This is a genomic window from Streptomyces sp. bgisy159, from assembly GCF_057707805.1.
The window spans coordinates 1-49,941 of sequence record NZ_JBYIQX010000050.1 but is presented as its reverse complement, the minus strand read 5'-3'; the positions used below and the strand labels follow the sequence as shown (position 1 = coordinate 49,941).

Below are 49,941 nucleotides of genomic sequence, written 5' to 3'. Positions count from 1 at the left end.
GCGCGGCAGGTAGCAGACGCCCCAGGTGCCGCAGGCGCCCTCCCCGCGGGTCAGATCCGCCCTCAGGCGATCGCGCTCAGCGTGTCCGCCAGCCGTCGGCGGGTCGCCCGGTGGGCCGGGAGGGCGCTCAGGGCGACCGCGCCGAGCACCGTGGCCGTGCCCATGAGCAGCACCACCGGCCAGGACGGGCTGCGGGCGATGCCCGCCCCGATGCCGCTGGAGGTGCCCTGGGCGTCGATCAGCCAGTGGGCCAGGGGCAGCCCCAGAGCCGTGGCCAGCAGGGTCGCGGCCAGGGTGGTGCAGCCGGTCGCGGTGACGGTGACCGCGGTGATCTGCCGGGGCGAGAGGCCGATGGCCTTGAGGGCCGGCAGGTCCCGCTCGCCCTCGCGGACCGTCCCGCCGATCGCGGTGAGCAGCTCGATCAGCCCGATCAGGGCGAGCACCGCGATCAGACCGGCGGCGACCGCCCGCAGCGGTGAGAGACCGTCCGCGGGGTTGGCCACGGGGTGGACGTCCAGGTGGCCCCTTGCCGACTCCGTCAGCTCGGCGGCGACGCTGTCCGGGGCCGCGCCCGGCCGCAGCCGCAGCTGGTACAGGGTCGGCCCCAGACCGGGGTCGTTCTCGCGCAGGGTGTCCAGCGACGTGGAGATGACCCGGCCGGCGTTCTCCGGTTCGATGCTGCGGCCCACGATGTGCAGGATCTGCGGCTGGTCGCCGACCGTCATCCGCACCCAGTCGCCGACGCGCACGTCCAGCAGGTCCAGCAGACCCCGTCCGGCCACCGCCTCGTCCGGCCCGCTCGGCGCCCGGCCCTCGGCGACGGTGTGCGGGTAGGGCTCGTCGGTCGTGCCGAGGCCGCGCAGGGCTATCGTCGCGGTCTGCCCCGGGACCAGCGCCGCCACCTCCACACCGGGGTACACGGTGGCGACCTGCGGGGAGCCCTCCAGCAGGGCCCGGGTCTCCCGGGCGTCCAGTGTCCCGTCGGCGCGTGCGGTGAGCGCCGCGGGCATCCCCACCCGCTCGGGGCTGCTGTGGAAGCGGTCCAGGGTGGTCCACGCGCTCATCGCCACCACGATCAACAGCAGCGGCAGCGCCAGTCGCCCGATCGCGACGGCGCCGCGCGAGCGCCGAGGGAACGCCTTGTGCCAGCCCAGGACCAGCGCGGGCGGCAGCCCCAGCCCGAGGGCCCGGCGCGCCGCGCCCGACAGACGCCCGCCGGCCGGCGCGGCCGGCCGGGGCACCGGCACCGACGGCACCCGCCCCGCCCGCCAGGCCGCGAGCCCGGTCACCGCGCCGATGAACAGCACGGCGGCGACGGGCACCGCGACCAGCGCCGCGGTGTGCCCTGGCAGCCCCTGCCACACCCCGACGGCCTCGCCCAGCCGTCCCGGCAGCCGGGCGCCCAGACCGCGCAGGAGGGCGGCCGCGGCCAGGGCGCCGAGCAGCGCGTACGCCACGTGCTGGAGCAGGAAGATCCGTACCACCTGACCGGGGGTGAACCCGATCGCCTTCAGCACCGAGATGTCCCGCAGGTGTCCGCGGATCCGGGTGCCGATCGCCGCGTGCACGGCGAGACCGGCGGCGAGCAGCGCCCCCAGCCCGAACAGCCCGAGGACCTGGCCCAGCAGCCGGTTGTCGCCCTGCGCCTCGGCCCGCGCCTGCCGCCAGGTGGAGACTTCGCCGACGGTGCCCGCGCCGAGTACGGTGACCGCGCGCTGCACCGCGTAATCGGTGTCCCGGGGATCGGTCAGCCGCAGCCCGATGACCTGCCCTCCCGGGGCGCGCACGGCCGCCGGTGACGCCCAGGCCAGCCCCGGACGCTCGCCCGGGCGGTAGCGGGGTTCGGCGGAGTCGGCGACGCCCACCACGGTCAGTGCCCGGGCCGTGCCGGGAAGGTTCAGGGTGTCGCCGGGCTCGGCCAGCAGCGCCTGGGCCAGGCGGCGCTCCAGCACCACCGCGTCGGGGTCGGCGGCGTCCGGCCAGCGGCCGGAGACCAGCAGCGGCCGCGCGACGGAGGGCTGCCGGTCCGTGGCGCGCAGCTCGACCGCGGCGCGGGCGCCCCGGGAGGCGACGGTGACGGACTCGGTGGGAAAGGGACCGGCGACGGAGTCCACGCCGGCCAGGCCGGTCAGCCTGCCGGTGTCCGCGGACGCGCTGGTGTGCAGCCACACATGGGCGCCGCGGGCCTGGGTGAAGACCCGCTGCCAGGGGTTGGTCGCGTAGCCGAAGAGCGCGGTCGCCAGCAGCAGCGAGGCGACGATGCCCGCGGTGGCGAGCACGATGAACAGCGCCTCGCCACGGTGCGTTCGTAGATCGGAGTGCGCCCAGCGCAGCGTCGCCCGCATCGGTCAGTCCCTCAGCTCCAGCACACCGGAGAGCCCCGTGCCGCGGGTCGGTCTGCCGTCCAGGGCGGCGTCGTCCGCTATTCGCCCGTCGAAGAAGCTGATCACCCGGTCCGCGGCGCTCGCCAGCCGGGCGTCATGGGTGACCAGCAGGATCGTCTGACCGCGTCCGTGGAAGCGGGACAGCAGCCGCATCACCTCGCGGGTGCCCTTGCTGTCCAGGCTGCCGGCGGGCTCGTCGGCCAGCAGCAGCGAGGGGTGGTTGACCAGCGCGCGGGCGAGCGCGACCCGCTGCTGTTCACCGCCGGACAGCTCGCCCGGCATGCTGCGCCCCTTGCCCGTCAGCCCCAGCTCCGCCAGCAGTTCCTCCCGCTCGGCGCGGGCCTTCCTGGGGGAGACGCCGGCCAGCAGTGCGGGCAGCTCCACGTTGTCGGCGACGGACAGGTTGGAGACCAGGTTGAAGAACTGGAAGACGATCCCGATGCGCTTGCGGCGTTCCACGGCCCAGCGCGCCTCCGACCAGGAGTCCGCGCACTCGCCGTCCAGCGTGATCCGGCCCGCGTCCGGCGGCTGCAGCCCGCCGAGCAGGTGCAGCAGCGTGGACTTGCCGGCGCCGGACGGACCGGTCACGGCGACGAACTCGCCGCGCCGCACGCACAGGTCGACGCCCCGCACGGCGTGCGCGGGCGCGCCCTCGCCGTGGTGCGTCTTGACCAGGCCCTCCGCCCTGAGCGCGGGAGGGGCGCTGTCGCTCACTCCAGCTCCTCCAGTTCCTCCTGGCACCGCTCCAGCCAGTCGAGGTCGGCCTGCAGGTGCAGCATCGCGCCCTCGATCAGCAGATGGGCGATTCGGTTGTCCCGGTTCTCGGCCGCGGCCAGTTTCGACAGATCACGCATGGTGTTGAGGTACTGGCGCCGCTGGTGGTTGATCAGGGCGATCTGGTCGGCGAGGCCCGTGCGGGGGGCGAGGGCCAGCTTCATGAAGAACTCGTCCCGTACCCGCGGCTCGTCCGCCGTCTCGTCGAACCAGGCGCGCAGTTCGTCCCGCCCGGCGTCGGTGAGGTGGTAGATCTTCTTGTTGGGGCGGCCGGACTGCTCGATCTCCTCGCCCTCGATGAGCCCCGATTTCTCCAGGCGGCCGAGGGTCACATAGATCTGGCCGATATTGGGCTGAGGGTACGCGGAGCCCAGCAGTTGCTCAAGGTCCTGCTTCAGCTCGTAACCATGGGCGGGGCCACGGGCGAGCAGTGCCAGAAGGGACTGGCGCACTCGTGCTGTCCTCCTCCGGCCTCGTATGGTGCTGTCTGCTCCAGGCCCTAGTATCGCCCATACCTAACAGGTATACATTGCTCTGTCTCCCGGACAAGGGTGCCCGGCGCAGTGTGCTAAGGAGGAACCTATGCGGTGGATACGCGCCGCCGGTAGGGGCCTCCTCGTTCTGCTGGTCGTCCTGACCGGTCATGTGGCCTCCGGCGTACCGGCCGGGGAGGCCGACGACGCCGGCCGGGGCCCGCTGACGCTGGCCACCGCGGGCGATCTCACCGGATATCTCGGCCCCCTCCTGGAGGGCTGGAACCGCGCCCATCCCGACGAGCGGGTCACCCTCGTCGAACTGCCGGACTCCGCCGACGAGACCCATGCGCAGATGGTCACCGACCTGCGCGGCACCGACCGCGGCCGGTTCGACGTCCTCAACATCGACGTCGACTGGACCTCGGAGTTCGCCGCGGCCGGCTGGATCCGCCCGCTCGCGCGCGACCGCTTCCCGCTGGAGTCCTTCCTGCCGCCGGTCGTCGGCACGGCCACCTACGACGGGCGGCTGTACGCCGTGCCGTACGTCACCAACGCCGGGCTGCTGCTGTACCGCAAGGACGTCCTCGCGAAGGAGGGGGTGGCGCCGCCGCGGACCTGGGCGGAGCTGGAGCGGGACGCGAGGACCATCGCGCCGAAGTACGGGCTCGACGGCTACGCGGGCCAGTTCCTGCCCTACGAGGGCCTGACCGTGAACGCGGCCGAGGCGGTGTACTCGGCCGGCGGCAGCATCCTCGGCGACGAGGGCGAGCGCGTCACCGTGAACTCGGCGGCGGCCCGCGAGGGCATCCGGTTCCTGGCGGACGGGGTGCGCGAGGGCTGGATCCCGCGCGAGGCGCTGACGTACAAGGAGGAGGAGTCCAAGCAGGCCTTCCAGGACGGGCACCTGCTCTTCCTGCGCAACTGGCCCTACGCGTACGCCGTCGCCTCCGCCCCCGGATCCGAGGTCGCCGGCAAGATCGGTGCCGTGCCGCTGCCGGGGCCGGACGGGCCGGGCACCAGTGTCCTCGGCGGTTCCAACCTGGCCGTCGCCGAGCACGCCCGGCATCCGGAGTCCGCCGTGCGGCTGATCGCCTACCTCACCGGCGAGGACGTCCAGCGCCAGGTGCTCACCCGGGGCGCGCTGCCGCCCGTACGGGCGGAGCTGTACGAGGATCCGGAGCTGATCCGGGCGTTCCCCTACCTGCCGACCCTGCGCGCCGCCGTCCTGGCGGCCGCCCCGCGCCCCAAGAGCCCGCACTACGACCAGGTGAGCCTGGTGGTGCAGGCGGTGCTGCACGACGCGCTGACCGGGCGCGAGACGCCCGAGAGCGCGGTGCGGCGGCTGGCGCGTGAGCTGGCGGCCGTCGCGCACCGCTAGCGAGCGGTTCGCCGACGATCTTCCCCTAGTTACTTGTTAGGTAACGCGCCCGTCTCATTCATGGTTGATTTGCCCATCAATGACCCGATTCAAAAGGTAAACCGGTCGGTAGTGTACGGCGCACTCGTTGACACCCCCGTGAAACAGATACCTAACATGCATGCATGACAAGCAAGCACCACCCCTGGTGGCGCGACGCCGTGGTCTACCAGGTGTACGTCCGCAGCTTCCTGGACAGCACCGGCGACGGCGTCGGAGATCTGGCCGGCGTCCGGGCCGGGCTGCCGTACCTGAAGAAGCTCGGCGTCGACGGGATCTGGCTGAGCCCCTTCTATCCGTCGCCCCAGCACGACCACGGCTACGACGTCGCCGACTACTGCGACGTGGACCCGCTCTTCGGCGACCTCGCCGAGTTCGACCTGCTCATGGCCGCTGCCCGCCGGCTCGGCATCAGGGTGCTGCTGGACATCGTCCCCAACCACTGCTCCCACGCCCACCCGTGGTTCCGGCAGGCGCTGGCCTCGGCGCCCGGCAGCGCGGCCCGCGCCCGCTTCCACTTCGCCGACGGGCGCGGCCCCGACGGCGACGAGCCGCCCAACAACTGGCACGCCATGTTCGGCGGCCCGGCGTGGACCCGGGTGACCGAGCCGGACGGCCGGCCGGGCCAGTGGTACCTGCACATGTTCACGCCCGAGCAGCCCGACTGGAACTGGCGCGAGGCCGAGGTCCCCGCCGAGTTCGACCGCATCCTGCGCTTCTGGCTTGACCGGGGCGTCGACGGCTTCCGCATCGACGTCGCCGCCGGCCTCTACAAGCACCCCGAGCTGCCCGACTCGGACGACCCCGAGGCGGACGCCCGCACCCGCGACTCGGTCAACCCGCTCGCCTGGAACCAGCCCGAGGTGCACGGCATCTGGCGGCGGTGGCGCTCGATCTGCGAGGAGTACACCGTCCGCGACGGCCGGCAGCGCCTGCTCGTCGGCGAGGTCTCCGTCCCCACCGCCCGCGAGCACGCCCGGTACGTCCGCCCCGACGAACTCCACCAGGCGTTCTTCTTCGACCTGCTGAGCGCCCCCTGGGACGCCGACGCGTTCCGCAAGGTCATCACCGAGGCCATGCAGGACATCGCCGGCACCGGCTCCACGGTCACCTGGGTCCTCAACAACCACGACCAGGTCCGCACCGTCACCCGCTACGGCGAACCTACCCCCGAGGGCAGCGGACTCGGCCCCGCCCGCGCCCGGGCCGCCGCGCTGCTGATGCTGGCGCTGCCCGGAGCCGCGTACATCTACCAGGGCGAGGAACTGGGCCTGCCGGAGGTCGTCGACCTGCCCGACGACGTGCTCACCGACCCCATCTTCCGCCGCACCGGAAGCCGCGCCCGCATCCGCGACGGCTGCCGGGTGCCGCTGCCGTGGTCCGGGCAGGCGTCCCCGTTCGGCTTCACCTCCGGCGCCGAGGGGGCCAAGCCCTGGCTGCCGCAGCCGGACTACTTCGCCGAGTACGCCACCGACCGGGCCCTCGCCGACACCCGCTCCTTCTGGCACCTCTACCGCGACGGCCTGCACCTGCGCAGGGAACTCCCGCAGCTCGGCGAGGGCACCCTGCGCTGGCTGGACACCCCGCCCGGAGTGCTGGCCTTCGTCCGCGGCGACGGACTGGTCTGCGCCGTCAACTTCGGCGCGGCCCCCACGCCCGCGCCGGTCTCCGGCACCCCCCTGCTGTCCAGCGGCCCGTGCCCGCCCGGGGTCCTGCCCGGCGCCACGGCCGCCTGGTGGATCAGCGACGACGCCCACGGCGTCCACTGACCCGCCGACCCACCGATCCGACGTCAGTTCCACCCTCCGAAGGGACATCAACGATGATGCGACGACGTACCACCCTCCTCGCCGGCTGCACCACCCTGGTCCTCGCGCTCACCGCCACCGCGTGCGGCGGCGACGACGTCAGCGCCGGCGGCGGCGACAAGGCCCTCAGCGGCCAGACCGTCACAGTGGCCGGCGTCTGGACCGGCAGCGAGCAGGCCAACTTCCAGAAGGTGCTGGACGCGTTCAGCGAGCAGACCGGCGCCAAGACCCGGTTCGTGTCCACCGGCGACAACGTCTCCACCGTCGTCGGCAGCAAGATCGAGGGCGGCAACGCCCCCGACGTGGTCATGGTCCCGCAGGTCGGCGTGCTCCAGCAGTTCGCCGAGAAGGGCTGGCTCAAGCCGCTGTCCGACACCACCCGCAAGTCCGTGGACGCCAACTACTCCACCGCCTGGAAGACGTACGGCAGCGTCGACGGCACCCTCTACGGCCTCTACTTCAAGGCGGCCCACAAGTCGACCGTCTGGTACAGCCCCGACGCCTTCTCCCGGGCCGGCGTCACACCCCCGAAGACCTTCGACGAACTGGTCAAGGCCGGGCACACCGTCTCCGACTCCGGCCTCGCCGCCTTCGCGGTCGCCGGGCAGGACGGCTGGACCCTCACCGACTGGTTCGAGAACATCTACCTCTCCCAGGCCGGCCCCGAGAAGTACGACGCGCTCGCCGCCCACAAGCTGAAGTGGACCGACGCCAGCGTCGTCCAGGCGCTCACCACGCTGGGCACGGTCTTCAAGGACAAGCAGCTCCTCGCGGGCGGCCAGAAGGGCGCCCTGAACACCGACTTCCCCGGCTCGGTCGAGAAGGTCTTCGGTCCCAAGCCCGAGGCCGGCATGGTCTACGAGGGCGACTTCGTCGCCGGTGTCGCCAAGGACCAGTTCGGCCGGTCGATCGGCGAGGACGCCGACTTCTTCCCTTTCCCTCCGGTCGGCGAGGGCACGGCCCCGGTCGTCAGCGGCGGCGACGCCGCCGTCGTCCTCAAGGACGGCAAGAACAGCGACGCCGGCATGAAGCTCCTGGAGTACCTGGCCACCCCCGAGGCGGCCGCCGTGTGGGCCAAGGCGGGCGGCTTCCTGTCGCCCAACAAGAAGGTCAACCTCGCCTCCTACGGCGACACCGTCACCCGCGCCACCGCCAAGTCCCTGGTCGCGGCGGGCGACTCGGTCCGGTTCGACATGTCCGACCAGGCACCGGCCGCCTTCGGCGGCACCAAGGGCGCCGGCGAGTGGAAGATCCTCCAGGACTTCCTGCGCGACCCCTCCGACCCGGCCCGCACCGCGGCCGCGCTGGAGGACGCCGCGGCCAAGGCCTACCGGGGCTGATCCGCGATGACCGTCATCGAGTTCGCGCGGAAGGAGGGGGCGGGTCCGCCCCCGCCTCCCGACGCCCCCGCCCGGCGCCGGCGTTCCCGGCGCCGGGGCCGGACCACCGCGCTGCTGTTCGTGCTGCCCGCGCTGCTCCTGCTCGGCGCACTCGTCGTCTACCCCGTGCTGTTCTCCGTCGGCCGCAGCTTCTTCGACGCCTCCGGCGACCGCTTCGTCGGCGGCGACAACTACGCCGAGATGTTCCGCGACCCGGCGACCCTCACGGCCGTCCGCAACACCGCGATCTGGGTCGTCGTCGCCCCCACCCTGCTCACCGGGCTGGGCCTGATCCTCGCCGTCCTGGTGGAGAAGGTCCGCTGGGCCACCGCGTTCAAGCTGCTGCTGTTCATGCCGATGGCCGTGTCCTTCCTGGCCGCCGGCATCATCTTCCGCCTCGCCTACGACGAGGACCCCGACAAGGGCGTCCTCAACGCCGCCGTCGTCGCCGTGCACGACGCCGTCCAGGGCACCTCGCCCTATCCGACGGCACGCGCGCGTGAGGGCCAGGGCCTCACCCACCGGGACGACGGCTCGTACCGGACCGACACCACCTTCTCCCCGGGCGACTCCACCGCCCTCGGCCTGGTCGGCGTCGCCCCCGGCGAGCTGCCCCCGGGCGCCTCGCCCGCCGGCGCGGCCGCCACGGCCGAGGCCGGCCCGGACGAGGTCCGCGGCGTCGTCTACCTGGACTTCACCCCGGGCGGCGGCGGCCGCCCCGGCCGGGTCGACCCCCGGGAGAGCGGACTGCCCGCCATGAAGGTGACGGCGATCCGCGACGGCGACACCGTCGCGAGCACCACCACCGCAGCCGACGGCTCCTTCCGCTTCACCGGACTGCGAGCGGGGTCCTACACCCTCGCCCTGCCCGCCTCGAACTTCGCCCCGCCCTACGACGGCGTGTCCTGGCTCGGGCCCACCCTGGTCACCCCCGCGATCATCGGCGCCTACCTGTGGATCTGGACCGGCTTCGCGATGGTCCTGATCGGCGCCGGGCTCGCGACCCTGCCCCGGGACGCCCTGGAGGCGGCCCGGATGGACGGAGCCAACGAGTGGCAGATCTTCCGCCGCATCACCGTCCCCCTGCTCGCACCGGTGCTCACCGTCGTCTTCGTCACCCTGGTCATCAACGTGATGAAGGTCTTCGACCTGGTCTACGTCATCGCCCCCGGACCGGTGCAGCAGGACGCCACCGTGCTCGCCACCCAGATGTGGCTGGTGTCCTTCGGCGGCGGCAACAACCAGGGGCTCGGCAGCGCGCTCGGTGTCCTGCTGCTGCTCCTGGTGATCCCCGCGATGGTCTTCAACGTCCGCCGTTTCCGGAGGAGTCAGCGATGAGTTCAGCGATGAACGCGGTCCGCCGGGGACTGGGCAGCGCCGTGGTGCAGGCCTTCCTCGTGGTCGTCGGCCTGATCTGGCTGACGCCGCTGGCGGGACTGTTCCTCTCGTCCCTGCGGTCGGCCGAGGACACCGCGAAGGGCGGCTGGTGGACGGTGTTCTCCGCCCCCCGCCAGCTGTCCTTCGACAACTACTCGGCGCTGCTGGACAACGCCGGCATCACCCGCGCCTTCTGGAACACCGTGCTGATCTCGGTGCCCACGACCCTCCTGGTCGTCGTGATCGCAGCGCTCGCCGGATACGCCTTCGCCTGGCTGGAGTTCCCCCTGCGGGAGCCGCTGTTCCTGCTGGTGGTGGCCCTGCTGGTGGTGCCCGTGCAGATCGGGCTGCTGCCGGTGGCCAAACTCTTCGGACAGCTCGGCCTGTTCGGCACCATCCCGGGCGTCGTGCTGTTCCACGTGGCCTACGGACTGCCGTTCGCGGTGTTCCTGCTGCGGAACTACTTCGCGGAGATACCCCGGGAGATGCTGGAGGCCGCCCGGATGGACGGCGGCAGCGAGTGGCGCATCTTCACCCGCCTGGTGCTGCCGGTCGGCCGGCCGGCCCTCGCCAGCCTGGCCATCTTCCAGTTCCTGTGGGTGTGGAACGACATGCTGGTGGCACTGCTGTTCGCCGACAGCTCCTCCCAGCCGCTGACCGTGGAACTCCAGTCGCAGATACGGCAGTTCGGCAGCAACGTGGACGTGCTGGCACCCGGCGCGTTCGTGTCCCTGGTGGTGCCGGTCGTGGTGTTCTTCGCCTTCCAGCGCCACTTCGTCCAAGGAGTCATGGCCGGATCGGTCAAGTGACCCGTCCCGGACCGGGGCGGCGGCACCACGGGGGCCGCCGCCCCTTCGCTCAGGGCGACGCCGGCGGGTACAGCGACCGCGGCAGCTGTGCCGCCGCGGCCGTGTCCAGCAGCCACAGGGTGCGGGAGCGGCCGTACGCGCCCGCCGCAGGCGCCTGGATCTCACCGGCGCCCGACAGGGCCATGGCCGCGGCCCGCGCCTTGTCCTCGCCGGCCGCGAGCAGCCAGACCTCGCGGGCCGCGCGGATCGCCGGCAGGGTCAGGGTGATCCGCGTCGGCGGCGGCTTGGGCGCCCCGCGCACCCCCACCACCGTGCGGTCCGCCTCCCGGACCGCCGGGTGCTCGGGGAACAGGGACGCCACATGGGTGTCCGGACCGACGCCCAGCATCAGCACGTCGAAGGTGGGCACCGGGCCGTGGTTGTCGGGAGCGGCAGCCCGGGCCAGTTCCTCGGCGTAGGCCTCCGCCGCCGCCTCCACGTCCGTCCCGTACGGACCGTCCGACGCGGGCATCGCGTGCACCCGCTCCGGGGCCACGGGCACCGCGTCCAGCAGCGCCTCGCGGGCCTGCGTGACATTGCGCTCCGGGTCGCCCTCCGGCAGGAACCGCTCGTCGCCCCACCACAGGTCGATCCGGCCCCAGTCGACGGCGTCCCGGGCCGGCGCGGCGGCCAGGGCGGCCAGCAGGCCGTTGCCGTTGCGGCCACCGGTGAGGACCACCGACGCCCGGCCCCGGGAGGCCTGCGCGTCCACGATCTTCGTGATCAGCCGGGCCGCCGCGGCCCGGGCCATCAGTTCCTTGTCGCGGTGCACGACCAGTTGGGGTGCGTTCACTGCGCGGCCGCCTCCTTCACCGCTTCCGTCGCCGCCTGCGGTGCGGCAGCTTCCGTGGACTCCTCGGCCGGTTCTCCTTTGGCCACCGGTCCCTCCGCGGCGGCCCGCGCGCTCAGCCGCTCCACCCCGAACCGCAGCGCGGACGCGTACGTGTCGTCCGGGTCCAGCCGGCGCAGCTCCTCCGCGATCAGATCCGCCGTCTCGCGGCGCTTGAGCGCCACCGCCCGGTCCGGCTGGCCGTCGATGGACAGCGTCGCCAGCGAACCGTCCGGGCGGTGCAGCACGATCGGCCCGCAGTCGGTGGCCATCCGGACCGCGGTCAGACCGGGCCCGGCGGACGCCGAGCGCCGCACCGGCACACCCAGCCGGTCCGCGAGCCACATCGCCAGCAGCTCGCAGCTCGGGTTGAACGCCTCGCCCTCGACCTCGACCGAGCGCACCGTGCAGGCGACCTGGTCCAGGGCGGCGGCCAGCATCGAACGCCACGGGGTGATCCGGGTCCACGACAGGTCCGTGTCGCCGGGGGTGTACGTCGCGGCGCGCACGCCCAGCTCCCGCACCGGCTCCTCGGCCGCGTACGAGTCGGTGACCCGGCGCTGCGCCAGTGCGCCCAGCGGGTCGTTCGCCGGGTCGTGCGGGGCGCTCACCGGCCACCAGACGACCACCGGGGCGTCGGGCAGCAGCAGCGGCAGCACCACCGACTGGGCATGGTCGACCACCTCGCCGTACAGCCGCAGCACCACCGTCTCCCCGGTACCCGCCTCCGCGCCCACCCGCACCTCGGCGTCCAGCCGGGAGGACGTGCGGTCGCGCGGGCCGCGCGAGACGCGCCGGATGACCACCAGGGTGCGCGAGGGGTGCTCGTGGGAGGCGTCGTCGGCGGCCTTGAGCGCGTCGTACGCGTTCTCCTCGTCCGTGACGATGACCAGCGTCAGCACCATGCCGACGGCCGGCGTGCCGATGGCCCGGCGGCCCCGCACCAACGCCTTGTTGATCTTGCTGGCGGTGGTGTCCGTGAGGTCTATCTTCATGGCCGGCGCCAGCTCCGTCCGTCTCGCTCCAGCATCTCGTCCGCCTCGACCGGACCCCAGGTGCCTGCCGCGTACTGCGCGGGCCTGCCGTGCCGGTCCCAGTACTCCTCGATCGGGTCGAGGATCTTCCAGGACAGCTCGACCTCCTCGGTGCGCGGGAAGAGGTTGGCGTCGCCCAGCAGCACGTCCAGGATCAGCCGCTCGTACGCCTCCGGGCTGGACTCGGTGAACGACTCGCCGTAGGCGAAGTCCATCGACACGTCCCGGATCTCCATCGACGTGCCCGGCACCTTCGAGCCGAAGCGGACCGTGACGCCCTCGTCCGGCTGGACCCGGATGACGATCGCGTTGGAGCCCAGCTCCTCGGTGGCCGTCGTGTCGAACGGGGAGTGCGGGGCGCGCTGGAAGACCACCGCGATCTCCGTCACCCGCCGCCCGAGCCGCTTGCCGGTGCGCAGGTAGAACGGCACCCCGGCCCAGCGCCGGTTGTCGATCTGCAGCTTGATCGCCGCGTAGGTGTCGGTCTTCGACTGCGGGTCGATGCCGTCCTCTTCGAGGTAGCCGACGGCCTTCGCACCGCCCTGCCAGCCCGCCGTGTACTGGCCGCGCACGGTGTCCCGGCCCAGTTTCTTGGGCAGCCGGACCGCGCCGAGCACCTTGGTCTTCTCGGCCGCGAGCGCGTCCGCGTCGAAGGAGGCGGGCTCCTCCATGGCGGTCAGCGCCATCAGCTGCAGCAGGTGGTTCTGGATGACGTCCCGCGCGGAGCCGATGCCGTCGTAGTAGCCGGCCCGGCCGCCGATGCCGATGTCCTCGGCCATGGTGATCTGCACGTGGTCCACGAAGGACCGGTTCCAGATCGGCTCGAACATCGTGTTGGCGAAGCGCAGCGCCAGGATGTTCTGGACGGTCTCCTTGCCCAGGTAGTGGTCGATCCGGAACACCTGGTCCGGGTCGAACACCTCGTGCACGACCGCGTTCAGCTCCTCGGCCGACTTCAGGTCGTGCCCGAAGGGCTTCTCGATGACGGCCCGGCGCCACGACCCGCCACGCTGGTCGGCCAGACCGTGCTTCTTGAGCTGCTGGATGACCACCGGGAAGGCGCGCGGGGGCACCGACAGGTAGAAGGCGAAGTTGCCGCCCGTGCCCTGTGCCTTGTCCAGCTCCTCGATGGTGGAGCGCAGCCGCTCGAACGCCTCGTCGTCGTCGAAGGTGCCCTGCACGAAGCGCATCCCCTGGATGAGCTGCTGCCAGACCTCCTCGCGGAACGGCGTGCGGGCGTGCGCCTTGACGGCGTCGTGGACCTCCTGGGCGAAGTCCTCGTCCTCCCACTCGCGGCGGGCGAAGCCCACCAGCGAGAAGCCCGGCGGCAGCAGACCGCGGTTGGCGAGGTCGTACACCGCCGGCATCAGCTTCTTGCGCGACAGATCGCCCGTGACGCCGAAGATGACCAGGCCCGACGGCCCCGCGATACGCGGGAGCCGTCGGTCCGCCGGGTCACGCAGCGGGTTGCTGCCCGGGAGCAGCGCATTGCTGCTTGACAAGATGTCAGCCCTCCGAGGGGGCGAGGCGCTCCAGCTCCGCCTCGGTCGACTTCAGCAGGTCGTTCCAGGACGCCTCGAACTTCTCGACGCCCTCGTCCTCCAGGAGCTGCACCACGTCGTCGTACGCGATCCCGAGCTTCTCGACGGCGTCGAGGTCGGCGCGGGCCTGCTCGTAGGTGCCGGCGACGGTGTTCCCGGTGATCGAGCCGTGGTCCTCGGTGGCCAGCAGGGTCGCCTCCGGCATGGTGTTCACCGTGTTCGGCGCCACCAGGTCGTCGACGTACAGGGTGTCCTTGTACGCCGGGTCCTTCACGCCGGTGGAGGCCCACAGCGGGCGCTGCTTGTTGGCGCCCGCGGACTCCAGGGCCAGCCAGCGCTCGGAGCCGAACACCTCTTCGTACGCCTGGTAGGCGAGGCGCGCGTTGGCGAGGGCGGCCTTGCCGCGCGCCGCCTTCGCCTCGTCGGTGCCGAGCGCGTCCAGCCGCTTGTCGATCTCGGTGTCCACCCGGGACACGAAGAAGGACGCCACCGAGTGGATCAGCGACAGGTCCAGGCCCTTCTCCCTGGCCTTCTCCAGGCCGGCCAGGTAGGCGTCCATGACCTTGCGGTAGCGCTCCAGCGAGAAGATCAGGGTGACGTTGACGCTGATGCCGTTGCCGATCACCTCGGTGATCGCCGGCAGGCCCGCCTCGGTCGCCGGGATCTTGATCAGGGTGTTCGGGCGGTCCACCAGCCAGGCCAGCTGCCTGGCCTCGGCGACGGTGGCCCGGGTGTTGTGGGCCAGCCGCGGGTCGACCTCGATCGAGACCCGGCCGTCCTGGCCGCCGGTGGCGTCGAAGACCGGGCGCAGGATGTCGGCGGCGTCCCGGACGTCCGCCGTGGTGATCATGCGGACGGCTTCCTCGACGGTGACCCGGCGCGCGGCCAGGTCGGTGAGCTGCTGCTCGTAGCCGTCGCCGGACGAGATCGCCTTCTGGAAGATCGTCGGGTTGGTGGTGACGCCCACGACGTGCTGCTGGTCGATCAGCTCGGCGAGGTTGCCGGACGTGATCCGCTTGCGCGACAGGTCGTCCAGCCAGATCGCGACGCCTTCCTCGGAGAGGCGCTTGAGTGCGTCTGTCATGGAATTACATCTCCTACGTGTCGTATGGGGGGCGTCAGCGCTGTGCGGCCGCGAGGGCCGAAGCCGAATCGAGCGCGGCCCGGGCCTGGTCAGCCACGTTCTCGGCGGTGAAGCCGTACTCGCGGAAGAGCACCTTGCCGTCGGCGGAGGCGCCGAAGTGCTCCAGGGAGACGATGCGTCCGGCGTCGCCGACGTACTTGTGCCAGGTCAGACCGATACCGGCCTCCACCGCGACACGCGCCTTCACCGACGGGGGAAGGACGCTGTCCCGGTACCCCTGGTCCTGCTCCTCGAACCACTCCACGGACGGCATGGACACCACCCGCGTGGGGACGCCGTCGGCCTGGAGCCGCTCGCGCGCCTCGACGGCGACGTGCACCTCGGAACCGGTGGCGATCAGGATGACCTCGGGGTCGCCGCCGTCCGCCTCGAACAGCACGTAGCCGCCGCGCGCGGCGTCGTCGTTCGGCTCGTAGGTCGGCACGCCCTGGCGGGTGAGCGCCAGGCCGTGCGGTGCGCCCTTGCCGAACTCCTTGGTCCAGCGGCGCAGGATCTCGCGCCAGGCGATGGCGGTCTCGTTGGCGTCCGCCGGGCGGACCACGTTCAGACCGGGGATGGCGCGCAGCGAGGCCAGGTGCTCCACCGGCTGGTGGGTCGGGCCGTCCTCGCCGAGGCCGATGGAGTCGTGCGTCCACACGTACGTCACCGGCAGGTGCATCAGGGCCGACAGGCGCACGGCGTTGCGCATGTAGTCGGAGAAGACGAGGAAGGTGCCGCCGTAGATCCGGGTGTTGCCGTGCAGCGCGATGCCGTTCATCTCCGCGCCCATGGAGTGCTCGCGGATGCCGAAGTGGATCGTGCGGCCGTACGGGCTCGCCTCGGGCAGCGGGTTGCCCTCGGGCAGGAAGGACGACGTCTTGTCGATGGTGGTGTTGTTCGAGCCGGCCAGGTCGGCGGAGCCGCCCCACAGCTCGGGGATCACCGCGCCCAGCGCCTGCAGCACCTTGCCGGAGGCGGCGCGGGTGGCGACGCCCTTGCCGGGCTCGAAGACCGGGAGCTTCTCCTCCCAGCCCGCCGGCAGCTCACCGGCGCTGATCCGGTCGAAGTCGGCCGCGCGCTCGGGGTTCTCGTCCCGCCACAGCTGGAACTTCTTCTCCCACTCGGCCTTGGCCTGCGCGCCGCGCTCCAGGGCCTTGCGGGTGTGGGCGATGACCTCGTCGGCGACCTCGAAGGACTTCTCCGGGTCGAAGCCGAGGACGCGCTTGGTGGCCGCGACCTCGTCGTCGCCCAGTGCCGAGCCGTGCGCGGCCTCGGTGTTCTGCGCGTTCGGGGCGGGCCAGGCGATGATCGAGCGCATGGCGATGAAGGACGGCTTGTCCGTGACCTTCTTCGCCTCCTGGACCGCGTCGTAGATGGCGTGCGGGTCGAGGTCGCCGTCCGGCTTCGGGGCGACGCGCTGGACGTGCCAGCCGTAGGCCTCGTAGCGCTTGCAGACGTCCTCGGAGACGGCGGTCTCCGTGTCGCCCTCGATCGAGATGTGGTTGTCGTCCCACAGCAGGACCAGGTTGCCCAGCTTCTGGTGGCCGGCCAGCGAGGACGCCTCGGCGGCGATGCCCTCCTGGAGGCAGCCGTCACCGGCGACGGCGAACACGAAGTGGTCGAAGGGCGACTCCCCGGCCGGGGCCTCGGGGTCGAACAGGCCGCGCTCGTAGCGGGCGGCCATCGCCATGCCGACGGCGTTGGCGACACCCTGGCCCAGCGGACCGGTCGTCGTCTCCACGCCCACGGTGTGCCCGTACTCCGGGTGGCCCGGGGTCTTGGAGCCCCAGGTCCTGAAGGACTTCAGGTCGTCCAGCTCCAGGCCGAAGCCGGCCAGGTACAGCTGGGTGTAGAGGGTCAGGGACGAGTGGCCCGCGGACAGCACGAAGCGGTCGCGGGCGACCCAGTCGGCGTCCGCCGGGTCGTGCCGCATCACCTTCTGGAAGAGGGTGTAGGCGGCAGGCGCCAGGCTCATCGCCGTACCCGGATGGCCGTTGCCGACCTTCTGTACGGCATCGGCGGCCAGGACGCGGGCAGTGTCCACGGCCCGCTGGTCCAACTCGGTCCACTCGAGGTCTGTGGTGGTCGGCTTGGTGCTCACCCTGGGTCAGGGCTCCTCTCCACATGTCGAACGCCGGTGACGGGACGCCTACCGGCCGCTGTCGAGCCTACCCCCGTAGGACGTGCGTTTTTTCGAGCGATTCCACACTGCGGGACGCCTTTGTCATCCGCCTCCCCACCAGCCCGGAACCGCATTCGGCAACTGAATACGGACGCGCTCATCTGACCGCTCAATCGGGTCTTCGTTCGCACGTCGGAGCGGGTCCGCCAACACGACCCCACCCCCGCGAATGTCCGGGTCTGGGCAACGTCTAAAGTGGCGTGGTACGCGCGAGCCTCTCACCCGGAACTCACACAGGGGAGGGCTCGCTGGGATGTCTCTGTCAGGGGTGTGCGTGACGGCCGTCGAATCCCGTCCAGCGGGGGCGCTTGTGACGACCCGGCGCCCGAGCCACCGGCCGTTCGGGGCCCGTGTCAAGGCGTTCGTGGCGCTGACCAAGCCGCGGATCATCGAGCTGCTGCTGATCACCACCGTTCCGGTGATGTTCCTCGCCGAGCAGGGGGTGCCCGACCTCGGTCTGGTGCTGCTCACCTGCGTCGGCGGCTACCTCTCGGCGGGCGGCGCCAACGCGCTGAACATGTACATCGACCGCGACATCGACGCGCTGATGGACCGCACCTCGCAGCGTCCGCTGGTCACCGGCATGGTCAGCCCCCGCGAGTGCCTGGCCTTCGGCATCACCCTGGCGGTGGTCTCCACCCTGCTGTTCGGCCTCGCCGTCAACTGGCTGTCCGCCTGGCTCGCGCTCGGCGCGCTGCTGTTCTACGTCGTGGTCTACACGATGATCCTCAAGCGCCGCACGGCCCAGAACATCGTGTGGGGCGGCATCGCGGGCTGCATGCCGGTGCTGATCGGCTGGACCGCGGTGAAGGACTCCCTGTCCTGGGCGCCGGTCGTCCTCTTCCTGGTCATCTTCTTCTGGACACCGCCGCACTACTGGCCGCTGTCCATGAAGGTCAAGGACGACTACGCGCGCGTGGGCGTGCCGATGCTGCCCGTCCTGGCGTCCAACAAGGTGGTCGCCCGGCAGATCGTGATCTACAGCTGGGTGATGGTCGCGGTCTCCCTGCTGCTGACCCCGCTCGGCTACACCGGCTGGTTCTACACCGCCGTGGCGCTCGCGGCGGGCGGCTGGTGGCTGTGGGAGGCACACGCGCTGCAGAACCGGGCCAGGGCCGAGGTGACGGGCGGGAAACTGAAGGAGATGCGCCTGTTCCACTGGTCCATCACCTATGTGTCGCTGCTGTTCGTGGCGGTGGCCGTGGACCCCTTCCTCCGGTAGGCCCTCCCTCCGGTTCTCCCGGGGTGCCCTTCCTCCGGCAGGCCCTTCCTCCGCCTGCTACCGGCCGGTAGCATTCCGGTCATGGCAGACACGCAGCAGGTTGACGCGAAGGCCGAGCGCACCGCCGCCCGGCTCGCCAAGCACATCGGCGCCTTCTCCAAGGCCCACGGGGGCGCCGAGGGGCAGATCGCCTACATCGGCGAGCGCGGCGCCCGGATCGTCCTCGTCGGTGAGGACGGCGGCTGGGGCGACCTCGTCGCCCCCACGTACGAGATCGCCGAGAAGGCGGTCGAACAGGCCGGCATCACCCGCCACGAGGCCTTCGACGGAGAGTTCGCCGCCAAGGTGACGACCGGCCCGTACGAGTGGAAGCGCATGGCCGGCATCCAGGTCGGCGGCTGAGAAGCGCAACAACCGCCGATCATCCCATCACCGGAAGACCGGTTCACCCGTTAGGCCGTGCGGCACGTCCGCGCCGTCCGAACGGGGAGACCGGGATGATCGACACGCCGTCCCTCGTGGACCAGTACTGCCACGGCGTACTGAGGACCGAGCTGGGCCTCGGCACCTTCGAGGCCCAGCTGTCCCGCACCGAGGGCCCGCCCGCCCCCGGCACCACCCTCTTCGACACCCAGACCGGTTTCGCGGTACGCCGCTGGTGTCCCCCGCTGCTCGGTCTGGAGCCGCACTGCCCGCCCGCCCGCTATCTGGCCCGGCGCCGGGAACTCGGCGTCCTGGAGGCGGGCCGCCGACTGCTGCGCGGCTCCGGCATCACGACGTACCTGGTGGACACCGGCCTGCCCGGCGACCTCACCGGCCCCGACGAGATGGCCACCACGGCCGCCGCCCGGGCCCGGGAGGTCGTCCGCCTGGAGCTGCTCGCCGAACAGGTCGCCGACACCTCCGGCACCGTGGAGTCCTTCCTCGCCAACCTCGCCGAGTCGGTGCACGGCGCCGCCGGGCACGCCGTCGCGTTCACCTCGGTGGCGGGCGTGCGGCACGGCCTGGCACTGGCGCCGGAGCCGCCCGGCCCGGGGGAGGTGCGGGGCGCGGCCGGCCGCTGGCTGGCGGCCCGCCGGGTCGGCGGCGAGCTGACCGACCCCGTACTGCTGCGGCACCTGCTGTGGATCGCGGTCGCGTCGGGGCTGCCCCTGCAACTGCACGCGGGGCTCGCCGAGCCGGGCGCGCGCATCGACCGCACCGACCCGGTGCTGTTGACGGACTTCGTCCGGGCGACCGCAGGGCTGGGCACCGACCTCGTCCTGCTGCACGGCTACCCGTACCACCGTCACGCCGCCCACCTGGCCGGCGTCTTCCCGCACGTCTACGCCGACTCCGGCGCCGCCCTGGTGCGCACCGGCGCCCGCGCCGCGACCGTCCTCGCGGAGATCCTGGAGCTGGCACCCTTCGGCAAGATCCTCTTCTCCAGCGGGGCCGCCGGACTGCCCGAGCTGCACGTGGTCGGCGCCCGCCTCTTCCGGGAGGCCCTGGCGCGGGTGCTGGGCGGCTGGGTGGCCGAGGGCGCGTGGTCCCTGGCGGACGCCCAGCGTGTGGCGGGCATGGTGTCGGCGGGGAACGCCCGGCGGGTCTACGGGCTGACGTGACCCGTGCGGCGCAGGCGGGCGCTCACGCGCGCGTGGGCACCGCCGGCTCGGCCGACGGCCCCGGCACGTCGGGCAGTTCGCCGTCCTCCAGCGGCCGCTCGCGCAGCGCCAGCAGCACCCGCAGCACCCAGATCCACATCACGCACGAGCCGAACATGTGCGCCGCGACCAGCGCCTCCGGCAGGTCCGTGAAGTACTGGACATAGCCCAGCGCCCCCTGGCCCAGCAGGATCAGGAACAGCTCCCGCGTCCGGTCCAGCGGGCCCTTGGGCGCGTCCACCGCCTTCAGCACGAACCACAGGGCGAACGTGAGCGTGACCACGATCCAGGCCAGCACGGCGTGCAGCTTGGCCACCGTCTCCCAGTCCACCTGCATCCGGTCGACCTCGCTGGAGTCACCCGCGTGCGGGCCGGCGCCGGTGACGACGGTGCCCACCGCGAGCAGCAGCACCGTCGCGGCGACCAGGAACCACACCAGCTGGCGCACCGCCGGGCCGACCAGGGGCCGCGGGGCCGCGTCGCCCTCCCGGGTCCGCTGCCACATCACCGTCGCCACGGCGATCAGCGCCGAGGAGAGCAGGAAGTGCCCCGCGACCGTGTACGGGTTGAGGCCGACGAGGACCACGATGCCGCCGAGCACCGCGTTGCCCATGACCACCCAGAACTGCGCCCAGCCCAGCCGGGTCAGGTCGCGCCGGTACGGCTTCTGGGACCGGGCCGCGACGATCGCCCAGCCGACGGCCGCGCACAGCACGTACGTCAGCATGCGGTTGCCGAACTCGATGGCGCCGTGGAAGCCCATCTCGGTGGTCGCGGTGAGCGAGTCGTCGGTGCACTTCGGCCAGGTCGGGCAGCCGAGCCCGGAGCCGGTGAGGCGGACCGCGCCACCGGTGACCACGATGACCACGGACATGACGAGTGCGGCGAGGGCCGCCCGCCGGACCGTCCGGGGATGCGGGGTCCAGCGTTCGGCGACGAAGGCGAGCGGGTTGCGCACGGCGGCTGCGGCGTCGGCGCGGGTCACGTTTGGCACGCCGTCCATCGTAGGCCGCCGCTTGTGCACACTTTCACGAGGGTGGGCCACGGCCTCACTCCCAGCGGAAGAACCGGCCGGCCGCAGCGAGGCCCAGGACCGCCCACCCGGCGAGGATCCCCAGGTCGCCCCACGGCGTCCCGGCGCCGTCGCGCAGCACGTCCCGCAGGCCGTCCGAGAGCGCGGCGATGGGCAGCACGCCGAGGACGTCCTGCGCGGCGGAGGGGAACTCGTCCAGCGGCACGACGACCCCGCCGCCCACCAGGAGCAGCAGGAACACCAGGTTGGCGGCGCCCAGTGTGGCCTCGGCCCTCAGCGTGCCGGCCATCAGCAGACCGAGGCCGGAGAAGGCCGCCGTGCCGAGGAGCAGCAGCAGCGCGACGGCGAGCGGGTTGCCGTGCGGCGACCAGCCCAGCGCGAACGCGATGGCCGTGAGCAGGATCACCTGGAGGATCTCGGTGACCAGCACGGCCGCCGTCTTGGCCGTCATCAGTCCCCAGCGCGGCAGCGGTGAGGCGGCGAGCCGCTTCAGCACCCCGTAGCGGCGCTCGAAGCCGGTCGCGATGGCCTGGCCGGTGAACGCCGTCGACATCACCGCGAGCGCGAGGACGCCGGGGGTGAGGAAGTCGACGGCCTCGCCCTCGCCGGTGTCGACGACGTCCACCGAGCTGAACAGCACCAGCAGCAGCGCCGGGATGATCACCGTCAGCAGCAGCTGCTCGCCGTTGCGCAGCAGCATCCTGGTCTCCAGGGCCGCCTGCGCACCGATCATCCGGGGGAGCGGCGCCGCGCCGGGCTTCGGGGTGTAGGTGCCGGTGGCGGTCACGAGCGCAGCTCCTTGCCGGTCAGCTCGAGAAAGACGTCTTCGAGGGTGTGCCGTTCGACCGAGATGCGGTCCGGCATCACGCCGTGCTGGGCGCACCAGGAAGTGACGGTGGCCAGCAGCTGGGGGTCGACCTGGCCGGTGACCCGGTAGGAGCCCGGGGTCAGCTCGTCGGCCGAGGAGTCGGAGGGCAGCGCCTTGAGCAGGGAGCCGACGTCGAGTCCGGGGCGGCCGGTGAAGCGCAGGGTGTTCTCGGCGCCGCCGCGGCACAGCTGCTCGGGGGAGCCCTGGGCGATGACCTTGCCGGCGTCGATGATCGCCACGTCGTCGGCCAGCTGCTCGGCCTCGTCCATGTAGTGCGTGGTGAGGATGACCGAGACCCCGTCGTCGCGCAGGTCGCGCACCAGGTCCCAGGTGGCCCGGCGGGCCTGGGGGTCGAGCCCCGCGGTCGGTTCGTCCAGGAAGACCAGCTCCGGGCGGCCGACGACCGCCATCGCGAGGGCGAGGCGCTGCTGCTGGCCGCCGGAGAGCCGGCGGTAGGAGGTGCGGCCGCAGGAGCCGAGCCCCAGCCGTTCGACCAGGGCGTCCACGTCGAGCGGGTGGGCGTGCAGCTTCGCCATGTGGCGCAGCATCTCCTCGGCCCGGGCGCCCGAGTAGACGCCGCCGGACTGGAGCATCACGCCGATGCGGGGGTGCAGTTCGGCGGCCTGTCTCACCGGGTCGAGGCCGAGGACGCGGACCGTGCCGGAGTCGGGGCGGCGGTAACCCTCGCAGGTCTCGATCGTGGTCGTCTTGCCGGCGCCGTTGGGTCCGAGGACCGCGGTGACGCCCGCCCGGGCCGTCAGGTCGAGGCCGTCCACCGCGGTTTTCGTCCCGTACCGCTGCACCAGGGCCTGGACCTTGACGACAGGCTCAGTTCGCATGGCTCAAGAGTCTAGGTTCGCGGACGGGGGTCGCGGCGCGGGGGTGCGTGAACCGGTCACCGGGGGCGGTGCAGGGGCAGCCAGCGCTCGGCGTAGGCGACGGCGTCCGCGACCGTGAACAGCCGTACGTCGGCGGCGCCCGCCCTCCCGCGGGCGACCGGCCGGTCCCGTTCGAAGTCGTGGCCGAGCTCGTCGAACCGGTCGAAGCTGATCGACACCTCGGTGACCACCTCCCAGCCGCCGCCCGGGGCCGGGCGCCCGACCTCGGTGAGGGGGCCGTCGATGCGGTATTCGGCGAGGTGGAAGCTGGTGCAGCTGTCGTAGCCGGCGCCGAGCAGCAGCACCCGGGCGCCGAGCTGCTCCAGCCGGGCCAGCGGGCTGCGCTCGCCGAGCCGGCAGTCGGGCGCGTGGCCGTCGGTGATCTGCGCGGCACGCGGTCCGAGGGCGGCGAAGGAGGTGTGCGGGTGGGCGCTGCGCAGGGCGCCCGGCCAGGTCCGGACCGTCTCCGGGATCACGCCGACGCCTCGCGCCGGGGTGATCCGCGGGTCGTAGGCGGGCAGGGTGGCGCGGATGGTCTCCCACCACTGCTCGGGCACCGGCGGACGGCTCCACAGCGCGGGGTCGCTGAGGTCCGCCGACTGGGTCGGGACGACCAGGGTGCCGTCCGGGCCGAGGACGTCGAGCAGGGCCCGGACGACCGCCACGGGGCCGCCGCTGACCCAGCCGAGCGAACGGAGGGAGGAGTGGACGAGGAGGATCTCACCGGCCTCGACGCCCAGCGCGCGCAGCTCTGCGGCCAGGGAGCCCCGGGTGACGAGTGGGCCGGTCGGAGGCGGTGTGGGCATGGTCGGGAGTGTCCCGGACACGGCCGCGCGGCGCCACCCGTTTGATCGATCGGAGATCGTTTCCGCAGGTCGGATTAGGTATACCTAAGTGATGCAGGGCACCGTGGGGTGATCAGGGCGCGGCTTGCCCGCCTCCGAGGAATTACGCAACAATGGCGTTGTGAAAAACGTCGGCGCAGCTCCGCAGGAGGAACTGGCGACCGGGGAGCGGTCCACCCGCAACCGGGTCGCGCGGTCCGTCCTGGACCACGGCCCGTCGACCGTCGCCGAGCTGGCCGGGCGCCTCGGACTGACCCAGGCCGCCGTCCGCCGCCACCTGGACGCGCTGGTCGCCGACGAGATCGTCGAGGCGCGCGAGCAGCGGGTGTACGGCACGCGCACGCGCGGGCGCCCCGCCAAGGTCTTCGCGCTCACCGACTGCGGTCGTGACGCCTTCGACCAGTCGTACGACAAGCTCGCCGCGGACGCCCTGCGCTGGATCGCCGAGCAGGAGGGCGGCCAGGAGGCCGTCGCGGCCTTCGCCCGCGCCCGCGTCGCCGCGCAGGCGAGCGTGTACCGCAAGGCGATCGAGGGCGTGGCCCCCGACAAGCGCGCCGAGGCCCTGGCCAAGGCCCTGAGCGCCGACGGGTACGCTGCCACCGCACGCAGCGCACCCCTCCCGCGCAAGGGCGAGCAACTGTGCCAGCACCACTGCCCCGTCGCCCACGTCGCCGAGAAGTTCCCGCAGCTGTGCGAGGCGGAGACGGAATTCTTCGCCGAGCTGCTCGGTACTCATGTACAGCGGCTGGCGACCATCGCGCACGGCGACGGCGTCTGCACGACGTTCATCCCCGAGATTTCCCCGATTTCCACTGACGCATCTGCAAGCAAGGCCGGGAGGAACCCCGCATGACTCTCCCCACGGAGACTGCCCACCCCGAACTCGAGGGCCTGGGCAAGTACGAATACGGCTGGGCCGACTCCGACGCGGCCGGTGCAGCGGCGAAGCGCGGTCTGAGCGAGGCCGTCGTCCGTGACATCTCGGACAAGAAGTCCGAGCCGGAGTGGATGACGAAGCTGCGCCTCAAGGGCCTGCGGCTCTTCGAGAAGAAGCCCATGCCGAACTGGGGCTCGGACCTGTCGGGCATCGACTTCGACAACATCAAGTATTTCGTGCGCTCCACGGAGAAGCAGGCGGAGTCCTGGGAGGACCTTCCCGAGGACATCAAGAACACCTACGACAAGCTCGGCATCCCGGAGGCGGAGAAGCAGCGCCTGGTCGCCGGCGTCGCCGCGCAGTACGAGTCGGAGGTCGTCTACCACCAGATCCGCGAGGACCTGGAGGAGCAGGGCGTCATCTTCCTCGACACCGACACCGCGCTGAAGGAGCACCCGGAGCTCTTCAAGGAGTACTTCGGCACCGTCATCCCGGCCGGCGACAACAAGTTCGCCGCGCTGAACACGGCCGTGTGGTCCGGCGGCTCCTTCATCTACGTGCCGAAGGGCGTGCACGTCGAGATCCCGCTGCAGGCCTACTTCCGCATCAACACGGAGAACATGGGCCAGTTCGAGCGGACCCTGATCATCGTCGACGAAGGTGCCTACGTGCACTACGTCGAGGGCTGCACCGCCCCGATCTACAAGTCGGACTCGCTGCACTCCGCGGTCGTCGAGATCATCGTCAAGAAGAACGCCCGCTGCCGCTACACGACCATCCAGAACTGGTCGAACAACGTCTACAACCTGGTCACCAAGCGCGCCGTGGCCTACGAGGGCGCGACCATGGAGTGGGTCGACGGCAACATCGGCTCCAAGGTGACGATGAAGTACCCGGCCGTCTACCTGATGGGCGAGCACGCCAAGGGCGAGACGCTGTCCATCGCCTTCGCGGGCGAGGGCCAGCACCAGGACGCCGGCGCCAAGATGGTCCACATGGCCCCGAACACCTCGTCGAACATCGTCTCCAAGTCGGTGGCGCGCGGTGGCGGCCGCACCTCCTACCGTGGTCTGATCGAGATCGGTGAGGGCGCCCCGGGGTCCAAGTCCAACGTGCTGTGCGACGCACTGCTCGTCGACACCATCTCGCGGTCCGACACCTACCCGTACGTCGACGTCCGCGAGGACGACGTGTCCATGGGTCACGAGGCGACCGTCTCCAAGGTCTCCGAGGACCAGCTCTTCTACCTGATGAGCCGCGGTCTGAGCGAGGACGAGGCGATGGCGATGATCGTGCGCGGTTTCGTCGAGCCGATCGCGAAGGAACTGCCCATGGAGTACGCGCTGGAGCTCAACCGGCTGATCGAGCTGCAGATGGAAGGCGCGGTCGGCTGAGTCCGCCCCTCCCGTCGCCAGCACCCGCCTTACTCAGAAAGAGAGCACTACGACAGCCATGGCTGAGGCCCAGAACTCCCCCACGCTCGGCTCCGCTCGCGCGGGTGGACCCCCACCGGTGGGCTCCACCACCGCCGGGTCGATCGCGGTCGCCGCGGAGTCGACCGTCGTCTCGCGCATGAGCGCCCCGCCCTCCTTCGACGTCGCGGACTTCCCGGTCCCGCACGGCCGTGAGGAGGAGTGGCGGTTCACCCCGCTGGAGCGCCTGCGCGGCCTGCACGACGGCACCGCGACCGGCGGCGGTTCGATCAAGGCGGAGTTCTCCGCGCCCGACGGCGTCACCATCGAGACCGTCGGCCGCGACGACGCCCGGCTCGGCCGCACGGGCAAGCCGGTGGACCGGGTCGCGGCACAGGCGTACTCCTCCTTCGAGAAGGCCACGGTCGTCACCGTGCCCAAGGAGACGGTCCTGGACGAGCCCGTCCGGCTCGCCCTGCACGGCGAGGGCGGGGTGACCTACGGGCACACCGTCTTCGAGCTCGGCGCCTTCGCCGAGGCCACCGTCGTCATCGACCACACGGGCGACACCGTCCGCGCGGCCAACGTGGAGTACGTCGTCGGCGACGGAGCCAAGCTCACCGTCGTCACCGTCGTCGACTGGGACGACACCGCCGTCCACGTGGCCCAGCAGTCCGCCCTGGTCGGCCGGGACGCGGGCTTCAAGCACATCGTCGTCACCTTCGGCGGCGACCTGGTGCGCATCCACCCGCGCGTCACCTACGCGGGCCCCGGCGGCGAGGCGGAGCTGTTCGGCCTGTACTTCACCGATGCCGCCCAGCACCACGAGCACCGCCTGCTGGTCACCCACAACACCCCCCACTGCAAGTCCAACGTCGTCTACAAGGGCGCGCTCCAGGGCGAGGACGCGCACGCCGTGTGGATCGGTGACGTGCTGATCGAGGCCGCGGCCGAGGGCACCGACACCTACGAGATGAACCGCAACCTGGTGCTGACCGACGGCGCGCGCGTCGACTCGGTGCCGAACCTGGAGATCGAGACCGGTGAGATCGTCGGCGCCGGCCACGCCTCCGCCACCGGCCGCTTCGACGACGAGCAGCTCTTCTACCTGATGGCCCGCGGCATCCCGGAGCACGAGGCCCGCCGCCTCGTGGTCCGAGGCTTCTTCGCCGAGCTGGTCCAGCAGATCGGTGTCCAGGACATCGAGGAGCGCCTGCTCGCCAAGATCGAGGAGGAGCTGGAGGCGTCGGTCGCATGACCTTCGTACGAGCCTGCGGGCTGAGCGAGCTGGAGGAGGACACCCCGAAGCGGGTGGAACTCGACGGCACGCCCCTGTCCGTCGTGCGCACCGAGGGCGAGGTGTTCGCGATCCACGACATCTGCTCCCACGCGAACGTCTCCCTCTCCGAGGGCGAGGTCGACGACTGCCACATCGAGTGCTGGCTGCACGGCTCGCGCTTCGACCTCCGCTCCGGAAAGCCCGACAGTCTTCCGGCGACGCGTCCCGTCCCCGTATACCCCGTAAAGATCGAAGGGGACGACGTGCTCGTCTCCCTCTCCCAGGAGTCCTGAGGCACCCATGGCAACGCTTGAAATCCGAGACCTGCACGTCACCGTCGAGGCCGACAACGCCACGAAGGAGATCCTCAAGGGCGTCGACCTCACCGTGAAGCAGGGCGAGACGCACGCCATCATGGGCCCCAACGGCTCCGGCAAGTCGACCCTCGCCTACTCCCTCGCGGGTCACCCCAAGTACACGATCACCGACGGCACCGTCACCCTCGACGGCGAGGACGTCCTGGAGATGTCCGTCGACGAGCGCGCCCGCGCCGGCCTGTTCCTGGCGATGCAGTACCCGGTCGAGGTCCCCGGCGTCTCGGTCTCCAACTTCCTGCGCACCTCCGCCACCGCCGTCCGCGGCGAGGCCCCCAAGCTGCGCACCTGGGTGAAGGAGGTCAAGGAGGCCATGCAGCGCCTCAACATGGACCCCGCCTTCGCCGAGCGCAACGTCAACGAGGGCTTCTCCGGCGGCGAGAAGAAGCGCCACGAGATCCTCCAGCTGGAGCTGCTCAGGCCGAAGGTCGCGATCCTCGACGAGACCGACTCCGGCCTGGACGTCGACGCCCTGCGCATCGTCTCCGAGGGCGTCAACCGCGTCCGCGAGACCGGCGAGGTCGGCACCCTGCTGATCACGCACTACACGCGCATCCTGCGCTACATCAAGCCCGACTACGTCCACGTCTTCGCCGGCGGCCGCATCGTCGAGTCCGGCGGTGCCGAACTCGCCGACCAGCTGGAGGCCGAGGGCTACGACAAGTACGTGAAGGGCGGCGTATCCGCGTGACCCCTGACCGCCATGGGCTCCCGGGCCTCCTCGACGCCGAGGCCCTCCGCAAGGACTTCCCCATCCTGGACCGAGTGCTCCACGACGGGAAGAAGCTCGTGTACCTGGACAACGCGGCGACCTCGCAGACGCCGCGCCAGGTGCTGGACGTACTCGCGGAGTACTACGAGCAGCACAACGCCAACGTCCACCGTGGCGTGCACGTCCTCGCCGAGGAGGCCACGGCGCTGTACGAGGGCGCGCGCGACAAGGTCGCGGAGTTCATCAACGCGCCGAGCCGCGACGAGGTGATCTTCACCAAGAACGCCTCCGAGTCGCTCAACCTGGTGGCGAACATGCTGGGCTGGGCCGACGAGCCCTACCGCGTGGACTCGGACACCGAGATCGTCATCACCGAGATGGAGCACCACTCCAACATCGTGCCCTGGCAGCTGCTGGCGCAGCGCACGGGCGCGAAGCTGAAGTGGTTCGGCCTCACGGACGACGGCCGCCTCGACCTGTCGAACATCGACCAGGTCATCACGGAGAAGACGAAGATCGTCTCCTTCGTGCTGGTCTCCAACATCCTGGGCACCGTCAACCCGGTCGAGGCGATAGTGCGGCGCGCCCAGGAAGTCGGCGCGCTGGTCTGCATCGACGCCTCCCAGGCCGCTCCGCACATGCCGCTGGACGTCCAGGCCCTGCAGGCCGACTTCGTGGCCTTCACCGGCCACAAGATGTGCGGCCCGACGGGTATCGGCGTGCTGTGGGGCCGCCAGGAGCTGCTGGAGGACCTGCCTCCGTTCCTGGGCGGCGGCGAGATGATCGAGACGGTGTCCATGCACTCCTCGACGTACGCCCCGGCACCCCACAAGTTCGAGGCGGGCACCCCGCCGATCGCTCAGGCGGTCGGCCTCGGGGCGGCGATCGACTACCTCGACTCGATCGGCATGGACAGGATCCTCGCCCACGAGCACGCGCTCACCGAGTACGCCGTGCGCCGGCTCGCGGACGTTCCCGACCTGCGGATCATCGGCCCGACCACGGCCGAGGACCGCGGAGCGGCGATCTCATTCACCCTGGGTGACATCCACCCGCACGACGTGGGCCAGGTCCTCGACGAGCAGGGCATCGCCGTGCGCGTCGGCCACCACTGCGCGCGGCCCGTGTGCCTCCGGTACGGAATTCCCGCGACCACGCGAGCGTCGTTCTATCTGTACTCCACACCGGCCGAGATCGACGCACTGGTCGACGGCCTGGAGCACGTACGGAACTTCTTCGGCTGAGAGGCGTGCAGAAGGTGAAACTGGACTCCATGTACCAGGAAGTCATCCTGGACCACTACAAGAACCCGCACGGGCGTGGTCTCAGGGATGGCGACGCCGAGGTGCACCACGTCAACCCGACCTGCGGCGACGAGATCACGCTCCGGGTGAAGTACGACGGCACGACCATCGAGGACGTCTCGTACGAGGGCCAGGGCTGCTCCATCAGCCAGGCGTCGGCCTCCGTGCTGAACGAACTGCTGGTCGGCAAGGACGTGGCGGAGGCGCGGAAGATCCAGGAGACCTTCCTGGAGCTGATGCAGTCCAAGGGGAAGATCGAACCCGACGACGCCATGGAGGACGTCCTGGAGGACGCGGTCGCGTTCGCCGGGGTGTCCAAGTACCCGGCCCGGGTCAAGTGCGCCCTCCTCAGCTGGATGGCGTGGAAGGACGCGACGGCTCAGGCGCTGGGCGGAGCCGACGCCGAAAGGAAGACGGCATGAGCGACACCGTGGAGATGAAGCCGGCCTCGGAGGAGGAGCTTCGCGAGGCCCTGATGGACGTCGTCGACCCGGAGCTGGGCATCGACGTCGTCAACCTCGGCCTGATCTACGGCATCCACGTCGACGAGTCCAACATCGCGACCGTCGACATGACCCTGACCTCGGCGGCCTGTCCGCTGACCGACGTCATCGAGGACCAGGCCAAGTCCGCCACGGACGGCCTGGTCAGTGAACTGCGCATCAACTGGGTCTGGATGCCCCCGTGGGGCCCCGACAAGATCACCGACGACGGCCGTGAGCAGCTGCGGGCGCTCGGGTTCAACGTCTGAGCACACCCACCGCACGAGCGAGGGCGACACCCCGTCAGGGGTGTCGCCCTCGCTCGTTGCCGCACGACGTCTCAGCTCAGCGCCGTCACGAACCGGAACGCCGAGTCCGCCAGGTAGAGGTCGCTGTGCTGGTAGGGGTCCAGGCGGATCTGGAACGACTGGTGGCGAAGGAAGCGGCCCGGGTAGTTCGCGGACTCCAGCATCACGGCACCGGAGTGCGGTGAGGGGCGGGAGCAGAACGTGGCGTCCTGCGCGAACAGGGCGGACCCGTCGTGGCGGTCGGCGCGCAGCACGAACTGGCGGTGGCGCAGATAGCGGCCGTCGGAGGTGGCGAAGGAGTAGCAGGACGCGTCGGTCAGTCCGGGCACCACCGTGAAGGAGGCGTCCGCGCGGAACTCCGAGCCGCCCGGCCGCTCCAGCTTCACCGGACCGCCGCTCACATGCCAGTACCGGTCGGGGTAGTTCACCGAACGTACCGAGCGGCGGTAGGACTCGGGGTCGGCCGGCCGGTCCGGGGTGGGCTCGGCCGCCGGGGACGCCGAGGCCGAGGCGGTCGTGGGGGAGGCGGCGGGGGAGCCGCCGCTGTGCGCGGTGGGACGTGCCGACGAGGCCGAGGCCGTCGGTGTGGCGGAGGTGGGGGGCCGGCTCCCCGAGGCCTCGGCCGTCGCTGAGGGACTGGCGAAGGAGATCAGACCCGGCCCGTCACGGGTGTCTGCCGCGGACGGGCCCGGCGTGGCGCGGGCCGACGTCTCGTCAGCGGGCCTGTCGTTCAGGGCTATCGCCGTCACGCAGGCCACCACGGTGGCCACGGCGAGGGCTCCGGCCAGCCACAGACGGCGGGTTCCGGGCGCCCTTGAGCTGTCCGGTGTCCAGCCGTTCTCCCAAGGTCTGTCCTGCGGGGGCCGGGGTTCGTTCTCAGGCATGCGGCTGTTCCTCCAGCGGCGCGCGTGAGGGCGCCGCGGCTGTGGGGGGCCCGGTATGTGAACGCTGAAACAGTAGAGGAACCAGTGACGTGCCAGCAGCCCTTTCGGGAGGGCTTTCGATAACGCTTTCTCATCGCGCCGCGGCCGCACTCATGACAGACCCGAGCGCCGTTATGTACGCTCGTACACATGGGTTACCTGACGCTCGCCGGCGCCATCGCCGCCGAGGTGGCCGCCACCACCGCGATGAAGTACAGCGACGGCTTCAGCCGACTGTGGCCCTCCGCCCTGACCGCGGTCGGCTACCTGGTCTCCTTCCTGCTGCTCGCGCAGACCCTGAAATCCCTTTCCATCGGCACCGCCTACGCCATCTGGTCCGGCGTCGGCACCGCCACCATCGCCGTCCTCGGCCTCGCGCTCTTCGGCGAGGGGCTGGGCACCGCCAGGGTCGCCGGGATCACGCTGATCATCGCGGGCGTGGTGGTGCTGAACCTCGGGGGTGCCCACTGATGCCCCGGCGCCACGACCCCGAGCGGCGGCAGCGGATCATCGACGCGGCGATCCGGGTGGTGGGGCGCAAGGGGCTCGCCGGTCTGAGCCACCGCAGCGTCGCCGCCGAGGCGGACGTCCCCCTCGGATCGACGACGTACCACTTCGAGACCCTCGACGACCTGATGGTCGCCGCGCTGCGGCAGGCCGGCGAGGGCTTCGACAAGGCACTCGCGGCACATGACCGGCTCGACGACACAGGCAGCGACCTGGCCCGCGAACTCGCCGCGCTGCTGGGGGAGTGGCTCGGCGGCGAACGCACGGGTGTCGAGCTGGAGTACGAGCTCTACCTCGCCGCGCTGCGCCGGCCTGCCCTGCGCCCGGTCGCCGCCGAGTGGGCCGGGGCGTTCGCCGGCCGACTGGCCCGCCGCACCGACGCCGTCACGGCCCGGGCCCTGGTGGCCCTGGTGGACGGCATCTGCCTGCAGGTGCTGCTGACGGACGAGCCGTACGACGAGGAGTACGCGCGGGAGGCGCTGGCGCGGGTCGTCGCCGCACCGCCCCGAGACGCCTGACGTGCGCCGGCGCGGCCTCGACGCTCCCCGCGACGTCCGACACCGGGTACCGCACCTCCCGGACCACCCCCTCCCGTCCACCCGCTCCCGGGCCACGACCAGCGTCGGAGCCGCTTCAGCCGGCTCGTGCCCGCCGCGCGGAACGTCGGCGGGCGCAGCGCGGCGATCAGGGACAGCTCCGCGTCGGAACGCAGCGGGAAACCCAGCCCCTCGTGTTCGGCGAACGCCCGCTGCTCGTCCGGGCGTCGGGTGGACACGCCGTACACCGTCGCGCCCGCCGCCGTGAACTCGGCCAGCCGCTCGCGGTAGGTGCGCGACTCCAGGGTGCAGCCTGGTGCTCCGGGGATGTCTCCCCAGCCGGGCGGGTAGGCGTCGGCGCGCGCGCAGGCGCCGGGGAAGCAGCACAGGACGGTGCACGGCGTGCCGGCGGCGGCCGGGTCGCGCCACTCGCCCCGGTCGTCGCGCAGCCGCAGCTCCTGCAGCCGCGTCCCGGCCGGCGCGTGCACCCGCTCGGCCTCGGTCGACTCCGCAGGGCCGTGGCCGTCGTACCGCCGTCGCCCAGCACCCAGGCCTCCGCCCGGTCGGAGGGGGAGCGGGCCAGTGCTCAGCGTGCGACGCACGGCGTCGGCCGTGCCGGTCGGCGGGCCGGCCGTGTACCGTTCCGGGGCCGGGATCACCGGAGGTGACGAGGGGCGAACCCCCTGGCCCGCCCGCCACCTGAGACGCGCCCCGGCTGGTTCGCGTCCACGGCCCCCCGCCGGTTAGGTTGCCCTCATGACCGACACGACTGCACCTCGTACCACCGGGGCGGTGGCCGCCGGCCTCGCCACGATCGCCGCCGACGGCACCGTCCTCGACACCTGGTTCCCCGCCCCCGAGCTGGTCGCGGAGCCCGGCCCGTCCGGCACCGAGCGGCTGTCCGCCGAGCGGGCGGCCGAGCTGCTGGGCGGCGGCGCCACCGCGGCGACCGGACCGGACGCCCGCCGGGGCGTCGAAGTGGTCGCGGTCCGCACGGTCATCGCCTCGCTCGACGAGAAGCCGATCGACGCGCACGACGTCTACCTCCGGCTGCACCTGCTCTCGCACCGCCTGGTCAAGCCGCACGGCCAGAGCCTGGACGGCATGTTCGGCTTCCTCGCCAACGTCGCCTGGACCTCGCTCGGCCCGGTCGCCGTCGACGACATCGAGAAGGTCCGCCTCAACGCCCGCGCGGAGGGCCTGCACCTCCAGGTGACGTCCATCGACAAGTTCCCCCGCATGACGGACTACGTCGCCCCGAAGGGCGTCCGGATCGCTGACGCGGACCGGGTCCGCCTCGGCGCGCACCTCGCCGAGGGCACCACCGTGATGCACGAGGGCTTCGTCAACTTCAACGCGGGCACGCTCGGCACGTCGATGGTCGAGGGCCGCATCTCGGCGGGCGTCGTGATCGGCGACGGCTCCGACATCGGCGGCGGCGCGTCCACGATGGGCACGCTGTCCGGCGGCGGCAACGTCATCATCTCCGTCGGCGAGCGCTGCCTGGTCGGCGCCGAGGCGGGCGTCGGCATCGCGCTCGGCGACGAGTGCGTGGTCGAGGCCGGCCTGTACGTCACCGCGGGCACCCGGGTGACCATGCCCGACGGCCAGATCGTCAAGGCCCGCGAACTCTCCGGCGCCTCCAACATCCTCTTCCGCCGCAACTCGGTCACCGGCACAGTGGAGGCCCGCCCGAACAACGCGGTGTGGGGCGGCCTGAACGAGATCCTGCACAGCCACAACTGATCACTCGCCGCCTCGATTCCGCGGCCGGCCGACGACTCTTCCGACTCCCTGACGAGCTGTCGGCGGTTGTCGACGTCGGCCACCATCGAGCGCCCTCCCGCGGCCGGACGACCGCCTGGGAGGGCGCACGTGGTGCGCACAGGGACCTGCCCGAGACCGGGACTCGGCGAGACGAGGTCGTCCTCGGCGAGGGGGTGCAGGGGCAGACTGTCGAACAGATCCAGCAGACCGCCGCCCCGCACTGCCGCGCAGTCGGGTCGGGACGCGTGCCGACGGCCCGACACCCGGGACACCGACGGACTGCGAACGGACGCTGCCCCCGGCCAGGCCCGGCGACCGACTCGGCGGGCGCCCGCGGGGCACGAGGGCGCCGCAGCCGTGTGGGGATGTGGGGGCGGGGTGCGGATGTGATCCTGGAGGGGGCGGCTGGGCGGAGGGGCCGACCATGGGTTCTGAGACTGAGAGTGACACCGGCGATGCCGCCCGCATACGCCTGCCCGGTGTCCCGCGCCTGCGCCTGATCGCCGCCGCGCTGCGGCACGGCACACGTTCCTCGGCGAGCACAGGCCGACGAGCCGTTCGGGTGACGCTGTCAGCCGTCGCCGCCTTCTACATCGGCCTCTACGGCCTGCACGAGCCCGTCACCGCCACATACGGCCTGTTCGCAGCGGTGGCGATGGCAGGTCTCTCCCGCATTCCCGGCACCGGGCGCCAGCGCGCCGCCGTCGTCGTCCGGGTACTTCCTGTCGGCTGGTTCCTGGTTACGGCCGGGACCCTGCTCGCGGTACACACCTGGACCGCGGTGGCGGGGATGCTGGTGATCGGTTTCCTGCTCTCGTACGCGGCGGTGGCCGGTCCGCGAATGGCCGGGGCAGCTCCGGGCCTGCTCCTGCTCTACATCCTGCCGTGCTTCCCTCCGTACGCGCCGCAGACACTGGGTGAGCGGCTGAGCGGGACGACACTGGGCATTCTGCTGCTCTTGCTCGCCGAGACCCTGCTGCTGCCCGACCCGCCCACCACCTCCTACCGCGCTCTGTCGGCGGACGCGGCCATGACCGCGGCGCGCCTCGCAAGCGAACTGACGCACCCGCCGTGGCTGCTGTCGACCGGGGCGGGCACAGCAGCGCGGTCGGCCGGTGAGGCGCTGCGCCCCTCGCGGGTACAGGAGTCGGAGCGTCCCGCCGGACCGGGGCGGAAGGAGCGAGCGCTCGCTCACACCGGTATGGCCGGCCGTCTCCTGCTGGCCAGGCTTCAGGAGTTGGCGGAGCCGGGTGCGCGGGAACCCCGCCCCCAGTCCCTCGCGCTGCTCGACGAGGTCGCGGCGTCGGCCCGGAGGACGTCGGTCGCACTGCGTACCGGACGCCCGGCCGGCCCGGGACGGCTGGTGGACGTCCTGGTCGTCCATCGGCGGCTGCGCACGGTGTCGATCAAGGAGGCGACGTCCGGGAGTACAGCCTTCGCCATGCAGCGTCAGGCGATGCTCCTGGAGACCGCCTACGCCTGCGCGACACTCGCCACCGCAGCCGACCTCGCCCTGGGACGGCGCCCGGGGCCCGCCGAGGCGCGAGACGGCAGCTTCTGGTACGCGCGGGAGGGCACTGTCCGCCTGTGGGCGCGGCGGCTGTCGGCACACCTGACCGTGCGCTCGGTCTACTTCCAGAACGCCGTACGCGTCGGCCTCGCGCTGGCAGCCGCTCGTACCGTGGCCGGACTCGACTCCCTGCCTCACGGGTTCTGGGCCATGCTGGCCGCTCTCACCCTGATCCGCACCACTGCTGAACAGACGAGTGCCGCGGTGGCCCGGGCGCTCGTCGGTACGCTGCTGGGCGCACTGGCCGCCGCCGCCATGCTGGTCTTCGCCCATGGAAGTACCACGGCCTACGTCGTGGTACTTCCGGTGATCATGTTGGCCGCCTTCTGGATCGGGCCGACGCGCGGCGTGGGATGGGCACAGGGTCTGTTCACCCTGGCCGTGTCCGCCGTCTTCGCCCTGCTCGCCCCGGTCACATGGCAGCTGGCCGAGTTCCGCTTCCTCGACGTCCTCGCCGGCAGCGCGATCGGTCTGGTCTTCGGCCTGCTCGCCTGGCCACGAGGTGCCCAGAAGGAACTGCGCCGAGACGTTGCGGCCCTCCTTCGCGCCATCGGCGCGACCATCGCCTCGACCACATCGGTCCTCACTGAGGTTCCCGTGCGGGGGCAGCCCGGCCGGCCCTCGCTGCCGGGCGCCCTGACACTGGCGGAAGCGTCCTTCGCGCAGTACCAGAGCGAGCCTCAGCGGCCCGGCACGCCGTCGGTGGACTGGCATGCGGCGCTGATGGCGGGGCATCACGCCTTGCGCGGGTCCCGGCACCTGCCGCATGCGGGGGACCTGGCCGGGAGCCGGCCGCTCGCGCCTGCGTGCCGGGCGAAACTGGCCCGGGACAGCGACGTGCTGGTCCAGCACTACGAAAGGGCCGGCGCTCTCCTCGAGGACGCACGGCGGGCACCGCCGAAAGCCCTCCCGCCGGTACCCGACGAGACCGCTGACAGCCGGCCGCCCGACGACCCGGCACCGCCGGTCTACTACGACGCCGAGGCGTGGCTGCGGGCACTTGCGGCCGATCTGGACCACATCGCCAGGACCACCGCCGCAGCCGGACCTTCCCCGAAGGACCGGTCGTGAACCGCCGGGATCTCGTCGCGGCACCGGGGCACCGCCGGTGCCGGCCCTCCACGTGGCGATGGTGCCGATCCTGCACAGAATGCCCTGTCACCGGCTTCGACCGTGACGGCCAGGGGGCGACGGTCTCGACCGCGCGGGGAGAAACGCCTCCGCCGAAGCGCGGACGCCGGCACCCGGAGCCAGGCTTGCCCCGCGGGTGGTCCTCACACGAAAGGCGGTGACGGGTCGCGTCCTTCCACCCCGGGTGCCAGTCTGGGTTCGAAGTCGGCGACCACCTCTGCCGGGCGCCTGACGAGCAGCACGCTCGAAAGGAGCTGCGCCTCCATGATTCCCGTCACCGCCTCAGCCGTGCGTATCGAGGCGTCTCTCGATCCTCGTCTGTCCCGATGGATGTGGCTGGTGAAATGGCTTCTCGCCATTCCGCACTACATCGTGTTGTTCTTCCTGTGGATCGCGTTCATGCTGGTGACCGTCGTCGCGTTCTTCGCGATCCTGATCACCGGCCGGTATCCGCGGTCCCTCTTCGAATTCAACGTCGGCGTGCTGCGCTGGAACTGGCGTGTCAGCTACTACGCCCATACGGCGCTCGGCACGGACCAGTACCCGCCATTCACCCTCAGCGACGTGCCGGACTACCCGGCACGCTTCGACGTCGTCTATCCCGAGCGCCTCTCCCGCGGTCTCGTCCTGGTGAAGTGGTGGCTGCTGGCGATCCCTCAGTACGTCGTCGTCGGGATTCTCGTCGGTGGCTGGGGCAATGACGACAGCTGGCTCTACAGCGGTCTCATTCCCTATCTTTCGCTGGTCGCGGTCGTCATCCTGGCGTTCAGGGCCCGCTATCCGGAACCCCTCTTCGACTTCCTGCTCGGTCTCGTCCGCTGGGCCGCCCGGGTCGCCGTCTATGCCGCGTTGATGACCGACCAGTACCCGCCGTTCCGGTTGGACATGGGCGGGCCGGAGCCGGTGCCGGTGTCCGCGACGACGCCCTGACGCACACGCGTGTCGATCCGGGCACGGCCGGGGTCATCCCGGGCCGCCGGACGCGGGCTGCTGCCCGCCACCGGGCTCGAACCCTGCCAGCATCTGTTCCAGCGCGGCTTGGTCAGGCCCCACGAACGCCGTTTCCCGGGGTGCCGAGCCCAACGTGTCGATCATCGACCCGGTGACTCCCGGTGCCGGCGGCAGATGGGTGGACAGGACGAGTTCCGGCTCTCTGTCCCGCAGCGTCTGGAAGGTGTCGAGGAACTTCTGGACATCCACGTTGTGCACCCAGGGGCTGTCGACCGTGGCCCACAGGAGCTGCGCGGCCCGCAGCTCCTCCCGGCCGATCGCACCGACGTCGTCTGCGTGTGCCAGTTCGGCACTGGGCAGCGGTGCACCGAAGCAGTCGGCGCTGAAGCAGACCCCCGACCGGTCGTCGAAGAGGCCGACGGTGGCCGGGTTGTCGAACAGCGGCGGCCTGAACCCCGTGAGGGTGCGGTCGCCGACATCCAGGGTCTGTCCCGGATTGAACAAGTACAGGCGGTCGAGTGGCAGCGGCCTCTCACAGGACATGAGGCCGGCGGAAAGGTACGTGGTCACGACGCGAGCCTCGGGCGCCGCGGCCAGGAGATCGAATATCCCACCTGTGTGATCACGGTCCGGGTGCGTCAGCCAGATCCACCGCACATCGGCGGGGTCCAGCACGGAACCGACCGCCTCCAGGAAGTTCCTGTCGGGTAGCCCGAGTCCGGTGTCGATGACGACGGGCTGAGAGGCGAGCAGTACGAAGGCGTTCACCGGGAGGTGCCCGATCCCGGGCACCTCAAGGCTGTCGTTCAGGACGCTGATGTCCGGGTGGACCTTGTGAACCGGCATGTCACATCTCCATGCCCCCGGGGTGGTGATCGCGTCGCGGCCTACTCCTCCATCATCGGCCCCTCCCCCCGGGTGCCGCATCCCGGCCGCGGCACCCGGCACAACGAGATCGGACGGGGCACATGGCAGCACAGGGCCGCGGGGCGGGGGTCACGGGTCACGACGGCTGTGTCAGGTGGTCGTACGCCCTGGCCAGGTCGTCGACCGTCCGCGCGTCCGCCGGGCGCAGGGGCGGGCGGACCGGGCCCGCGGGGAGGCCGAGGGTGGTGAGGAGGGCCTTGGCGGTGACCGTGCCGGGGAGCCCGCCGGCCGTCATCGACTCGATGAGGTCCATGGCCCGGTGCTGGAGACGGGTAGCGCCGGCGGTGTCGCCCTCGTCGAACCGGTCGAGGATCTCCCTGATGTGGCGCGGGGCGGCGCTGCCTCGGAGGCGCCGCCGCCGACCGTACCCCGGAGCCCGGCCCCCCGGCGGCTCGCCGCGGGGCCGGGCTCCGGTGATCCGTGGGCCGGTTGCTTGCCGTTTACGGCCGGAACCTCAGCACCTGCGGGTCGTGGTCGCTGATCTGGTCGTGGAACTCGGCGTTGATGTGCACGCTGTCGTAGTCGAAGCAGTGGCGCCGGATCGACGGGCTGACCAGGATCTGGTCCAGGGTCTGGGCGTTGCCCTGGTAGACGTACGAGTAACGCTCGCTGCGGGGCAGCGACTTGATCGCCGACCACAGGGCGCCGTCGGACTCCAGGATCTTCGCCGTGCCGGAGAACTCGAAGTCGTTCATGTCGCCCAGGGCGACGACGTCCGCGTTCCGCTGCTTGGCGAGGATGTCCTTCACGAAGGAGTTGACGGCCACCGCCTGCGCGTGACGCTGGATCTCCGAGCCGCGCGCGGGCGGCTGGTACTGGGCGGTCAGGGACTGGTCGCCGCCCTTGGAGGCGAAGTGGTTGCTGATCACGAAGACCGTTCTGCCGCGGAAGACGAACTCGCCTACCAGCGGCTTGCGGCTGTCCTCCCAGGCCGCGTTCTGCGGGTCGAGGCGACCGGGGGAGACCGTCAGGGCCGCCTTGCCGCGCACCTTGGTGACGCCGGTGGCGGTCGTGGCGTCGCCGCCCGCGCGGTCGGTGAAGGAGACCCGCCGCGGGTTGAAGAGGAACACGTTGCGGATGTTCCCGCCGGGCTGGCCGCCGTCCGTCTTGTCGGCCGGGTCGATGGAACGCCAGTCGTAGCGCGGTCCGCCCGCCTCGACGATCGCGTCGATCAGCTTGTTCACCGTCACGTCGGCGGCGACGGTGCCGTCGTCCGTGGCGCCGTTGTTGTCCTGGATCTCCTCCAGGGACAGGATGTCGGGCGACTTCAGGTTGTCCACGATCGCCGCGGCGTGCGCGCCGAAGCTGTCGTCGCCCGGGTCGAGGTTCTCGACGTTGTAGGTGGCGATCGCCAGCTCGTGCCGGCCCTGCGGCCGGGTCGTCTCCCGGGTGAGGCCGGCCGCCTCCACCGTGCCGATCTCGTTGGCGACCAGGGTGTAGCCGCCGTACTGGTTGTAGTCCAGGGGGCCGGTGGTGGTGCCGGTGAGCGTGTCGCCGACGTCCACGGTCGGGTACGCGGAGACCGGGCCCAGCGACTCGATCTGGAGCCGGCCGGTGTTCTGCGAGTCGTAGGAGCCGTAGACGGTGGCGCCGCGCCGGGAGGCGTGCTCGTGCGGCTTCACCGTGACCCACAGCTCGTGGTACTTGTTGCTGGCGCCGACCACGCGGGTGTCGGTGACCTGGACGTTCATGCCCTCCAGCGACTCGTAGTGATCGAGGGCGTACGTGGTGGGGTCCAGGGGCAGGGCGTTGATCGAGCCGTCGGCGGCCGGGTCGCCCTGCGGGGCGTACGCGTCCGGGACGGATGCCGCGTCGATGACCGTGGCGGCCGGGACCTCGTTGCCGCTGGACACGACCGTGACCGTGGCGCGGGTGAGTTCGGTGACCGCCTGGTTGCCGGACGAGGTGCCGCCGGGGACGTACTCGGAGACCGTGCCGGTGACCGTCACGGAGTCACCGACCGCGACCTTCGGGGCGGAGCCGGTGTAGACGAAGACGCCCTCGCTGGTGGCCGGGTCGCTGTCCGGGTCCGGGTCCTGCATCCAGAATCCCTTGGACGAGCCGTAGCCGCGCACACCAGTGACGATGCCGGTCACGTCGGTGACCTGCCGGCCCGCGTACGGGGAGGTGCGGGTGGTGCCCTGGATGTCGTGTATGCGTACCGAGTCGGCGTGCGCCGGTGTGGTCAGGACGACGGTGGAGGCCGCGGAACAGACGGCGGCGACGGTGAGCGCGGCGAGGCGCGCGGAGGACTTGCTCGGCAACGGATCCCTCCGGGGACGTGTGTGAGCGCCGGGACGAGGGGCGGAACCTCGCGGCCATGCCTGGCGGCCTTGAGGTGTACTTGACACGCGTAGAACCGAGTGAACAGTTGTCCCCCCAACTTCTACGCGCGTCAATCTCCTTCGTCTCCCGGCCACTTGTCAAGGTTTCGGCCATGTACGGCGGCCGTCGAGGAGATGAACCGGGCGGCATGGGTGGAAATCCGTCTAGGCTGAGCGGCTGAGCCGTGACGCGTACGGCTCTTGAGGTGCCCTAGGAGAACGTCCGATGTCAGACAGCTCCCCCCTGCCGCCGGTGCGGCTGACCTCCGAAGCGGAGCTGGCGCGCGACGCGCTGTCCACGCCCCTGCTCGCCCGGGCCGCGAGGCTGGCCCGCTGGGCCGGGCCGGAGACCCGGGTGGACGCCGGCGGCGGCCTGGTCGACGAACAACTGCCCGCGGCCGCCGAGGTGCTCGGCCTGACCGGTGACGACGCCGCCGCCCTCGCGAGCGAGGCCTGGCGGGTCGCCGTCGACACCGGACTGGTGGAGGTGGCCGACGACGAGACCGGCACGGTCACCACCGGCGAGGACCTCGCCCTGCTGACCGGCGGCTCCCCGCACGACGTCCTCGCCGTCTGGCAGAACGCCCTGGAGACCGTGCTCGCCGACGCGAGCGTGCCCGACCTCGACGACCTGGTCGACGCGCTGGACGCCGAGAACCCGGCCGGCCTCGACCTCTCCGCGCTCGACTGGGACCCCGAGGCGGAGGCGGAATTCCTCGACGGCGTCCTCGCCAACCTGTACCTCCTCACCGTCAGCGAGGACGGCCCCGGCGACGGCCCGGTGCCGCTGCCCGCGCTCGCCGCCTCGATGATCGTCCCCGGCGACATGGGCGAGCCCACCAACGACGTCCTGGAGCAGGTCTCCGACGCGATGATGCGCCTCGACGACCAGTTCCGGGTGCTGGAGCCGATCGGCCTGGTCGAGTACCAGCCGGTCGACGAGGCGCTGATGGCCGACGCCGGTGAGGTCACTGACGCCGGTGAGGTCACTGACATCGGCGCGGCGGGTGACGCCGGTGAGGCCTCTGGCGCCGGTGAGGCTCCGACGGCCGGCGCCGGCACGGAGCCCGCCCCTGTCGACGACACCGACGTCTCCCGCTACGGCATGGTCCGCCTCACCCCGCTCGGCCTGCACGGCCTGCGCACCCGGCTGATGGAGGCCGGCTTCACCGCCCCCGTCGTGGGCGCACTCGCCGACAAGGGTGCCGACGCGCTGCTCGACGGCAGCGCGCACTACGGCTCCCGGGCCGCCCGCGCGGAGACCGAGCTGTGGCTCGACCGGCGTGAACCCCTGGCCGCCGCACGCGAGTTGCTCGCCGCCGCGCGCGGCTCCGACTCGGGTGCGCCGCTGCGGCGGCTGCGCTGTCAGCAGGCGCTGTCGCTGGTCGGCGCCCCCGCCGAGCCGGCCCTCCGGGAGGTCCTCGACGACGCCGAGCTGGGCGGTCTCGCCCGGGTCTGGCTCACCGAGCACGGCGCGGCGGACGTTCCGCCGCCCTCGCCGGACCTGGTGTTCTGGCTGACCATCGACACGGTCGCCGCCCAGCTGGCGGCCGAGGGCAACTCCGAGGAGCTGCAGGCACTGGTCGAGGGGCTGGCGGCCCAGCACGACGGCTTCTTCGCGGAGGCCTGGCGGGTCGGGCATCCCGCGACGGCGGACGTGCTGGAGGCGATGGGGCGGCTGCACCCCGACAAGAAGGTGGCCAAGGCAGCACGGAAGGCGGCGTTCAAGGCGCGCTCGCAGCGGGGCGCTTGACGGTGTCCTCGCCGCCCGCGGAGGTCGGCTTCCGGGTGGGGAGTGGGCCCGGCGGGTGGCGTGGGGTGTCCTGGCTTGCGGGGGTACCGGTGGGCGCGTGACGGCGGTGCCGGCCGGGTGCCGTCCTGGCCGGTGCTGTCGCTGGAGAACCCTTCCGGCCACAGCAGCGGGGGCCGTCCGGGGTGTTGGCCGATCCGGCCACAGCAGCGGGGGCCGTCCGGGGGTGTTGGCCGATCCGGCCACAGGGGCGGCGGGTCCTCAGCGAGCGTTGGCCGGGTTCCGGCGCACGGGGTGCCTTGACGGGGGCCTCCGCCGGGCCTGGTTTCCGCCGGTGGAGCGTGGGGCCGGGGCGGGTGCGCGCCGGGGCGGGCCGAGCGCGCAGTTCCCCGGGCACCTCACGGGGCTTCGCCCCGTGTTCAAGCGGGGTTCACGCCCGGCCGGGAGCGTGGCGGCGACTGAGATCCGCCACCTCCCACGGCACCTTCACCGCTCAGGAGACAGCATGTCTTTCACCCGCAGGGACTTCGCCAGGACGTCCGCGATCACCGGTGCCGGGGTCGCGCTGGCCGGCAGTGTCGGGGCGCTCGCCACGGCACCGAACGCGCTCGCGGCCACGGAGGTCGAGAGCGGCCAGGACCGTCATGGCGGCGTCGGCTACGGCCCGCTGGTCCCCGACCCGGACGGGATCCTCGCCCTGCCCGCCGGCTTCAAGTACCGGGTCATCACCTACAGCGGCCGGACGAAGCTGGAGTCGGGTGAGTTCACCCCGCAGAAGCACGACGGCACGGCCGCCTTCGACGGCCCGCGCGGCGCCACCCTGCTCGTCAACAACCACGAACTGAAGGGCCCGCGCTCGAAGTGGGAGCACCCCGTCCCGCTCACCGAGGGCCTCGTCTACGACCCCGCGGCCGCCGGCGGCTGCACGGTCGTCGAGGTGCGCCGCGACGGGCAGGTCGCCGAGTGGGTCGGCATCGCCGGCACCTCCACCAACTGCGCGGGCGGGCGCACCCCCTGGGGCACCTGGCTGACCTGCGAGGAGAACTCCGACAAGGCCGGCGTCAACGGCATGACCAAGGACCACGGCTACGTCTTCGAGGTCGACCCCTGCGACCGGCGCGCCAACCGCGACCCCAAGCCGCTGAAGTTCTTCGGCCGCTACGCCCACGAGGCCGTCGTCGTCGACCCCGGGCGCGGCCACGCCTACCTCACCGAGGACGCCGCCAACCCCAACGGCCTGCTGTACCGCTGGACCCCTCCCCACGGCTTCGAGTACGGGCACGGCCGGTTCCGCGCGCTCGCCGACGATGCCGGTGTCCTCCAGGCGCCCCGCTGCTACGACTCCGGCGGCCGCTTCGTCGACGACCTCTCGCGCGCCACGAGGATCGGCACCGTCTACGGCGTCGACTGGGTCGACGTGCCGGACCGGGACGCGCGCGACACCCCCGTGCGTGAGCAGTTCGGCGGCGACGAGGTCACCCGGGCCCGCAAGCTGGAGGGCATGTGGTGGGGCGACGGCGGCGCCTACATCGTCTCCTCCTTCGCCCGCGCGGAGAGCCCGGTCCAGCACGACGGCCAGGTCTGGTTCTACGACCCGAAGCGCCGCACCCTCACCCTCAAGGTGCTGCTCGGGGTGAACCCCGACCCCGCCGCCGACGGCGCCTTCGACGGCCCCGACAACATCACCGTCTCCCCGTACGGCGGCCTGGTCATCGCCGAGGACGGCGACGGCGTCCAGCACCTCTTCGGCGCCACCGACAGCGGCCGCACCTACCCCATCGCCCGCAACGAGCTGAACATCGGCACCGAGGAGGAGCCCGAGTACAGCGAGTTCGCCGGCGTCACCTTCTCGCCCGACGGCCGGACCCTGTACGCCAGCATCCAGACGCCCGGCATCATGCTCGCCATCACCGGCCCGTGGAAGCGGCACAAGCGCGGCTGAACCTCCTTACCGGGGCCGGGACCCGGATCTCGTGGGAGAACTGAGCGCGGCCCCGGCAGGCGGGCGGCGCGCGCCGGGCACGGAGATCCGTCGGGAGGAGCCTGGCGCGCCTGTCGGCGTGCGCCCCGCCGACGGGTGTGATCCGGCCCGGATACAGTGCGCATGACGTGCGGGGCCCTTCTCCCGCGGAGTTCCGTCAGGAGGGCCCTGGCGGGGAGCCGTGCGCCAGGCGGAGGGAGGACCGGATGACGCGGGCCAGACCCATGCGCGCGGACGCCCGCCGCAACCACGAGCGACTGCTGACGGCCGCCGTGGAGGCGTTCGCGCGATACGGGGAGCGGGCGTCGCTCGACGACATCGCCAAGCGGGCGGGCGTCGGCTCCGGCACCCTGTACCGGCATTTCCCGACCCGGCAGGCGCTGCTGGAGGCCGCCTACACCGACCGCGTCGAGGCGCTCGCCGCCCGCGCCGACGACCTCGCGCGGCGGCTGCCGCCGGGGGAGGCGCTGCGGGAGTGGCTGTACGAACTGTGCGCCGGCAGCGTCCAGGTGCGCGGCCTGAAGTCCCTGCTCGGCTCCGCCGTCACCGACGGCGGCGGACCGGTGGACTCCCCCTGCGGCACCGCCGTCACCGGCGCGGCGGCCCGGCTCCTCGACGCGGCCCGCCGGGAGGGCACCGTACGTGCCGACCTGACACCCGTCGAACTCCTGCGCCTCGCCCACGCCGTCACCACGGCCTGCGAGCTCGGCCACGGGGAGCCCGGCGCCGTCCGCCGCTATCTGACCCTGGTGACGCAGGGGCTGGGGCCGACCGCCGCGCGGGGCTGAGAGCCGCCCGCCCGAGACATGGCCCCGCGCCTGGAGGGGGGCGGGGATCGGCGCGCACTGATCGCATTTCGTGGTGCCGGGGGAGAGTGCGGCAGGGGCGCCCCGGCCCAGGGCGCCCCTGCCGTAGGGAGGACTACAGCGCCTCCGCCGCCGGCTTCACCATGTTGCGGACCGTGCGGGCCTTCACGAAGTCGCCCATCGCCGTCATCTCCCACTCGCCGGAGAACTGGCGGATGAGCTTGGCCATCATGACGCCGGTCTGCGGCTCGGCGTTGGTGAGGTCGAAGCGGACCAGTTCCTCGCCGGTGGTGGCGTCGAGGAGGCGGCAGTAGGCCTTGGCGACCTCGGTGAACTTCTGGCCGGAGAAGGAGTTGACGGTGAAGACGAGGCCGGTGACCTCCTGGGGGAGGCGGCCGAGGTCGACGGTGATGACCTCGTCGTCGCCGCCGCCCTCGCCGGTGAGGTTGTCGCCGGAGTGGCGCACGGCGCCGCCGACGATGCTCAGCTTGCCGAAGTAGCAGCTGTCGACGTGGTTGCGCTGCGGGCCGTACGCGATGACCGAGGCGTCCAGGTCGATGCTCTTGCCGCGGTACGCCGGCTCCCAGCCGAGGCCCATCTGGACCTGGGAGAGCAGCGGGCGGCCGCCCTTGACCAGGGACACCGTCTGGTTCTTCTGGAGGCTGACGCGGCCCTTGTCCAGGTTGATCTTCCCCGCTCCCGGTGCGGGCGGTGCGGGCGGCATGGGCGGCATGGGCGGGGTCACCGGCGCCTGGGCCGCCGGCGGGGCGGGGGGCGCCGCGGGCTGCGCGGCCGGCTGGGCGGCCGGTTCCTCGACCGTCACGCCGAAGTCGGTCGCGATGCCGGCCAGGCCGTTGGCGTACCCCTGGCCGACCGCGCGTGCCTTCCAGACGCCGCCCCGCAGATAGATCTCCACGACCACCAGCGCGGTCTCGGCGCCCAGTTGCGGCGGCGTGAACGTGGCCAGCACGCTGTTGTCGGCGGCGTCGCGGATCGTCGCCGTCGGCTCGACGCCCTGGAAGGTCTGGCCGGCCGCGTCCGGGCTCGCCGTGACGACGATCTTCTCGATGCCCGGGGGCACGGCCGACGTGTCGACCGTGATCGCGTCGGGGGCCGTGCCGCCGCCCGAGCGGTAGGTCACGCCGGGGCCGGTCGGCTGGTTGTAGAAGATGAAGTCGTCGTCGGAGCGCACCTTGCCGTCGGCGGTGAGCAGCAGGCCCGATACGTCGAGCCGCACCGGCGCGGCGACGTCCACCGTCACACGCGCGGCGGAGAGAGGGATGTTCGAGCCGGGGGTCATAGCTGTCATGACCCGAGAACGACTGAGCCCGCTTTACCGTTCCCTTACCGTCCGCCGATCGGGCGCCCGCCCATATTCCGCCTGCCGGGGCTTGTTCCGGCACTCGTCGGGCGCCTAGGGTCCTCCCTGGCGGGCAAGCGCTTTCTACGCTTTGTCCCCGACCGACGCAGAACCGCCCGAGGAGCGCCGCATGCCGTTGCCCCCCGCCCGTCGCCGTGCCGCCGTCATCGGCACCGGCGCCATCGTCGCCGGCAGCCATCTGCCCGCGCTCGCCGCGCACGCCGACCGGGTCGAGCTGGTCGCCGCCGTCGACGTCGACGAGGACCGGCTGGACGCCTTCCGGGCCCTCGCCGCCGAGCAGGGGCAGCGGGTCGCCGGGTTCACCGCCACGGACGCCATGCTGGACGCCGTACACCCCGATCTCGTACTGATCGGCACACCGCCCGCCCTGCACCGGGAGCAGACCGTCGCGGCGCTGGCGGCCGGGGCCTGGGTGCTGTGCGAGAAGCCGCTGTGCCTGTCGCTCGCCGAGTACGACGAGATAGCGGCGGCCGAGGAGTCCTCCGGGGCGTACGCCTCCGTGGTGTTCCAGCACCGCTACGGCTCCGGCGCCGTCCACGCGCGCGAGCTGATCGCGAGCGGCGAGCTGGGCGCGCCGCGGGTCGCGCACTGCCAGACCACCTGGCACCGGGACGCCGGCTACTACGCCGTACCGTGGCGCGGCCGGTGGGCCTCCGAGGGCGGCGGGCCGACCATGGGGCACGGCATCCACCAGTACGACCTGATGCTGCACCTGCTCGGCGAGTGGGAGGAGATCCGCGCCATGGCCGCGCGGCTGGTCCACGACACCGAGAGCGAGGACGTCTCCACCGCCCTCGTCCGGTTCCGCGGCGGCGCGCTCGCCACCGTCGTCAACAGCGTGCTCTCCCCGGACGAGGTCAGCCGGATCCGCGTCGACTGCGCCGACGCCACCGTCGAGCTGACCCATCTGTACGGGCACACCGACGACGACTGGGTCTACACCCCCGCCCCGCACGTCGACGCCGCACGCGCCGCGGCCTGGCGCCGCCCCGGACCCGGCGTGCCCAGCTCGCACGCCGCCCAGCTCGGCGCCCTCCTCGACGCCCTCGACGCCGGCGTACGACCGCCCGGCAGCGGCCCCGAGGCCCGCGCCACCCTGGAGTTCGCCGCCGCCCTGTACAAGGCCGCGTTCACCGGGCAGCCGGTCCGCGCGGGGGAGATCGGGCCGGGCGACCCGTTCCACCGCGCCATGCACGGCGGCCACCCCGACTGGGCACCCGGGGCCGGCCGGGAACCCGTCGGGGAAGGCAGGGCCGCATGAGCATCCGCGTCACCCACGTGCACGGCGAGCACCTCGCCGTCGCCGCGGCCGGAACCGAGATCCTCCGCTACGTCTACCGCCCCGACCCCGACCCCTTCGAGTCCCGCAAGCCGTACGCCCACCCGCTGCGCACCCTCGCCGGGCACACGGTCACCGGCTACCGGCCGAACGACCACCGCTGGCACAAGGGCCTGCAGATGACCGCCAGCCACCTGTCCGGGCAGAACTTCTGGGGCGGCAACTCCTACGTCCACGGGCGGGGCTACCTGCGGCTGCCCGAGCGGGTCGGGTCGATGCGGCACGACGGGTTCCCGGTCCTCGCCGCCGAGGACGACCGGCTCACCGTCGCCGAGGACCTGGTGTGGGTCGCCCACGGCGGCCGGGAGTGGGCGCGCGAGGAGCGCGGCATCGTCGTGCACTCCGTCGACGAGGAGGCCGGCTCCTGGGCCCTCGACTGGTCGATCCGGCTCACCAACCTGCGCTCCGAACCGCTCGTCTTCGGCTCCCCGACCACCGCGGGCCGCGAGATGGCCGGGTACACGGGGCTGCAGTGGCGCGGGCCGCGCGACTTCACCGGGGGCGACGTGCTCGCCCCGGGGTCCGGCTCCGGCGCCGGGGAGCTGATGGGCAGCCAGAGCCCGTGGCTCGCCTTCACCGCCGAGCACGACGACGTCGACGCCCGCTCCACCGTCGTGTTCGCGCACGCCCCCGAGAACCTCGACCCGGCGCACGCCGTCCACGCGTCGCACTGGTTCGTGCGCTCCCGGCCCTTCCCGACCGTCGCGTTCTCCTGGGCCTTCTTCGAGGAGTTCCGGCTGCCGCCCGGGGCGTCCTTCGACTACCGCTACCGGGTGGTGATCGCCGACGGGGCCTGGGACGAGGAGCGGATCGCCGCCCACCTGAAGGGTCTGGCGTGGTGAGCGGGCTGCCCCATCCGCTGCCCGGCGCGGTCGGGCTGTCCCACCTGACCGCCTACCCGTGGGAGGCCGCCGACGGGGTCTGCGGCGGCAGCCCGCACCTGCACCTGGTGTGCACCGAGGCGTACGTCGTCACAGGCGGGCGGGGCGCGGTGCAGACGCTGAGCCCGGACGGCTACCGCGACATCCCGCTGGCGCCGGGCTCGGTCGCCTGGTTCACTCCGGGCACCGTCCACCGCATGGTGCGGGGCGACGGGCTGCGGATCACCGTCCTGATGCAGAACAGCGGGCTGCCGGAGGCCGGGGACGCCGTGTTCACCTTCCCGCCCGAGGTGCTCGCCGACCCGCGGTGGTACGCGGCCGAGGCGGCCCTGCCGCCGGGCACCGGCCCCGGCACCGAGGCGGCGGCCCGGCGGCGCAGGGACCTCGCCGTCGAGGGCCATCTCGTGCTGCGCGAGGCCCTGCTGGACGGCGACACCGGCCCGCTCCTCGGCTTCCAGCGCGCCGCGGCCCGCCTCGTGCGCCACCGGGTGCCCACCTGGCGGGCGCTGTGGCGGGCGGGCGCCCTGGCCGCCGCCGAGCGCACCGGCGCGCAGCTCGACGCGCTGGCGGCCGGCGAACCGGCGTACCTCGCCGACGCCACCGCCCACGAGGCCACACCCACCCGCCTCGGCGGCTACGGCATGTGCGGCCGGCGCGACGAGTACGCGCTGCCGGGGACGACACTGCCGTACGGGGCCCCTGAGCCCTGACCCGCCGCGGCACTCTGTCGCAAGGGCCGTGGAACTCTGTCGGAAGGG

At 72.1% G+C, this 49,941-nt stretch carries 43 protein-coding genes and 2 pseudogenes; 27 read left to right on the top strand and 18 right to left on the bottom strand.

Translation table 11 applies throughout. The features are described 5' to 3' along the window. Positions 1–62 precede the first annotated feature (62 nt). From AC3ET3_RS31635 to AC3ET3_RS31625, 3 genes are read right to left on the bottom strand one after another with little or no spacing between them, the layout of a single operon-like run. Complete coding sequence (locus AC3ET3_RS31635; protein WP_435613343.1) at positions 63–2,345, bottom strand: ABC transporter permease; 2,283 nt, start codon at positions 2,343–2,345, stop codon at positions 63–65. A 3-nt stretch (positions 2,346–2,348) separates the two neighbouring features. Next, positions 2,349–3,098, bottom strand: coding sequence for an ABC transporter ATP-binding protein (locus AC3ET3_RS31630; protein WP_432139302.1), 750 nt, complete (start codon positions 3,096–3,098; stop codon positions 2,349–2,351). Continuing rightward, positions 3,095–3,610 carry a PadR family transcriptional regulator gene (locus AC3ET3_RS31625; protein ID WP_432139303.1) on the bottom strand — a complete coding sequence of 172 codons (516 nt, stop codon included), beginning with the start codon at positions 3,608–3,610 and terminating at the stop codon, positions 3,095–3,097. The genes AC3ET3_RS31630 and AC3ET3_RS31625 overlap by 4 nt, the downstream gene beginning before the upstream one ends. 130 nt (positions 3,611–3,740) lie before the next feature. Here AC3ET3_RS31625 and AC3ET3_RS31620 point away from each other — a divergent pair, with 130 nt between their 5' ends. From AC3ET3_RS31620 to AC3ET3_RS31600, 5 genes are all read left to right on the top strand, one after another. Then, a complete protein-coding gene (locus AC3ET3_RS31620) occupies positions 3,741–5,012 on the top strand; it encodes an ABC transporter substrate-binding protein (RefSeq protein ID WP_432139304.1) in 1,272 nt (423 codons plus the stop codon). 164 nt (positions 5,013–5,176) lie between these two features. After that, positions 5,177–6,820, top strand: a complete 1,644-nt coding sequence (locus tag AC3ET3_RS31615) for a glycoside hydrolase family 13 protein (protein WP_432139305.1) — start codon at positions 5,177–5,179, stop codon at positions 6,818–6,820. Between the two features lie 53 nt (positions 6,821–6,873). Continuing rightward, complete coding sequence (locus AC3ET3_RS31610; protein ID WP_435613342.1) at positions 6,874–8,199, top strand: ABC transporter substrate-binding protein; 1,326 nt, start codon at positions 6,874–6,876, stop codon at positions 8,197–8,199. A 6-nt stretch (positions 8,200–8,205) separates the two neighbouring features. Continuing rightward, entirely contained in the window at positions 8,206–9,576 is a 1,371-nt protein-coding gene (locus AC3ET3_RS31605; protein ID WP_432139307.1) for an ABC transporter permease, read from the top strand. 8 nt (positions 9,577–9,584) lie between these two features. Beyond that, a complete protein-coding gene (locus AC3ET3_RS31600; protein WP_432139348.1) occupies positions 9,585–10,424 on the top strand; it encodes a carbohydrate ABC transporter permease in 840 nt (279 codons plus the stop codon). Between the two features lie 49 nt (positions 10,425–10,473). Here the strand turns inward: AC3ET3_RS31600 and pgl are convergent, their stop codons facing one another. The 5 genes from pgl to tkt are packed head-to-tail and all read right to left on the bottom strand — an operon-like array spanning position 10,474 to position 17,091. Beyond that, the gene (pgl, locus tag AC3ET3_RS31595) at positions 10,474–11,256 is read right to left on the bottom strand and encodes a 6-phosphogluconolactonase (protein WP_432139308.1); all 783 of its coding nucleotides are present in this window, start codon (positions 11,254–11,256) and stop codon (positions 10,474–10,476) included. Continuing rightward, positions 11,253–12,287 (bottom strand): glucose-6-phosphate dehydrogenase assembly protein OpcA, encoded by a 1,035-nt coding sequence (gene opcA / locus AC3ET3_RS31590; RefSeq protein ID WP_435613341.1) that lies wholly within the window; start codon positions 12,285–12,287, stop codon positions 11,253–11,255. Before opcA ends, pgl begins: the two co-directional genes overlap by 4 nt. Next, positions 12,284–13,828, bottom strand: a complete 1,545-nt coding sequence (gene zwf, locus AC3ET3_RS31585) for a glucose-6-phosphate dehydrogenase (RefSeq protein WP_432139310.1) — start codon at positions 13,826–13,828, stop codon at positions 12,284–12,286. Before zwf ends, opcA begins: the two co-directional genes overlap by 4 nt. Before the next feature lie 4 nt (positions 13,829–13,832). Then, entirely contained in the window at positions 13,833–14,951 is a 1,119-nt protein-coding gene (tal, locus tag AC3ET3_RS31580) for a transaldolase (protein ID WP_432139311.1), read from the bottom strand. Positions 14,952–14,985: 34 nt separating this feature from the next. Then, positions 14,986–17,091 (bottom strand): transketolase, encoded by a 2,106-nt coding sequence (gene tkt, locus AC3ET3_RS31575; RefSeq protein WP_432139312.1) that lies wholly within the window; start codon positions 17,089–17,091, stop codon positions 14,986–14,988. A gap of 349 nt (positions 17,092–17,440) precedes the next feature. Between tkt and AC3ET3_RS31570 the strand changes: the two genes are divergently transcribed. The 3 genes from AC3ET3_RS31570 to AC3ET3_RS31560 all read left to right on the top strand — a co-directional run bounded on the left by AC3ET3_RS31570 (position 17,441) and on the right by AC3ET3_RS31560 (position 19,998). Then, positions 17,441–18,394 (top strand): heme o synthase, encoded by a 954-nt coding sequence (locus AC3ET3_RS31570; protein WP_432139349.1) that lies wholly within the window; start codon positions 17,441–17,443, stop codon positions 18,392–18,394. An 81-nt stretch (positions 18,395–18,475) separates the two neighbouring features. Further along, entirely contained in the window at positions 18,476–18,796 is a 321-nt protein-coding gene (locus AC3ET3_RS31565; RefSeq protein ID WP_432139313.1) for a hypothetical protein, read from the top strand. A gap of 95 nt (positions 18,797–18,891) precedes the next feature. Next, a complete protein-coding gene (locus AC3ET3_RS31560) occupies positions 18,892–19,998 on the top strand; it encodes an amidohydrolase family protein (RefSeq protein ID WP_432139314.1) in 1,107 nt (368 codons plus the stop codon). Positions 19,999–20,020: 22 nt separating this feature from the next. On the opposite strand, the gene AC3ET3_RS31555 is transcribed toward AC3ET3_RS31560, so the two are convergent. The 4 genes from AC3ET3_RS31555 to AC3ET3_RS31540 are packed head-to-tail and all read right to left on the bottom strand — an operon-like array spanning position 20,021 to position 23,622. After that, complete coding sequence (locus AC3ET3_RS31555) at positions 20,021–21,040, bottom strand: COX15/CtaA family protein (RefSeq protein ID WP_432139315.1); 1,020 nt, start codon at positions 21,038–21,040, stop codon at positions 20,021–20,023. Between the two features lie 46 nt (positions 21,041–21,086). Continuing rightward, on the bottom strand, positions 21,087–21,803 hold the full coding sequence (locus AC3ET3_RS31550; RefSeq protein ID WP_432158747.1) for an ABC transporter permease: 717 nt from the start codon (positions 21,801–21,803) through the stop codon (positions 21,087–21,089). Between the two features lie 50 nt (positions 21,804–21,853). After that, a complete protein-coding gene (locus tag AC3ET3_RS31545; protein WP_432139316.1) occupies positions 21,854–22,777 on the bottom strand; it encodes an ABC transporter ATP-binding protein in 924 nt (307 codons plus the stop codon). Between the two features lie 56 nt (positions 22,778–22,833). Beyond that, positions 22,834–23,622, bottom strand: coding sequence for an AAC(3) family N-acetyltransferase (locus AC3ET3_RS31540; RefSeq protein ID WP_435613340.1), 789 nt, complete (start codon positions 23,620–23,622; stop codon positions 22,834–22,836). Between the two features lie 160 nt (positions 23,623–23,782). On the opposite strand from AC3ET3_RS31540, the gene AC3ET3_RS31535 reads away from it, so the two are divergent. The 8 genes from AC3ET3_RS31535 to AC3ET3_RS31500 are packed head-to-tail and all read left to right on the top strand — an operon-like array spanning position 23,783 to position 30,370. Beyond that, positions 23,783–24,514 carry a helix-turn-helix transcriptional regulator gene (locus tag AC3ET3_RS31535; RefSeq protein WP_432139318.1) on the top strand — a complete coding sequence of 244 codons (732 nt, stop codon included), beginning with the start codon at positions 23,783–23,785 and terminating at the stop codon, positions 24,512–24,514. Continuing rightward, complete coding sequence (gene sufB, locus AC3ET3_RS31530; protein WP_432139319.1) at positions 24,511–25,932, top strand: Fe-S cluster assembly protein SufB; 1,422 nt, start codon at positions 24,511–24,513, stop codon at positions 25,930–25,932. Before AC3ET3_RS31535 ends, sufB begins: the two co-directional genes overlap by 4 nt. Before the next feature lie 58 nt (positions 25,933–25,990). Then, positions 25,991–27,208: a Fe-S cluster assembly protein SufD gene (gene sufD, locus AC3ET3_RS31525; protein WP_432139320.1), complete on the top strand. Its 1,218-nt coding sequence runs from the start codon at positions 25,991–25,993 to the stop codon at positions 27,206–27,208. Continuing rightward, positions 27,205–27,522 (top strand): non-heme iron oxygenase ferredoxin subunit, encoded by a 318-nt coding sequence (locus AC3ET3_RS31520; RefSeq protein WP_432139321.1) that lies wholly within the window; start codon positions 27,205–27,207, stop codon positions 27,520–27,522. The genes sufD and AC3ET3_RS31520 overlap by 4 nt, the downstream gene beginning before the upstream one ends. 7 nt (positions 27,523–27,529) lie before the next feature. Then, positions 27,530–28,294 carry a Fe-S cluster assembly ATPase SufC gene (sufC, locus tag AC3ET3_RS31515; protein WP_432139322.1) on the top strand — a complete coding sequence of 255 codons (765 nt, stop codon included), beginning with the start codon at positions 27,530–27,532 and terminating at the stop codon, positions 28,292–28,294. Then, the gene (locus tag AC3ET3_RS31510; protein ID WP_432139323.1) at positions 28,291–29,559 is read left to right on the top strand and encodes a cysteine desulfurase; all 1,269 of its coding nucleotides are present in this window, start codon (positions 28,291–28,293) and stop codon (positions 29,557–29,559) included. Before sufC ends, AC3ET3_RS31510 begins: the two co-directional genes overlap by 4 nt. A gap of 14 nt (positions 29,560–29,573) precedes the next feature. Next, complete coding sequence (sufU, locus tag AC3ET3_RS31505; RefSeq protein ID WP_432139351.1) at positions 29,574–30,041, top strand: Fe-S cluster assembly sulfur transfer protein SufU; 468 nt, start codon at positions 29,574–29,576, stop codon at positions 30,039–30,041. Next, entirely contained in the window at positions 30,038–30,370 is a 333-nt protein-coding gene (locus AC3ET3_RS31500; protein ID WP_151783435.1) for a metal-sulfur cluster assembly factor, read from the top strand. Before sufU ends, AC3ET3_RS31500 begins: the two co-directional genes overlap by 4 nt. A 71-nt stretch (positions 30,371–30,441) precedes the next feature. Here AC3ET3_RS31500 and AC3ET3_RS31495 read toward each other — a convergent pair whose 3' ends face one another. Next, entirely contained in the window at positions 30,442–31,293 is an 852-nt protein-coding gene (locus AC3ET3_RS31495; RefSeq protein ID WP_432139324.1) for an AbfB domain-containing protein, read from the bottom strand. A 189-nt stretch (positions 31,294–31,482) separates the two neighbouring features. Between AC3ET3_RS31495 and AC3ET3_RS31490 the strand changes: the two genes are divergently transcribed. Together AC3ET3_RS31490 and AC3ET3_RS31485 are read left to right on the top strand one after the other, a co-directional pair. Beyond that, positions 31,483–31,803 carry a DMT family transporter gene (locus tag AC3ET3_RS31490; RefSeq protein WP_432139325.1) on the top strand — a complete coding sequence of 107 codons (321 nt, stop codon included), beginning with the start codon at positions 31,483–31,485 and terminating at the stop codon, positions 31,801–31,803. Continuing rightward, positions 31,803–32,357, top strand: a complete 555-nt coding sequence (locus AC3ET3_RS31485; protein ID WP_432139326.1) for a TetR/AcrR family transcriptional regulator — start codon at positions 31,803–31,805, stop codon at positions 32,355–32,357. Before AC3ET3_RS31490 ends, AC3ET3_RS31485 begins: the two co-directional genes overlap by 1 nt. Here the strand turns inward: AC3ET3_RS31485 and AC3ET3_RS31480 are convergent. Then, a pseudogene (locus AC3ET3_RS31480) lies at positions 32,350–32,940 on the bottom strand (redoxin domain-containing protein); the annotation flags it as partial. The gene AC3ET3_RS31485 and the pseudogene AC3ET3_RS31480 sit on opposite strands and share 8 nt — an antisense overlap. 191 nt (positions 32,941–33,131) lie before the next feature. On the opposite strand from AC3ET3_RS31480, the gene dapD reads away from it, so the two are divergent. The 3 genes from dapD (at position 33,132) to AC3ET3_RS31465 (ending at position 37,773) form a co-directional block, all read left to right on the top strand. After that, the gene (gene dapD, locus AC3ET3_RS31475) at positions 33,132–34,121 is read left to right on the top strand and encodes a 2,3,4,5-tetrahydropyridine-2,6-dicarboxylate N-succinyltransferase (protein ID WP_432139327.1); all 990 of its coding nucleotides are present in this window, start codon (positions 33,132–33,134) and stop codon (positions 34,119–34,121) included. Between the two features lie 445 nt (positions 34,122–34,566). Further along, positions 34,567–36,783 (top strand): FUSC family protein, encoded by a 2,217-nt coding sequence (locus AC3ET3_RS31470; protein ID WP_435613339.1) that lies wholly within the window; start codon positions 34,567–34,569, stop codon positions 36,781–36,783. Between the two features lie 324 nt (positions 36,784–37,107). Further along, positions 37,108–37,773, top strand: coding sequence for a DUF4389 domain-containing protein (locus AC3ET3_RS31465; protein ID WP_435613338.1), 666 nt, complete (start codon positions 37,108–37,110; stop codon positions 37,771–37,773). A 33-nt stretch (positions 37,774–37,806) separates the two neighbouring features. Here the strand turns inward: AC3ET3_RS31465 and AC3ET3_RS31460 are convergent, their stop codons facing one another. From AC3ET3_RS31460 to AC3ET3_RS31450, 3 genes and pseudogenes are all read right to left on the bottom strand, one after another. Next, positions 37,807–38,640, bottom strand: a complete 834-nt coding sequence (locus tag AC3ET3_RS31460; protein ID WP_435613337.1) for an MBL fold metallo-hydrolase — start codon at positions 38,638–38,640, stop codon at positions 37,807–37,809. A 157-nt stretch (positions 38,641–38,797) separates the two neighbouring features. Further along, a pseudogene (locus AC3ET3_RS31455) lies at positions 38,798–39,061 on the bottom strand (dihydrodipicolinate synthase family protein); the annotation flags it as partial. A 100-nt stretch (positions 39,062–39,161) separates the two neighbouring features. Continuing rightward, entirely contained in the window at positions 39,162–40,985 is a 1,824-nt protein-coding gene (locus AC3ET3_RS31450) for an endonuclease/exonuclease/phosphatase family protein (protein WP_432139331.1), read from the bottom strand. A gap of 286 nt (positions 40,986–41,271) precedes the next feature. On the opposite strand from AC3ET3_RS31450, the gene AC3ET3_RS31445 reads away from it, so the two are divergent. The 3 genes from AC3ET3_RS31445 (at position 41,272) to AC3ET3_RS31435 (ending at position 45,564) form a co-directional block, all read left to right on the top strand. After that, positions 41,272–42,798, top strand: a complete 1,527-nt coding sequence (locus tag AC3ET3_RS31445; RefSeq protein ID WP_435613336.1) for a hypothetical protein — start codon at positions 41,272–41,274, stop codon at positions 42,796–42,798. Between the two features lie 502 nt (positions 42,799–43,300). Beyond that, positions 43,301–44,737: an alkaline phosphatase PhoX gene (locus tag AC3ET3_RS31440; protein WP_432139333.1), complete on the top strand. Its 1,437-nt coding sequence runs from the start codon at positions 43,301–43,303 to the stop codon at positions 44,735–44,737. A 245-nt stretch (positions 44,738–44,982) separates the two neighbouring features. Next, the gene (locus AC3ET3_RS31435) at positions 44,983–45,564 is read left to right on the top strand and encodes a TetR/AcrR family transcriptional regulator (protein ID WP_432158854.1); all 582 of its coding nucleotides are present in this window, start codon (positions 44,983–44,985) and stop codon (positions 45,562–45,564) included. A gap of 133 nt (positions 45,565–45,697) precedes the next feature. On the opposite strand, the gene AC3ET3_RS31430 is transcribed toward AC3ET3_RS31435, so the two are convergent. Beyond that, entirely contained in the window at positions 45,698–46,882 is a 1,185-nt protein-coding gene (locus AC3ET3_RS31430; RefSeq protein ID WP_432139352.1) for a TerD family protein, read from the bottom strand. Positions 46,883–47,072: 190 nt separating this feature from the next. Here AC3ET3_RS31430 and AC3ET3_RS31425 point away from each other — a divergent pair, with 190 nt between their 5' ends. From AC3ET3_RS31425 to AC3ET3_RS31415, 3 genes are read left to right on the top strand one after another with little or no spacing between them, the layout of a single operon-like run. Further along, positions 47,073–48,224 carry a Gfo/Idh/MocA family protein gene (locus AC3ET3_RS31425; protein ID WP_435613335.1) on the top strand — a complete coding sequence of 384 codons (1,152 nt, stop codon included), beginning with the start codon at positions 47,073–47,075 and terminating at the stop codon, positions 48,222–48,224. Further along, a complete protein-coding gene (locus tag AC3ET3_RS31420) occupies positions 48,221–49,144 on the top strand; it encodes a DUF6807 domain-containing protein (RefSeq protein ID WP_432139336.1) in 924 nt (307 codons plus the stop codon). The genes AC3ET3_RS31425 and AC3ET3_RS31420 overlap by 4 nt, the downstream gene beginning before the upstream one ends. Continuing rightward, entirely contained in the window at positions 49,138–49,893 is a 756-nt protein-coding gene (locus AC3ET3_RS31415) for a cupin domain-containing protein (RefSeq protein WP_432139337.1), read from the top strand. Before AC3ET3_RS31420 ends, AC3ET3_RS31415 begins: the two co-directional genes overlap by 7 nt. Positions 49,894–49,941 lie beyond the last annotated feature (48 nt).

Coding starts and splice junctions, on each gene's coding strand:
- AC3ET3_RS31465 (WP_435613338.1), top strand. CDS start 37,108: ATGATTCCCGTCACCGCCTCAGCCGTGCGTATCGAGGCGTCTCTCGAT.
- AC3ET3_RS31500 (WP_151783435.1), top strand. CDS start 30,038: ATGAGCGACACCGTGGAGATGAAGCCGGCCTCGGAGGAGGAGCTTCGC.
- AC3ET3_RS31485 (WP_432139326.1), top strand. CDS start 31,803: ATGCCCCGGCGCCACGACCCCGAGCGGCGGCAGCGGATCATCGACGCG.
- tal (WP_432139311.1), bottom strand. CDS start 14,951: ATGACAGACGCACTCAAGCGCCTCTCCGAGGAAGGCGTCGCGATCTGG.
- AC3ET3_RS31550 (WP_432158747.1), bottom strand. CDS start 21,803: ATGATCGGTGCGCAGGCGGCCCTGGAGACCAGGATGCTGCTGCGCAAC.
- AC3ET3_RS31615 (WP_432139305.1), top strand. CDS start 5,177: ATGACAAGCAAGCACCACCCCTGGTGGCGCGACGCCGTGGTCTACCAG.
- AC3ET3_RS31495 (WP_432139324.1), bottom strand. CDS start 31,293: ATGCCTGAGAACGAACCCCGGCCCCCGCAGGACAGACCTTGGGAGAAC.
- dapD (WP_432139327.1), top strand. CDS start 33,132: ATGACCGACACGACTGCACCTCGTACCACCGGGGCGGTGGCCGCCGGC.
- sufC (WP_432139322.1), top strand. CDS start 27,530: ATGGCAACGCTTGAAATCCGAGACCTGCACGTCACCGTCGAGGCCGAC.
- AC3ET3_RS31540 (WP_435613340.1), bottom strand. CDS start 23,622: ATGCCCACACCGCCTCCGACCGGCCCACTCGTCACCCGGGGCTCCCTG.
- AC3ET3_RS31600 (WP_432139348.1), top strand. CDS start 9,585: ATGAACGCGGTCCGCCGGGGACTGGGCAGCGCCGTGGTGCAGGCCTTC.
- AC3ET3_RS31560 (WP_432139314.1), top strand. CDS start 18,892: ATGATCGACACGCCGTCCCTCGTGGACCAGTACTGCCACGGCGTACTG.
- AC3ET3_RS31430 (WP_432139352.1), bottom strand. CDS start 46,882: ATGACCCCCGGCTCGAACATCCCTCTCTCCGCCGCGCGTGTGACGGTG.
- sufD (WP_432139320.1), top strand. CDS start 25,991: ATGGCTGAGGCCCAGAACTCCCCCACGCTCGGCTCCGCTCGCGCGGGT.
- AC3ET3_RS31610 (WP_435613342.1), top strand. CDS start 6,874: ATGATGCGACGACGTACCACCCTCCTCGCCGGCTGCACCACCCTGGTC.
- AC3ET3_RS31635 (WP_435613343.1), bottom strand. CDS start 2,345: ATGCGGGCGACGCTGCGCTGGGCGCACTCCGATCTACGAACGCACCGT.
- AC3ET3_RS31435 (WP_432158854.1), top strand. CDS start 44,983: ATGACGCGGGCCAGACCCATGCGCGCGGACGCCCGCCGCAACCACGAG.
- AC3ET3_RS31605 (WP_432139307.1), top strand. CDS start 8,206: ATGACCGTCATCGAGTTCGCGCGGAAGGAGGGGGCGGGTCCGCCCCCG.
- AC3ET3_RS31460 (WP_435613337.1), bottom strand. CDS start 38,640: ATGCCGGTTCACAAGGTCCACCCGGACATCAGCGTCCTGAACGACAGC.
- AC3ET3_RS31420 (WP_432139336.1), top strand. CDS start 48,221: ATGAGCATCCGCGTCACCCACGTGCACGGCGAGCACCTCGCCGTCGCC.
- AC3ET3_RS31545 (WP_432139316.1), bottom strand. CDS start 22,777: ATGCGAACTGAGCCTGTCGTCAAGGTCCAGGCCCTGGTGCAGCGGTAC.
- opcA (WP_435613341.1), bottom strand. CDS start 12,287: ATGAAGATAGACCTCACGGACACCACCGCCAGCAAGATCAACAAGGCG.
- AC3ET3_RS31470 (WP_435613339.1), top strand. CDS start 34,567: ATGGGTTCTGAGACTGAGAGTGACACCGGCGATGCCGCCCGCATACGC.
- AC3ET3_RS31425 (WP_435613335.1), top strand. CDS start 47,073: ATGCCGTTGCCCCCCGCCCGTCGCCGTGCCGCCGTCATCGGCACCGGC.
- sufB (WP_432139319.1), top strand. CDS start 24,511: ATGACTCTCCCCACGGAGACTGCCCACCCCGAACTCGAGGGCCTGGGC.
- AC3ET3_RS31440 (WP_432139333.1), top strand. CDS start 43,301: ATGTCTTTCACCCGCAGGGACTTCGCCAGGACGTCCGCGATCACCGGT.
- AC3ET3_RS31445 (WP_435613336.1), top strand. CDS start 41,272: ATGTCAGACAGCTCCCCCCTGCCGCCGGTGCGGCTGACCTCCGAAGCG.
- AC3ET3_RS31620 (WP_432139304.1), top strand. CDS start 3,741: ATGCGGTGGATACGCGCCGCCGGTAGGGGCCTCCTCGTTCTGCTGGTC.
- AC3ET3_RS31565 (WP_432139313.1), top strand. CDS start 18,476: ATGGCAGACACGCAGCAGGTTGACGCGAAGGCCGAGCGCACCGCCGCC.
- AC3ET3_RS31520 (WP_432139321.1), top strand. CDS start 27,205: ATGACCTTCGTACGAGCCTGCGGGCTGAGCGAGCTGGAGGAGGACACC.
- AC3ET3_RS31490 (WP_432139325.1), top strand. CDS start 31,483: ATGGGTTACCTGACGCTCGCCGGCGCCATCGCCGCCGAGGTGGCCGCC.
- AC3ET3_RS31555 (WP_432139315.1), bottom strand. CDS start 21,040: ATGGACGGCGTGCCAAACGTGACCCGCGCCGACGCCGCAGCCGCCGTG.